This window comes from Kosakonia sp. AG348 (assembly GCF_003337365.1).
GTDB lineage: Bacteria > Pseudomonadota > Gammaproteobacteria > Enterobacterales > Enterobacteriaceae > Kosakonia.
The window spans coordinates 458,463-516,133 of sequence record NZ_QPJR01000002.1 but is presented as its reverse complement, the minus strand read 5'-3'; the positions used below and the strand labels follow the sequence as shown (position 1 = coordinate 516,133).

The following is a 57,671-nucleotide window of genomic DNA, read 5'->3' as shown; positions in this document are numbered from 1 at the left end:
TTTGTGCCGCGACGCTCTGTTCAGGGGGCTGATAATTATCGATATGGCTGGCAAAAACCAAAAGAATGGTCGATACGCCGAGCACCACCCAGCCCATTAATTCAATAATCCGATTGAAAATTCCGGCCATACTTTTACTACTCCCTGATGTTTACTTTTGTCTGCGGCTGTCGATAAAAACCGACGCCCGGTTGCAGATTTAAGCAGATTTTTTAGGCAGAAACCAGGGCTGAGCGCGGTAAATTCATTCGTTTCGCTAATGGGTTGCTGAAGCGGTTGTCGCCACCTGGCAGATGGTGTGAAATAGACGTTCTAATAAGGAGAGACCACTCTATGAGCGATAATATCCGTGTCGGATTAATAGGTTATGGCTACGCCAGCAAAACATTTCATGCGCCGTTGATTGCCGGAACGGCGGGAATGGAACTGGCCGCGATTTCCAGCAGCGACGAAGCAAAAGTAAAAGCGGATTGGCCAGCCGTGCCGGTTGTCTCTGAGCCGAAGCATCTGTTTAACGATCCCTCGATTGACCTGATTGTCATCCCCACACCGAACGATACCCATTTCCCGCTGGCCAAAGCGGCGCTGGAAGCGGGCAAACATGTGGTGGTGGATAAACCCTTTACGGTGACACTGTCACAAGCGCGTGAGCTCGACGCGCTGGCGCGCAGCCTCGGGCGTGTGTTGTCGGTGTTCCATAACCGCCGCTGGGACAGTGACTTTCTGACGCTGAAAGCCTTGCTGGCCGACGGTGCGCTGGGCGAAGTCGCCTATTTCGAGTCGCATTTTGACCGTTTCCGCCCGCAGGTACGTAACCGCTGGCGCGAGCAAGGCGGGCCAGGCAGCGGCATCTGGTATGATTTGGCGCCGCATTTGCTCGATCAGGCGGTTAACCTTTTCGGCTTACCGGTATCGATGACGGTGGATCTGGCGCAGTTACGCCCTGGCGCGCAATCCACAGACTATTTTCACGCGGTGCTTGCCTACCCGCAGCGGCGCGTTGTGCTGCATGGCACTATGCTGGCGGCCGCAGAATCGGCCCGCTATATCGTGCATGGTTCGCGCGGCAGTTACGTGAAATATGGTCTGGATCCGCAGGAGGAGTGCCTGAAAAGTGGTGCGCGGTTGCCGCAGGCCGACTGGGGTTATGACATGCGCGACGGCGTATTAACCCGCGTTGACGGCGAAGAGCGTAAGGAAGAGAACTGGCTGACGCTACCGGGCAACTACCCGGCTTATTACGCGGCCATTCGCGACGCGCTTAACGGCGTGGGGGAAAACCCGGTTCCGGCCAGCCAGGCGATCCAGATAATGGAGCTGATTGAGCTGGGCATTGAATCTGCAAAACATCGTTCCACGCTGAGTCTGACCTGAAAATCACCGCTCACGCATTGTCGTGAGCGGTTTTCTTCTTTCTTCTTACGCCTTCGCAACACTATCGCGCAGCGCTTGTTTTTCCGCCGCGCTGAGAAAAGCCATCTCCAGCCCGTTAATCTGCGCCTGGCGAATCTGTTCGCGACTCAGCCCGGCGGCCGGGGCCGCAACCTGGTATTCATGACCAATTTCGACACCTTGCACGGCCGGGTCGTCGGTATTGATGCTCGCCAGAATGCCATGCTCAAGGAAGGTTTTCAGCGGATGGCGGGCGAGGGAGGGCACGGTACTGGTCTGAATATTCGACGTCAGACAGGATTCAATACCGATGCGTTGTTCGGCGAGAAAATCCATCAGCGCGGCATCTTCGATCGCCTTCACGCCGTGGCCAATTCGTACGGCACCGAGTTCACGAATCGCCTGCCAGATGCTTTCCGGACCGGCGGCTTCACCCGCATGAACAGTAATCTGCCAGCCCGCATCGCGCGCACGGTTAAAATGCGAAAGGAAAAGACTGCCAGGGAAACCCAGCTCATCACCGGCCAGATCCAGCGCGGTAATGCCGTCGCGGTGCGCCAGCAGCGCGTCGAGTTCCTGCAAACACGCGGCCTCGCCGAAGGTACGGCTCATAATGCCGATTAAGCGCACCTGCACATTGAAATCACGGCTCCCTTCGCGCACGCCGGCAATCACCGCTTCGACAACGCCCGCGACCGGCAGGTTATGGGTCATCGCCATATAACCTGGCGAAAAGCGCAGTTCAACGTAGTGCAACCCGTTCAGCGCCGCGTCCTGCATGTTTTCGTAAGCGACGCGGCGACAGGCATCCAGTGACGCCAGCACTTTGACACCCCAGTCGAGTTTCGCAAGGAAGCTAACCAAATCCGGTTCATTAGAGGTGACCTGAACGTGCGGACGCAGCGCTTCAAGAGTTTGTGCAGGCAGGGGCAGATTGTACTGGCGGCCAAGATCCAGAATGGTTTGTGCACGGATGTTTCCGTCGAGATGGCGATGAATATCAGTTAACGGCAGGTTGGGATCAATCATGGTCGCACTCTTATTTTAAGAAAGTGCTCGCCATTATAGAGACAAAAGGCGGTAAAAAGCTATCTTGCGCAACCCGGAGGGCGGGTTGCGCAAATCTGGTTTAATGAAGCGACGCTAATGCCGCGATTAATCCCTTCACACCTTGCTCAAGTTTCACCCGTGGGCAACCGACATTCAGGCGCACAAACCCGCGTCCTTCCGCACCGTAAGTATCGCCGCGCATGATGGCCACCTTTTGCTCCTCGATCAGCGCTTTTTGCAGTGCGGAATCATCAATCCCTAACGGGCGCAAATCTATCCATGCCAGATAGGTGGATTCCGGCACTTGCCAGTTCAGCACAGGAAAGGCGTTATTCAGACGCTCTGCCAGATAAACCAGATTGGCGCGCAGGTAAGCACGAAGCGCATCCAGCCACGGCGCGCCGTTACGGTAAGCGGCGATATGGGCGACGACCGACAGCACCGCCGGTGAGGAGAGGCCGTTGCTGTTTTTCAGCGCCTCCAGCCAGCCATTGCGCGACGACGCATCATCAATAAGCCCCCACGCGCCGGTCAGTGCGGGAATATTGAAGCTTTTCGATGCCGAACTAAACAGCGCCCACGGCCCGCGAGCGACAGCGCACCAGGGGATGTGCGGTTGGCTGCTCCAGACCATATCCATATGAATTTCATCGCTTATCACTTTCACGTTATGGCGTTCACACAGCGCCGCTATGGTTTCCAGTTCATGGCGAGTCCACACTTTGCCGGTCGGGTTTTGCGGGCTGCACAGCAGCAGGATTTTACTCTCCGGCCTTGCCAGCGCGGCGTCGAGCTGCACCATATCGCAAAACCAGCCTGCATTGTTGTGTTGTAGCGGCACGGCCAGCAACTGCCGTTGATTCCCCTGAATGGCTTTATAAAACGCGTCATACGCCGGGGTATGAACCACGATGCCATCGCCCGGCTGTGACCACTGGCGGATCATTTCGGCAATCATCCAGATAACCGACGGACCATAAACAATGCTGTCAGCATCGATCTGCGTATTAAAGCGGCTGGTCATCCAGTGCGAAATAGCCCCCAGAAACGCCTCGTTTTTCCAGCGGCTGTAACCCAGTACGCCATGCGTAAGCCGCTGTTGTAGCGCGTTAATTACGCACGGCGCGGTGGCAAAATCCATATCGGAAATGGTGAAAGGAAGCAAATCCGCGCGCCCAAAGCGATCGGCGACATAATCCCACTGCGTACACCAGGTGCCGCGGCGGTCAACCGGAGTGGAGAAATCGAAGATATCCGTGGTCATTTTATTATTCCGCCTCCACCGGGGTGCCAAACCGTTGCGCATTGATAAGCTGCGCCATTTCATCTTTTACTGACTGCACCTGCGGCCCAATCACCACCTGCAAATCATGTTCATTCACTTTGATAACGCCAATCGCGCGGTTGGCCTTGAGGGCGTCAACATTGACGTTATCCATCTCCTTGACCGAAAGGCGCAAGCGGGTAATGCAGTTATCCAGCGTTGCGACGTTATCCGCCCCGCCAAGCGCAGTAAGCAGGGCAGGAACATCATAACCGGATTTGCCCGTCACGCCCTGCGTTGCAGAGGTTGCGCTTTCCGCTACAGCGTTGTCGCGCCCCGGTGTTTTCAGGTCAAAATGGGTGATCGCGAAACGGAATAAGGCGTAGTAAACGACGAACCAGATGGCGGCCACCAGCGGCACCAGATACCACTTCGTCGCCATGCCGTGCAGCACGCCGAAGACAATGAAATCAATCACATTGCCATCCGTGTTGCCGATCGTCACGCCGAGCACTGCCATCACGGTAAAGCCCAGGCCGGTGAGCACGGCATGAATTAAATAGAGCACCGGGGCGACAAACAGGAACAGAAATTCGATCGGTTCGGTAGTGCCGCCCACCACGCAGGCAATCACGCCGGAAATCATCAACCCTTTTATTTTATGGCGGTTTTCGGGCCGTGCGCAGTGGTACATCGCCAGCGCCGCGCCGGGTAAGCCGCCCAGGAACGCGGGCATCTTGCCTTGCGAGAGAAAACGGGTCGCGCTTTCGGCGAAACCGTGCGTTTGCGGGCAGTTAAGCTGCGCCTGGAAAATGGTCAATGCACCGCTGACGCTGTGTCCACAGACCTCCATTGTTCCACCGGCTTCCGTAAAACGGATCAACGCCACCAGAATATGTTGCAGACCAAAGGGCAGCAGCAGGCGTTCGCCAGTGCCGAAAATCATCGGCCCGAAATCTCCGGCGCGATCGATAATGTGCCCCAGGCCGCTAATCGCCATGGCAAACCACGGCCAGACCAGCGGGATCGCAAGCCCTACAACGCCCATCACGACGCTGGTGACAATCGGCACCGAGCGCGTCCCGCCGAAAAAGGCCAGCGCGTCCGGCAGGCGCAGGGTGTGAAAGCGTTCATGTAAACGCCAGATAATAATCCCGGCAATCACCGCGCCGAGGATCCCGGTATCAATGGACTGGATGCCGAGCACATTCTGCACGTTATGTGCTTTGAGCAGTGATGCATCGGTAGTGGGCAATATGCCCTGCGCGGTAAGCCAGAAATTCACCGCCAGGTTCATCACCGCATAGCCGACAAAACCGGAAAAAGCCGCCACGCCTTTATCTTCACGCGCCAGTCCAAGTGGAATAGCGATGCAGAACATCACGGGCAGGAAACTGAACGCGAATGAGCCAATTTTGTTCATCCAGATAAAAATGGCCTGCAGCAGCGGATGGCCCAACACCGGCAGCAGTGTTATCACATCGCGGCTGCTCAGCGAGCTGCCAATGCCGAGCATGATGCCGCAAAAAGACAGCAGCGCGACGGGCAGCATAAAGGTTTTACCGAGCTGCTGGAAAAATGCCCACAGGTTCGCTTTTTGCGCGGTTTTCCCCGCCATAACCTCTCCTCACGAAAAAAGAATGCTCTGGCGGATGCGCAGAGCGCAGACGGTTTTATCAGTTTTTGTCGCGCAAAAAGCGCGAGCCGGTAACGGGGTTGTCGTTTTCGGATTCCGGCAAGGTGGCCCAAAAGAAAATAAAAAGCCCCTCGAAAGGGGCTGGAAAATTACTGCTGCGGTACCGCCGGAACGGGCGGTGTCGCGTCGTCCGGCTGGGCAGGCTGCAGCCCTGGCATACCAAACATCCCGACAAACTGCTCGAGCGGCATTTTTTCGCCATTCAGCGTCACCTGGCCGTTAGCATATTGCAGGCTGGTGAGGATGCTGTTGTTTTCCACGGTGGTGATGCGGAACATCTGGCCCATCGCCGCCAGGCCTTTCACCTGCTGGCTTGCCAGTTTCGCCGCGTCCTCTTGCTGATAACCTTCAAGTTTCGCCACCTGAGTCATCATTTCGGTGGCCATATCCAGCGGGATCGTCAGCTTGCTGTCGAGGGATTTCACCGTGCGGTCAACCTGATCGGCCAGCGTTTGCGGCGTGCCGGTTGCGGTTGACGGATCTTTCAGGAACAGGGACATATTAAACGACGCTTCGCCTTTGGCGTTCTTCCAGCTTAGCGGCGCAATGGTCAATACCGGCTCGCCTTTCAGCAACAGCGGAACAATACTAAGGAACGCTTCAGTGGCTTTCTGCTGGTAGAGCTCCGGGTTCTGCGCGATATCCGGTTGCGCCATTAAGGCCCGGATTTGCGCGTCGTACTGCTCGCTGGCCTGATGCCAGGCTTTGCCGTCAATCTGACCCACTTTCAGCGTCAGTTTTCCGCTGCCGAGATCCTGACCCTGCACCTTCAGGCTGTTCAGGGAGTAATCCAGTTGGCTGTTAAGGCTCTTTTTGTCGTCCGCAACGTCCGATTTGGCGGTTAAGTTCATGCCTTCGAGCAGTGCCATCTCTTTATTTTCAATAGAGATCGCGAGCTTATCGAGGCTCATCTTCTGGTTGCCGGTACGCTCATCAAAGCTGGACATTTCGCTGGAGCCGTCGGTTTTCAGGTTATTGAACGACAGCTGCACTTTCTGCCCATATTCATTTACCGTATCCACCAGGCCGCTTTCGGCTTCGCCGCTCAGCGACAACGCGTTACCTTTACTGTCCGCGCTGAAGCGGAAATGACCGCCGCTGAAGGCAACTTTGTCGCCATCTTTTTCTGAATTCAGCGGGCTCAGCACGACATCCGTGCGGGTATCGCCGCTGTAGCCAATGCGGGTGTCGGCGGAGAAGGGCGCCTGGCCTTTGGCGATATCAAACAGCCCTTTTGTCACTTCGTTATTGACCAGTTGCGTATGCACGGAAGCCATCGCAGGCGTCAGGCTAAAGGTTTTAAGCTGCGCCAGCGGGAAGGGTCCATGATCGACCGTCTCGTGCAGAACAATGGCTTGCCCCGGCTTCAGCCAGGTATTGGTGCTGCCGGCGAGCGGTTTAATGTTTAACGTTAACTGGCTGGAAAAGAGGCCGCGCTGGTAATCCTGCGCAGAGAGCTCAATATTGGCCTCCGGCGCGTTGCGCTTAATTTGTGCGTTCGCCTGGCTGACCATCTCGGCCAGACGACCTTCAAGTTGTTTGCCGGTGTACCAGGCTCCGCCCGTCCAGACGATACCGAGCGCGACGATAATCCCCGCGGCAACCCACGTTTTTTTCATAGTATTTATCCCTAAAAAAGAAACCAGGCGGTTAACTCCGCCTGGATGTCGAGTGATGTGCCTTCAAGCTTAGCAATCCTTGCTAAAAAGTTCAGTAACTTACTCTCACTTATTAAACACTCGCGCTACGCGACCGGTGCCGCTTACGCCAACAGGTGATTCGTCGGCGGCGATAAACGCCGATTCACCTGCCTTGAGCACTAATTGCTGGCTCGCTTTGCTGAGCACCGCCTCACCTTCGACGCAGAAGACAATGGCCGCGCTCTGCTGCGCCAGCTGGGTTTCGCTGGTGCTGAGATCGTGCAGCGAGAAGGCAAAGTCGTCTACCGGGATCGGGAAATCCAGCTCCGCGCCGTGCTGCGTCGGTTGCGTCAGCAGCTCATTCGCCGGTTTTGGCGTGAATTTTACGTTCGCCACCAGTTCCGGAATGTCGATGTATTTCGGCGTCAGCCCGGCGCGCAATACGTTGTCAGAGTTCGCCATCACTTCCAGCGCCACGCCTTGCAGATAGGCATGCGGCGTTTCGGCAAACAGAAACATTGCTTCGCCTGGGTTCAGTTTCACCACATTCAGCAGCAGCGGAGAGAAGAGGCCGCTGTCATCCGGGTAGAACTCGCTAATCAGGCGAATGGTCTGCCACGGTTCGCCGGAGTGATTGCCGAGCGCTGATTTCAGCACCGCCAGCGCGCGGGATTTCTCCTCGCCTTGCATATTGAGCAGTGCGGCAAACAGCTCGCTCAGGCGCTCTGCGCCCGGCGCTTGTAGGAAATGGGCGATCGCCGGGTGCGCGCCCGCCACCGGTTGCAGCAGGGAAACAATGTCGGAAAACTCGCGGAAGGCGTTCATCGCAAGGAACGGTGTCAGGGCAAACACCAGTTCCGGCTTGTGATTTGGATCTTTGTAGTTACGTTCTGCGGCGTCCAGCGGAATGCCTGCGGCGTTCTCTTTGGCAAAGCCTGTCTCGGAGTTTTTCTTGTTGGGATGCACCTGAATCGACAGCGGCTGGTCGGCGCACAGCACTTTAAACAGGAACGGTAATTCGCCAAAACGGTTAGCGACGGCGCTGCCCAGCAAACGGGTTTTGTCCTGTTCAATCACCTCACGCAGCGCACGGGTCTGGCCGCTGGCATCCTGCACCTTTGAGCTGCTCTTCGGGTGCGCGCCCATCCACAGTTCCGCCATCGGCAGATTGTCAGGATTGGCGATGCCGTAGAGATCCGTTAATGCCGTTTTACTTCCCCAGGCATAGTTCTGCACGGAGTTGATGAGTTTTTGCATTATCAAGCCCTTTCTCATTAATGAAATTATGGCGTTATTAAAGCAACAAAGCCGACGGAAGTAACCTGCGAGGGTAAAAAGTCGTACTAGTCTCAGTTTTTGTTAAAAAATTGTGTAGGATATGGCGACTCGCTTTAACACAGGCAGATGGATTGACTGCCTGAACAATAACCAGATCAGCCGTAAGTGAGAGAACAATGTCGAACAAACCCTTTTATTATCAGGATCCTTTCCCGCTCGGAAAGGATGACACCGAATACTACCTGCTAAGCCGCGACTATGTTTCTGTGGCTGAGTTTGAAGGGCAGCAGATCCTGAAAGTGGATCCGCAAGCGCTGACCCTGCTGGCGCAACACGCTTTCCACGACGCCTCATTTTTACTGCGCCCGGCGCACCAGCAGCAGGTCGCCGATATCCTTGCCGATCCCGAAGCCAGCGAAAACGACAAATATGTCGCCCTGCAATTCCTGCGCAACTCGGACATTGCCGCGAAAGGCATTCTGCCGACCTGCCAGGATACTGGCACGGCGATCATCATGGGCAAGAAAGGACAGCGCGTCTGGACCGGTGGTGGAGATGAAGCGGCGCTGGCACGCGGTGTTTACAACACCTACACCGAAGAGAACCTGCGCTATTCGCAAAACGCCCCGCTGGATATGTACAAAGAGGTGAATACCGGTACCAACCTGCCGGCGCAGATTGATCTCTACAGCGTTGATGGCGACGAGTATAAATTCCTCTGCATCGCAAAAGGCGGCGGTTCGGCGAACAAGACTTACCTGTTTCAGGAAACCAAAGCACTGATCACGCCTGCGAAGCTGAAAAACTACCTCGTCGAGAAGATGCGCACCCTCGGCACAGCGGCCTGCCCGCCGTATCATGTCGCGTTTGTGATTGGCGGTACGTCGGCGGAAGCGACGCTGAAAACGGTCAAACTTGCTTCCACCAAATATTATGACGCGCTGCCAACTGAAGGTAACGAGCACGGACAGGCGTTCCGCGACGTGCAGCTTGAGCAAGAACTGCTGGTGGAAGCGCAGAACCTCGGTCTTGGCGCACAGTTCGGCGGCAAATATTTTGCGCATGATATTCGCGTGATCCGCCTGCCGCGCCACGGTGCGTCTTGCCCGGTTGGCATGGGCGTATCCTGTTCAGCCGATCGCAATATCAAAGGTAAAATCAACCGCGATGGCATCTGGCTGGAGCGTTTAGAGCAGAATCCGGGCAAATACATTCCGGAAGCGCTGCGCGAGGCCGGTGAAGGCGAAGCCGTGAAAGTGGATCTTAACCGCCCGATGAAAGCGATCCTCGAACAGCTTTCGCAGTACCCGGTCTCTACGCGCTTGTCGCTTACCGGCACGATTATCGTTGCGCGCGATATCGCCCACGCGAAGCTCAAAGAGCTGATGGACAGCGGCGAACATCTGCCGCAGTACATTAAAGATCACCCAATTTACTACGCAGGCCCGGCAAAAACGCCGGAAGGTTATGCCTCCGGTTCGCTGGGGCCGACCACCGCCGGGCGTATGGATTCTTATGTCGATCAACTGCAGTCGCAGGGCGGTAGCATGATCATGCTGGCGAAAGGTAACCGCAGCCAGCAGGTGACCGATGCCTGTCACAAGCATGGCGGTTTCTACCTCGGCAGCATTGGCGGCCCGGCGGCGATCCTTGCGCAGAACAGTATCAAAAGCCTTGAGTGTGTCGCTTATCCGGAACTCGGCATGGAAGCTATCTGGAAAATTGAAGTGGAGGATTTCCCGGCGTTTATCCTTGTGGATGACAAAGGCAACGACTTCTTCCAGCAAATTCAATCCGGGCAGTGTGCCCGCTGCGTTAAATAGTATTGACCGCCCTTCGGGGCGGTTTTTTAAGCACAAAGCAGTAAACAACATTATAAAAAGCATCAATACTTTTACTTGTTTGCAGGTGAGCAATGTCGCAACCCAATATCACTTTGTAACCAAGGAGAGAGTCATGGCAACGCATCGCAGTGAGAAAGATTCAATGGGCGCAATCGACGTCCCGGCAGACAAACTGTGGGGAGCGCAAACCCAGCGATCGCTTGAGCATTTTCGTATTTCAACGGAAAAAATGCCGGTCTCACTGATCCACGCACTGGCGCTGACCAAACGCGCGGCGGCGAAAGTTAATCAGGATTTGGGGTTACTGCCCGAAGAGAAAGCGCGCGCGATCATCGCGGCGGCGGATGAAGTGCTGGCCGGGCAACATCCCGATGAGTTTCCGCTCGCTATCTGGCAGACCGGGTCCGGTACGCAGAGCAACATGAACATGAACGAGGTGCTGGCCAATCGCGGCAGCGAAATCCTCGGCGGCGTACGCGGCATGGAACGCAAGATCCATCCCAATGACGACGTGAATAAAAGCCAGAGTTCCAATGATGTTTTCCCGACAGCGATGCATGTCGCGGCGGTGATTGGCGTGCGTGAGCAACTGATCCCGCAGCTACAGGTGCTGAAAAAGACGCTTAATGAGAAAGCCACCGCGTTTGCCGGTATTGTCAAAATCGGCCGTACGCATTTGCAGGACGCGACGCCGCTGACGCTGGGCCAGGAGATCTCCGGCTGGGTGGCGATGCTTGAGCATAACCTTAAACATATCGAACAAAGCTTGCCGCATCTGAGCGAACTGGCGCTTGGCGGCACCGCCGTGGGCACCGGGCTGAATACGCACCCGGAATACGCCGTGCGCGTGGCGCAAGAGCTGGCCAGCTTTACCGGACAACCCTTTATTACCGCGCCCAACAAATTTGAAGCGCTGGCGACCTGCGATGCACTGGTGCATGCCCATGGCGCGCTGAAAGGGCTGGCCTCTTCATTAATGAAAATCGCTAACGATGTGCGCTGGCTCGCCTCTGGCCCGCGGTGTGGTATCGGCGAAATCGCTATCCCGGAAAACGAACCGGGTAGCTCGATCATGCCGGGTAAAGTTAACCCCACACAGTGCGAAGCGATGACCATGCTATGCTGCCAGGTGCTGGGCAATGATGTGGCGGTGAATATTGGTGGCGCATCCGGCAACTTTGAGCTGAACGTTTTCCGCCCGATGGTTATCCATAATTTCCTGCAATCGGTGCGTCTGCTGGCGGACGGCATGGAGAGCTTTAACGAGCATTGCGCCGTGGGGATTGAACCCAACCGCGAGCGTATTGATCAACTGCTCAATGAGTCTTTGATGCTGGTGACCGCACTGAATACCCATATCGGCTACGACAAGGCGGCGGAAATTGCCAAAAAAGCGCATAAAGAGGGGCTGACGCTGAAAGCTTCTGCGCTGGCGCTCGGCTACCTGACGGAAGCCGAGTTTGACAGCTGGGTGCGTCCGGAATCGATGGTTGGCAGTTTGAAACAGGCTTAACCCGCCAGATACAGGTGCAGCCGCGGGATGATCAGCGTCAGCGGCTGCGCCTGCGGTTTATAGCGGTGTTGAATAGTTTCCGCGTTGTAATCCAGCAGCTCGCCAATATCCGGAACGGTTCCACCATTCTCTTCTGAAATCAGCGTGATAAGCGGTGTCGGACAGGCATATTGCACCTGCTTTTGTGAACCGGCATACCAGACGCGGGCAATGGGTTGCACTTTCACCGGACGTTTGATTTTCAGCCGCGCCTGTTTTGGCAGGGCGGCGATATCGTTGTACTCCTGCTCAATACGCCCCAGCCACTCTTCTCGCGTCCATGCAGAGACGGCGCGCGGGGATTTCAGGCTTTTTTCCAGTTGCGCCAGTACCTCATCGCGGGTGAGGTTTTTAATAATGTGCTTATTCGCCCAGCCAAAACGGATGGTTGCCGGTGCGCGAATGGTCGTCAGTGTCCGGTAAGCATTTAAAGTGATAAGCCCCGGCAGATGGCGGTGAACCCATTCAAACCGGGCCGCAGGGGCCAGCCCCGATTCCTGAGTGACTATCCGTTCAAAGGTTGATTTCAGCGCGTTCACGGTGCTGATGCGTTCAGCCAGCGCGCTAAGCGTGGCCTCATTTGCCTGGTAGCAGATAACGCCCGGCAGCCGCACAGCGGCTTTGCTGCTGCGGTTTTCCGACTGCTGCTGAATAAATAAATGGGTGAAATGATTGAGGGCAAGCGCTGCCGCCTGCTGACCAAGATGTTGTTCGACATGGATCGCGGTAAGCGGGTTGTGTTCCGCGCCTTTGGGGATATCCGGCAGGCTAAATACGCGCGCGGCCATTAACCGGCACTCTGCTAACTCGGTTTTTAGCGCAGCCAGTTCCTGTTCCAGCTGCCGGAAGGTGGTGTTGAGGCGTTCGATCAAATCTAAGGCAGCCATTTCACGCTCCATTAGTTACAACATACTTTTATTTATAGCACAGTCGCCGGGAGCCGGCCACTGTGCGGTTAATGGTCAGGAGGGCAAAACAATGTGGTGGTAAATCGGCCAGTGGAAAGAAAATTTCGCGCCGCCCAGCTCGCTCTGCGCGCAACTGACTTCGCCGCCGAAAGCCTGCGCGATGGAATGCACAATTGCCAGCCCTAACCCGCAGCCGCCGGTCGCGCGGTCGCGGCTGGGATCGAGGCGAACAAAGGGCTCAAACACGCGTTCGCGCTCTTCGGGCGCAATACCGGGGCCATCATCTTCAACGATCATGCAGGCTTGTGAACCTTCGCGTTGTAAGGTGACTTTTATCGTTTGCTGGCTGTAACGCAGGGCGTTATTCACCAGATTATCCAGAACGCGCTCCATCAGACGCATATCCAGCGCGCCATAATCTTCACCCGGCGTTGTTGCCAGCAAAAAGGTGTGCTGCGGGTTCATGCTGCGCGCATCGTCAAGGTAACTGCTGAACCACGCCGGTAGATCCGGGGAGGTGAGTTTCAGTTCGGTCTGAGGACGATCGAGACGAGCGTAAGTCAGCAACTCTTCAATCAGCGCTTCCAGTTGCCCGATATCGCGATTTAACGCCGCATGCTCGGTTTCGCTGAGGTTTTCGCTCATTTCCAGCCGGTAACGCAGCCTGACCAGCGGCGTGCGCAGTTCGTGGGCTATGCCGTCTATAAGGTGCTTTTTACTGGCAATCAGCGCATTGATATTGTCCGCCATCTGGTTAAAGGCGATGCCGAGCCGCTCAAAACTCGAGGCACTGTCAAAATGAATGCGCTCCTCTAAATGCCCCTCGCCGAAGCGTTGTGCTGCCGATTCAAGCCGCAACATCTCCTGCCAGTGCGGGCGCATCCAGATAAATACCGGGAAGGCGAGAGAGATAGCAATTAGCGCCATCAATCCCATATCCAGCAGCCGCGTTTCATGCAGGAAAAAGAGATACGGCACCGGGCCGACCGCCAAAACATAATGGCTGCGGGGAATACGCTGGATAAAGGTGTATTCCGAATCAAGCGCCACGATATCGCCTTCGCGCAGCCGTTGCGCCGGACGTGGTTCCAGCGTGTATTTGCTCATTGGCTCAATGCGCAGATTAAACGACAGATTGAGATCCAGCTCCTTCAGGGTTCTGGCCCATTGATTGGGCGGGATCTCGCGCAGCTCGCTACGCATCAGGTACAGCGAGCTTTTCATCAGGTCGTCAAGGGACTGGCGGCCAGCGCGCTCGGCGGTGAATTTATAAACCAGACCCACCAGCATCGTCATCACCAGAAAGCAGACGAACAGCAAAAGGTAAAACTGGACGAACAGCTTTTTCATAGCGACACCTGGTTTTGCGTTTTAGTTGTCCCACGCATGCGGGGCAAACAGATAGCCTTTGTTGCGCACGGTTTTAATACGGTAGGGTTCTGTTGCGCTATCGAGTAATTTTTTACGCAGACGGGAAATCGCCACATCAACGCTGCGATCCATGCCATCGTAGCTTACACCACGTAAGTTTTTCAGCAGCGCATCGCGGTCCATAATCTGCCCGGCATGGGTCGCTAATTCCCACAGCAATTCGAAATCGGCGGTGGAGAGGGCGACTTGTTGCCCGGCCAGCAACACCTGACGGTTAACCGGATCGATAGACAAGGTGCCGAAGCTGATTGTCTTATGCTGTTTCAGTGAGGGCGTGGCGGGTTCGGCGACGGTATTCGCACTACTGCGCTGGCGCAAATGCAAACGCAGACGCGCCAGCAATACGGCGGGCGGCGTGGTTTTCAGAATGTAATCGTTGGCGCCCATCTCCAGTGAAAGAATGTGGTTCATATCACTGTCCAGCGAGGTGAGCAGTACAATCGGGCCGCTCCACTGGTTACGCAGGTCGCGGCACAAGGTCATGCCATCTTTCCCGGGCAGCATGATATCCAGCAGCACCAGTTCGGGTTTTTCGCGGGCGATCACCTCTTCGGCGCGATCGCCACGGGGTTCGACAATGACGTCCATATCGTGTTTGCCCAGATAAGCGGCAATCAGTGCGCCCACTTCCGGGTCATCTTCCACAAAAACGATCTTATTCATAAGCCATCGCGATTGTTCAAAAACGTCAACATACACCGCCTTGTTATAAGCTGCCATTAATCTTTTCTAAACGAAGAGGCTTCCGTTATGCTGTAGGTCGTTGTTGTTGCAGTGATAAAGGGAAAATCATGGGGTTGGTGATTAAAGCGGCTATCGGGGCGCTGGTGGTGGTGTTGATTGGTCTGCTGGCCAAAACAAAAAATTACTATATCGCCGGGTTAATCCCGTTATTTCCGACTTTCGCGCTGATTGCGCACTATATTGTCGCCACCGAGCGTGGCGTTGAAGCGCTGCGCACCACGATCGTGTTCGGCATGTGGGCGATTATTCCCTATTTTATCTATTTACTGTCGCTCTGGTATTTCACCGGTTTGATGCGGGTCTGGCCGGCGCTGGGCTGTGCGGTTATTTGCTGGAGCCTCAGCGCCTGGTTGTTAATTTATTGCTGGAGCCGTCTGCATTAGCGCATCAGCATCCAGGTGGCGGGAACGGCGGCGATTAACAAGGCACCAATCAGCGCTTTTTCATGCTGTTTGAGCATTTCCGTCATCTCATGTGTGCGACGGGCGTACATAAACACCAGCAGCCCCGGTGCGTAGAGCACCACCGACAGCAATAAATGCATCGGACCGGATGCGTACAGCAGCCACAAGCCATACAGGCAAGCGCCAATCGCCACCGCCTGGTGCAAAGGACGCTGCGCGATCTTCCACAGGAATGCGCCGACAAGGAAATAGGGCACCAGAATCATCTCTGACGCGATGGTCAGCAGCGTGTTGTAATCTGAACCGGTGAGCCAAATCAGCACCAGGCAAACCTGCACGCTAATATTGGTCAGCCACAACGAGGCAGCAGGCGCGTTGTTTTTATTCTGTCGTGCGAAGATCTTCGGAAACGCTTTATGCGTTGCGGCCAGTAACGGCACTTCCGCCGCCATAATCGTCCAGCTCAGGTACGCGCCGCAGACGGAGACAATCAAACCTGCCGCGATAATGACTTCTCCCCAGCTTCCCAGCAGTTTCACCATCAGACCGGCCATTGACGGATTACGCATTTCCGCCAGTTCCGGGCGCGGGACGACGCCGAGCGAAAGCAGGGTAACCAGCAGGTAGACGGTCAGCGCAGCCAGCACGGCGAGCAGTGTGGCGCGGCCAACATCGTGCTTATTGCGCGCCCGGGCAGAAACCACAACCGCGCCTTCGACCCCAATAAATACCCACAGGGTGATCAGCATGGTGTTTTTCACCTGTTCCCATACCGGAACGCCCAGCGCGATGCCGCTGAAATCAAGGCGGAATTTGTCGAGGTTAAAGGCCAGCGCCGCCAGCACAATAAACAGCCCGAGCGGCACCAGTTTCGCCAGCGTCGCTGCCAGATTGATACTCGCCGCGGTTTGTACGCCGCGCAGAACCAGCGCATGCACAATCCACAATAGTACGGATGCGCCAACAATCGACTGCCAGGTGTTGCCATCGCCAAACAGGCGCAACGATGGCGTGTCGGTAAAGAAACTCAGGGCGGAAAAGACGATAACCAGATAAGAGACGTTGGCGATAACCGCGCACAGCCAGTAGCCCCAGGCCGAACAAAAGCCAATCAGCTCACCAAAACCTTCGCGGGCGTATGCGAATATGCCGCCATCCAGATCCGGGCGAATACGGGTCAGGATCAGCATGGCAAAAGCGAGCAATAAAATCCCCGCCCCGGTGATCATCCAGCCAATGATCAGCGCCGCCGGGCTGGCAACTTCCGCCATATTTTGTGGCAGGCTGAAAACACCAGCGCCCAGCATTGAGCTTAAAACCAGCGCAGTTAATGCGCTAAGGCCAAGTTTCTTTTCCATGGTTATCCTGTCAAAAAAGCAACTAATCCAGAATAATTATTTTGCCGTGGCGCATAAATATGGTGGATATCACTAAGGCGCGGGATTTTACGGAGAGTCGACGGACCATGCAATGAGGTGGGACGACAATTTTACGAAAAAGGGTAAAAAAATAAAAAAGGCGGCCGTAGCCGCCTGATTCATAAATGCAGATTATTTATACAGATCGGCGCTGATGGTCATGTTGTTGCCACTTTCTGACCACTGGCGGGTGATGTGATAGTACTTAGCACCTTTCTGCGCGGCACGTTTGGCGACCTGGTAAGAGATCTCCGTCATGTTGCCATAGTTGCCGGTGAACTTGATGCTGTCGAAAGGCACCATCTGCGCGGCGGTGATTTTATTCACCTCTTCAATCTTTGTTCCGTCAGGCAGCGTGACACTGTAACGACCGCCGGAAGACGACTGAGTTTCGAAGAAACGACCTACACCGACGCCCGCTGTCGCATCGCTGGCGACGCCTGGGATCTCAACTTTTTTGGCTTCTTCTCCGCCTTTAGCCAGCGCGGCGCGGCCAGCATCCGAGTCACGCGGGATAGCATCCGCGCTCTGGATAACGCGTTTTTTCGCGTCGGCTTTATAGATGAAGGCCGTGACGATCTGGTTGCCGCCCTGGTTAGCATCTACCTGGCGAACAATAAAGAAAGAGGCTGCGCCTTTCTCTTTGGCGGCTTTAGTAATTGCGTCGTTCACTTCCGGCTGGGTGCGGAAGAAACCCTGAACGGTCACCGTATCGTACGGCTGAAGCGCAATTGCTTGATCTTTAGGTAACTCGGTCACGCCGTTAATAACACGGAAAGCAGGACGCTCCGCTTTTGCTGCGTCAGCCTTGTATAAATCGACCGTGGCGCGCTGATTACCGCTGTTGCCCGCGTCGGAGGTATCAACAACGTAAAATGATGCGGCACCTTCTTTATCCGCGCGTTTGGATGCTGCGTTAACGACGTCGCCAATGGCATTAAAACGGCCGGTGATCACGATGCGATCGTAAGGTTTTACCGCTGCCGCTTGCTCCGGTGTTAACTCTGTCGCTGCGTTGGCGGTAAATGCCATTGCCGAGAGAAGTGCTGACGCCAGGAGGGTGTACTTAAGCTTCATAAAAATAATCCTTCGCCTTGCGCAAACCATAAACTGGTGTTGTTGTTGGGAAAACGTCGGTGATTATTGCATTTAAACAGCGCAACTGTCTGCGTCATTTTTCACTGACTGTGCTACCGGAAGGGAAATAACGATAACCTTTAGTGATATGTTGAAAAAACAGGCGCTTGACCAGCAAAACCGATAAAGGTTATGACTTTATTAAGTTAATACATTGTTAAAAAGCGCATCTTCGCTGGAGATTAATCGTGTTTTGCCGCTTCGTCTGAGCGGAATATCGGCCTGTATGCGGGAATTTAAGGCAAATAACCTTGCCTGCGGCCTCCGACAGGTAATTTTCACGGATAAATGCATAATTTCTCTTTTCCGGCTGTGGATCACAGGCGTTATTTTCAGTAGGTTATAGAAAGTTTGTTACTGTTTTATTTTCCGCAGCGTTGCGTAAATAACCGCGCCGGAACCACTGACAAACCATCATCTAAAACCGATGGAAGGGAAAACTATGCGTATTGGTGTACCTAAAGAACGGTTGGCCAATGAAACCCGCGTTGCTGCGACGCCGAAAACGGTCGAGCAACTGCTTAAACTGGGTTTTACCGTCGCGATTGAAAGCGGCGCGGGCAAACTGGCAAGTTTCGATGACGATGCGTTCGCCCAGGCCGGCGCGACGATTGTCGATGGGAGCAACGTCTGGCACTCGGACGTTATCCTTAAAGTTAACGCGCCGGATGACGAAGAGATCGCGCTGCTTAATCCGGGCACGACGCTGGTGAGTTTTATCTGGCCTGCGCAAAATCCGGCATTAATGGAGAAGCTGGCTGCGCGTAACATTACCGTGATGGCAATGGATTCCGTGCCGCGTATCTCCCGCGCCCAGTCGCTGGATGCGCTGAGCTCAATGGCCAACATTGCGGGATATCGTGCGATTGTTGAAGCGGCGCATGAATTCGGCCGTTTCTTTACCGGGCAGATCACGGCGGCGGGCAAAGTGCCGCCGGCGAAAGTCATGGTGATTGGCGCAGGCGTTGCCGGTCTGGCGGCGATTGGCGCGGCTAACAGCCTTGGGGCCATTGTGCGAGCGTTCGATACGCGCCCTGAAGTCAAAGAGCAGGTGCAGAGTATGGGCGCCGAGTTCCTGGAGCTGGATTTCCAGGAAGAAGCGGGCAGCGGCGACGGTTATGCGAAAGTGATGTCCGAAGCCTTTATCAAAGCAGAAATGGAACTCTTCGCAGCCCAGGCGAAAGATGTCGACATCATTGTCACCACGGCGCTTATCCCGGGGAAACCGGCACCGAAGCTGATCACCCGTGAAATGGTTGACTCCATGAAGCCAGGCAGCGTTATTGTGGATCTTGCTGCGCAAAACGGCGGTAACTGCGAATACACGGTACCGAACGAGGTCAGCACCACCGCCAATGGCGTGAAAGTGATCGGTTATACCGATTTACCAGGCCGTCTGCCTACGCAGTCTTCCCAGCTTTACGGCACCAACCTTGTGAACCTGCTGAAACTGCTGTGCGTTGAAAAAGATGGCAACGTAGTTGTCGATTTCGATGACGTTGTGGTTCGCGGGGTTACCGTGGTTCGCGACGGTGAAGTTACCTGGCCTGCGCCGCCGATTCAGGTTTCTGCGCAGCCGCAGACTGCGCCAAAAGCGACTGCGGCACCAAAAGAAGAGGCCAAACCGGTTTCGCCGTGGCGGAAATATGCCTTTATGGCACTGGCGATCATTTTGTTTGGCTGGCTTGCCAATGTTGCACCGAAAGAGTTCCTCGGCCACTTTACCGTTTTCGCGCTGGCTTGCGTGGTCGGTTACTACGTGGTGTGGAACGTCTCGCATGCGCTGCACACGCCGCTGATGTCGGTCACTAACGCCATTTCCGGCATTATCGTGGTCGGCGCGCTGTTGCAGATTGGTCACGGCGGCTGGGTCAGCTTCCTGAGTTTTATTGCGGTACTGATTGCCAGCATTAATATTTTTGGTGGTTTCACCGTCACTCAGCGCATGCTGAAAATGTTCCGGAAGAACTAAGGGGTAACAGATGTCTGGAGGATTAGTTACAGCTGCATACATTGTTGCCGCGATCCTGTTTATTTTCAGCCTGGCGGGACTTTCAAAACACGAAACGTCCCAGCAGGGAAATAACTTTGGTATCGCCGGGATGGCGATTGCGCTGATTGCAACCATCTTTGGCCCGGACACCGGCAATGTCGCCTGGATTTTAGTGGCGATGATTATCGGCGGCGCGATTGGTATTCGCCTGGCGAAGAAAGTGGAAATGACCGAAATGCCAGAGCTGGTGGCGGTGCTGCACAGCTTTGTCGGCCTGGCTGCGGTACTGGTAGGCTTTAACAGCTATCTCGATCACGAAGTGGGACTGGATCCGGTGCTGGTGAATATTCACCTGACGGAAGTGTTCCTCGGCATCTTTATTGGTGCGGTGACCTTCACCGGTTCTATTGTCGCTTTCGGTAAACTGCGCGGGAAAATCTCTTCTAAGCCGCTGATGTTGCCGCATCGCCACAAATTGAACCTGGCGGCGCTGGTGGTTTCCTTCGTTCTGCTGCTGGTGTTTGTGCGCACCGAAAGTGTCGGCTTGCAAGTGCTGGCGCTGCTGGTGATGACGATAATTGCGCTGGTGTTTGGCTGGCATCTGGTCGCTTCTATCGGCGGCGCGGATATGCCGGTCGTGGTTTCCATGCTGAACTCCTACTCCGGTTGGGCGGCGGCGGCGGCGGGCTTTATGCTCAGCAATGACCTGCTGATCGTGACCGGTGCGCTGGTCGGTTCTTCCGGGGCGATCCTCTCTTACATTATGTGTAAGGCGATGAACCGCTCCTTTATCAGCGTGATTGCCGGTGGTTTTGGTACGGACGGTTCTTCAACTGGTAGCGATGAAGAGGCGGGCGAGCACCGCGAAATTAATGCCGAAGAGACCGCCGAGCTGCTGAAAAACTCGCATTCGGTCATCATCACCCCGGGCTATGGCATGGCGGTGGCGCAGGCGCAGTATCCGGTGGCGGAAATCACTGAGAAACTTCGCGCACGCGGCGTGAAGGTGCGTTTCGGTATTCACCCGGTTGCCGGACGTTTGCCGGGTCATATGAACGTGCTGCTGGCGGAAGCGAAAGTGCCGTATGACATCGTGCTGGAAATGGACGAAATCAACGATGATTTTGCCGACACCGACACCGTGCTGGTTATCGGTGCGAACGACACGGTTAACCCGGCGGCGCAGGATGATCCGAAGAGCCCGATCGCGGGTATGCCGGTGCTGGAAGTGTGGAAAGCGCAAAACGTGATTGTGTTTAAGCGCTCCATGAACACTGGCTACGCGGGCGTGCAAAACCCCCTGTTCTTCAAAGAGAACACGCAGATGCTGTTTGGCGATGCCAAAGCCAGCGTCGACGCTATCCTCAAAGCGCTGTAATGCGTACCGCCTGAAAAACCGCTCTTCGGAGCGGTTTTTTTTTGGTCCGCGTGGACGAAAGCAGAGTGTCTATACTTTTATCTTCATGTTTTTTATGAGGAGGAAGGATGACGTTTTTGTCACGTTTTGACTTCATATCCATAGTGATGCTGCCATCATTCTGGATTGGTCTTGCCACGGTGGTTATTGTTACGCTGGTTGTCTACTGGCTGTTCACCTACTTACTGAATATGGTGCTGAAAGGCGCGCGCAACTGGAGTGAAAAGCAGAGCGGCGTCGGCAGGCTGCAGCATGTTGTGGTGGATATGCTCAGACGCACCAGCAAATTCCTGCTCTTTGTGGCGGCGTTACTCTTCAGCCTGCGGTTTGTCGATCTCCCCGATCACCTGTTTAACACGCTCGGGCACGCCTGGTTTTTAGTGCTGGCGATCCAAATCGCCCTCTGGCTTGATCAGGGCGTGGTGTCGTGGATGCGTCACTTGATGTATTCGCCCAATACCAGTAAAAACCCGGTCACCATGGTGATTGCGGGTTTGCTGCTGCGCATGATGCTGTGGACGATGATGCTGTTGTCGATTCTGGCGAATGTCGGGGTCAACATTACCGCGCTGGTCGCCAGCCTTGGCGTGGGCGGTATCGCCATTGCGCTGGCGGTACAAACCATCCTCAGCGATGTTTTCGCCTCGCTTTCTATCGGTTTTGATAAACCTTTTGAGATTGGTGACTTTGTCGTTTTCGGCGACGTTGCCGGCACTATTGAGCATATTGGCCTGAAAACGACGCGTATTCGTAGCCTGAGCGGGGAACAAATCGTCTGCGGTAACGCCATCCTGCTTCAGCAAACGCTTCATAACTACAAACGTATGCAGACCCGGCGCATCGTCTTCACTTTTGGTCTGGCGCTCACTACGCCGCCGGAAAAGCTGCGTAAAGTCGGCGAGATGGTGCGTAGCATCATCACTGATGTTGGCAACACGCGCTTTGACCGCGCCCATTTCCTCGGATTTGGTACCGATCGGCTGAATTTTGAAGTGGTGCATATCGTCAACTCGGCGGACTACAACACCTACATGGATATCCAGCAAGAAATCAATATCCGCATCATGGAACATCTCGCCGCAGAGGAGATTGAGCTGGCGCTGCCGTGCGTAGTGGTGAAAGGGGGAGTGGCTGTCGAAACGCAGCCCGCTGAGCCACAGGGGGAACAAACGGCCGTATAAAAAAACCCGCCTTGCGGCGGGTTGCTTGTTTAATCGTCTTCGTCGTCGTCCAGTTCGACAGGCGTCTGGTACTCATCCGGTTTAATGACCAGTAGGTCGCAGCGCAGATGATCAATCACCTGCTCGGCGGTGTTGCCAAGGAAGGCGGCGGAGATACCGGTGCGCCCGATGGTGCCAAGCACGACAATCCCTGCCTGCAGATGTTCAGCCAGATCCGGGATCACCTCTTCGGGTAACCCTTTTTCCACATGCGTGAGTTTTTCATCAATGCCAAATTTCTGCCGTAACGCTTTCATTGCCAGCAAGTGCTGACCGCGAATGGCGTCGTTGTATACGCTGGGGTCGAATTCCGGCAGTTCAATCGCGATGTTGATAGGCGTCACCGGGTAAGCGCCAACGAGATGAACTTCGGTGTGGTTTACCTGTTCGGCCAGTTGCAGCGTCTCTTTGACCAGCTTTTCATTCAGCGAGTTGTGGTAAATCTCTTCGCTGGCAAGGTTGACTGCGACCACTGCACGTCCGGCTTCCGGCCAGGGTTGGTCTTTCACCATCCACACCGGGCACGGGCATTTACGCAGCAGATGCCAGTCGGTCGGCGTAAAAATAACGGATTCCAGTTTGTCATGCTGGTGGGTCATTTTCAGCAGTAAATCGTGTCCACCTGCCAGAACTTCCTGAATAATGGCTTCGAAGGGACGATTGTGCCAGACCACTTTGATTTCGATTGGCACACCCGCGTCGATATAGTATTTCGCCTGTTCGCGGATCCACGCGGTACGCTGGCTGATGACGCCCTGGCGCATTGCGGTACGCTCGTCTGGGGACAGAAGGGTGGTCATTTCGTAAGAGAAGTCATAGATAGGCAAAAACGCTTTAATGCGGCCGCCAATCCGTTGATGCAAATACACAGCACGTCGTAACGCTGGCTGATCGTCCTGATTGGGATCGATGGCGACCAACATATTCTGATACTTAGCCATACAGGGTCTCCTTACATCTGTCACCACAGTCTGTCAGTAAAAGATAACCCATAAGTGCTGAATGAAACAGGGGAAAGCCTTCGCCAGATCAATAAATCAGATAAATTAATGACCCGGCAAAGGGGATATCAGGCGGGGAAAAAATCAGGCAACGTTACGCGCATGACCGGCCAGTTGCGCCAGCATGTCGCTATTTTCAATGGTGATATATTTTCCTTTCACCGCCAGCATGCCGCTCTTCTGGAAACGGCCTAACAGACGGCTGATGGTTTCCACCGTCAGACCCAGATAGTTGCCGATGTCGCCACGCGTCATCGTCAGGCGGAATTCACGCGGGGAGAAACCGCGCTGTGCAAAACGGCGTGAGAGGTTATAAATAAATGCCGCCAGGCGTTCTTCTGCGTTTTTCTTCGAAAGCAGCAGGATCATATCCTGATCGCCTTTGATTTCACCGCTCATCAGACGCATCATCTGCTGACGCAGATTGGGCATTTTACCCGAGAGGTCATCCAGCGTTTCGAACGGGATTTCACAGACCATCGATGTTTCAAGAGCCTGCGCGAAGCTCGGATGATGGCCGGTACCAATGGCATCAAAGCCCACCAAATCACCCGCCAGATGGAAACCTGTGATCTGCTCGTCACCCTGTTCGGTAATGGTGTAGCTTTTGATCGTACCGGAGCGGATAGCGTACAGCGATTTCAATTCATCCCCGGCTTTGAACAACGTCTGACCTTTCTGGATGGGCTTTTTACGCTCAATGATGTTATCGAGCTGATCCAGCTCGTGTTCATTAAGAGTAAAGGGGATGCAAAGCTGGCTAATGCTGCAATCCTGGCAATGGATTGCACAACCGCCAGACTGAATGCGTCGTATAATTCGCTTTTCCGGGATCATAGGTCTGCTCAACGCCGTAATTGATATTGGTCAATTTTAACAGCTTTTTACTGGCCGCGTAAGCCCGGTAAAACGTCAATTCACGATTTATAAAACGGGAGGCAGAAATGAAAAGAGATGACATTGCACCATCTCTTTGAAATTCCATCATTTCGCTAAGGCTTTTACCACAAAAGAGGGTGAAAAGAACGCTAAATGTGCGTTTTTTCTCACAATAGAAGATACCCTTCATGGCGTAGCAACCACTCTTTTCGCTGCACGCCGCCCGCATATCCCGTCATTGTGCCGTTACTGCCGATAACGCGATGGCAGGGCACGACAATACTCACCGGATTTGAACCATTCGCTGCGCCGACCGCACGCGCGGCACCTGCACGTCCCAGTTTTACCGCCAGTTGACCATAATGCATTACCTGACCACAGGGGATGGTACGTAGCGCTTGCCACACGTCGCGCTGAAAAGGCGTGCCGCCAGTTGCCGTCGGCAGAGTTTCAATCACTGCCAGATCGCCGTCAAAATAGTCCTGCAATTTTTGGCTTAGCCCGCCCGGATTATGCGCTGCCACGCGCTGGTAACCCTCCCGGCGATAGTGGATATTTAATAACTCAACCATCCGATCGCTGTGTTCTTCCCATTCAACCGCGCGAAGCTGGAATTGTTCATCGCACAGAACCCAAAGCGGGCCAAGCGGCGTGGAAATATTATCTTCAAGTAAAGTCAGCATCTGGCATCCTTTTCAGTGGGCAACGGCGCCAATTTACCAAACGTCCAGCGATGCTGCTATACCCCGAAAGAGACTATATTCTGGGTAAAGAAATAAGCTGGTGAAATAATAGCCAGCGAAGTATGCATTATTTAATAGATGATATATTGCGCTTATTTCGCGAATAAAAAAATAGAGCCTGCCGACATCCGTCAGGCTCTACAGTACACACAGCAGCGCATCCGTTCGTTATTTTTTGCATTTTCATCCTTGCGCGGTAAATATAGTTATAGCGTTCCTTCATCATATTTCCAGTAAGAATTGGTGATTGATTTCACGTTAATTTAACTGAAATTCAGAATATTAATTTTTCTTAAGTTGAGTTTTTCATAACATTACTAAGAGTAATGTTATAGGAATATCGTCCAGAAGAACCATTCGCTATTATTTTTTCGGGTGCAAAATCCATTTTGCCACCAGGCATTGTGAGCGCAGGCCCTGCCAGCTATAGTACGGGGGCTGAAGTAGCCGGAGGACTGCCCTATGAACCCTGACGACAAATTGCTTTTCCTTGACGCCATGGAAGATGTCCAACCCCTGAAGCGCAGTGCCGATGTGCACTGGCAACCGAACCACAATTCGCGCACGCTACAACGCGTCGACACGCTGCAACTCGACAACTTTCTGACCACCGGGTTTCTTGATATCGTGCCGCTTGATTCACCGCTGGAGTTCAAACGAGAAGGCCTGCAGCAAGGGGTGCTTGATAAATTGCGCCAGGGAAAATATGGCCAACAGGCAAGCCTGAACTTACTGCGCCAGCCGGTTGAACAGTGCCGACAAATGGTGTTTCGTTTTATGTATCATGCGCGCCAGGATGGGCTACGCAATGTGCTTATCATTCATGGTAAAGCGCGTGAAGACGGTTCGCATGCGAATATCATTCGGAGTTATCTGGCGCGCTGGCTACCTGAATTCGATGAGGTTCAGGCGTTTTGCACCGCGCTGCCGCACCACGGCGGAAGTGGCGCTTGCTATGTTGCGATCCGCAAATCTGAGCAGGCGAAGCAGGATAACTGGGAACGGCATGCGAAACGCAGCCGTTGAAAATCGCGGTGGTGTCGTGTAATTAGTTTGCGAATGATAAATAAAAGGCGGGAACCAGACTGGTTCCCGTTGTGTTTTTAATCGGCATATTCGGCCGCAATAAGAATTTCATTTTGCCGGGTACCCAGCGCGCTTGAAAGATGTTCTGCCTCCGTACTATTCAGCTCAATTGAGATATCCTCCTGTCCATCGTTGAAATCGATGTGCAGGCATACACTGCCATTAGATTTCGTCACGGAGATTTGATTTGGAAACAATGCAATATTCTTTTTACCCATCATTAATACCTCTTCAGTATTCGACTAACTCCCTTTGACCTTCCATCGCTGCCAGTACACCATCGGCCAGCGCGAACATTTCATCCTCACCAGGATAAACGACGATTTCAGATGTAATAAAACTGACGCGCTGACGAATAAGTTCGACAATTCTTCTGTTATAGGCAATGCCGCCGGTAATGATGATGGCATCGACCCAACCCTCCAGTACGGCGGCGCACGAGGCGATCTCTTTGGCTATCTGATAGGCCATGGCTTCCAGAATGTCCTGCGCATTTTTATTCCCATCCATAATCTGTTGCTCAACGTCACGGATATCCTTGGTGCCGAGATAACCATATACGCCGCCTTCGCCAATCAACTTCTTCTTCAATTGCGCATACGTGTACTGCCCTGAAAAGCACAGTTTTAATAATTCATAGCTGGGAAGGCGGCCTGCGCGTTCTGGCGAGAATGGCCCATCGCCGCCCAGGGCTGAATTCACATCCACAATACGACCTTCGCGGTGAGCGCCCACGCTGATGCCGCCACCTAAGTGGGCCACGATCAATTTAAGCGTGGAATAGGGGCGGTTTGTTTCCGTGGCATAACGGTGCGCGACAGCTTTTTGATTCAGCGCGTGAAAAGCTCCAACGCGTGAAATCTCCGGCATTCCGGATATTTTTGCTATCGGGTCATATTCGTCGACGACGACAGGATCAACGGTATACGCCATCTCTTGTTTATTTACCGCCCGCGCAAGTTCCCAAGCCAATATGGCACCCAGATTAGAAGCATGTTCACCGTTCAGGCCGACACTGGCATCGTGAATATAGTCATCATTAATACGATAAACGCCGCTTTGCAAATGACGAACCAGACCACCGCGCCCGATAAATATATCAATGTCATTTAAGCGAAAACCATGTTCCTGCAATATGTCGAGAATAATCTGCTTGCGAAAGGCTTTTTGATCCAGAATCGTGGAAAAAGCCGCCATCTCTTTTTCATCATGGTTAAATGTGCGGTAAATAAGCTGCGTGCGGTTGTTATATACCGCAATTTTTGTAGACGTTGAACCTGGATTTATCACCAAAATATACATAGTCAGTCCTTGCATTGAGATATCGCACAAGCAATAGCAAAATATTTTGTTTTAGCGCTGTCTGATCGCGAGGTAAATACCACCGGTTTTGTTGTTCCCGTCAGTGTGCTTGCGCTCAATGCTCCGCCAAGCTGCATCACCGTTTTATAAAAGACATTGGCGCTGTTGATATCCGGAAGGATGGCCAGGTCAATATCGCCGCCGACCTGCGAATGCAACCCTTTATGTCGGCAGGATTCTTTATTAAAAGCCAGATCGATGGACAACGGCCCTTCAACAATACAGTTATCATAAGCGATGCTGCTCAGCGCCGCGGCATCCACGGTAGCGGCGATTGCAGGCGTAATATGCTCAACGGCGGCAATCAGCGCGACTTTGGGCACCGCAATACCAACCTGATGCAGGACATTAACCGACTGGGCAATCATCGTGGCTTTATCTCGCTGATCAGGTGTAATAGTGATACCGGCATCAGTGATTGCAAACAACTTGTGATAATGCGGGCTTTCGATAAACGCTAATTGCGTGACAAGCCGCGATGCCGCAATGCCAGTCTCTTTATTTAAAATCGCGCGCAAATAAATGGCACTATCGACAAGTCCTTTCATTAAAATATGCGCTCGCCCGGATTTAACGACGCTCACCGCCGCTTTGCAGGCTTCTGTTTTATCTGGAATATCAATTATTTCGATATGGCTGATATCAAATTTAAGATGTTCGGCGAGCGAGGTTATTTTATCCCGGCAACCAATCAGAATGGCCTCTGCCAGCCCGTCATTTCTGATCCACTTAATGGCTTCGAGTGCATGAGAATCTTCTGCTGCGGCAACGGCAATTATTTTCGGCCTTTTCCTGCGCGCAAGCTCAACAAACGAACTTAATTTTTCAAGCATGATAAAAAATCCTGAGTCCCCAATATTGCCTCACCAGATGTATCGCCGGTGAGGCCCGGAAATGGCATATCTTTAATACATATGCTGGCCGCCATTGATGGCGATATTGGAGCCGGTAATAAACCCGGCCTTATCACTGGCGAGATACAGGGCCAGTTCGGCGATTTCATCGGCTTCGCCGAGGCGACCAACGGGAATTTGCGCCACAATAGCTTCCAGTACATCGGTGGGGATGGCCTGCATCATCTCGGTGTTGATGTAGCCTGGGGAGATGGTATTAACGGTAATATTTTTACGTGCTACCTCCTGCGCCAGTGCTTTCGTGAAACCATGCACACCCGCTTTGGCGGCCGAATAATTAGTCTGGCCAAACTGTCCTTTCTGACCATTTATCGACGATATATTAATGATGCGCCCGCGCTGGTTAGCCAGCATGTTATCCAGAACGGGTTTGGTCATATTGAACATACTGTTCAGATTGACCTGAATAACTGCATCCCATTGCGATTTATCCATTTTTTTAAAGGTCGCATCGCGGGTAATACCCGCGTTGTTTACCAGAACATCAATATGACCATATTGCTTCAGCAGTGTACCGACCGTGTCCTGACACTGCGCGTAATCGCTGACGTCACAGCGAATAGCGTCGGCTTTGGCAAACCCTGCTTCTCGCTGGATCTCAACCCACTCTTTCAGGCGATCCGCATCCGTATCAATGGCGATAACCTGGTAATGCTCCAGCAGAAAGCGAAGGCTGATTTTTCCACCAATACCGCGGATCCCACCGGTCACAAGCGCAACTTTACCCATCATCATTTCCTCACGTTAAATAACATTCTTCATCGCGGCGTTATTCCATTTCGACGGTGACGGCGATGCCCATACCACCGCCGATGCACAGCGTTGCCAGACCTTTTTTGCTTTTTCTGCGCTGCATTTCATGGAGCAAAGAGACAAAAATTCGCGTGCCGGATGCACCGATAGGGTGGCCGAGCGCAATCGCGCCGCCATTGACATTCACTCTGGAGAGATCCCAGCCCATTTCCCGGTTGACGGCGATGGCCTGAGCGGCGAAGGCTTCATTGGCTTCGATAAGATCCAACTCATCAACCTGCCAGTTCGACCGGGTTAGCGCATGACGAGACGCCGTGATGGGGCCGGTTCCCATTATTTCTGGCAAGACGCCTGAAGTACCGAACGCCACGATCTGGCCTGCGGTTTGATCCCCAGCTCACGTGCTTTTTTCGCCGTTGCCAGGATAACCATTGCTGCACCATCGTTAACGCCAGAGGCATTACCGGCGGTAACGGTGCCATCGGTTTTAAAGGCTGGTCGGAGTTTGGCTAAGCCTTCACGCGATGTTTGCGGACGGGGAAATTCATCGGTATCAAACAGGACGGGTTCTTTACGAGGGCGGGTGATGTCAACCGGAACAATTTCACTGGCAAAATGATGCGTTTCTAACGCGATTGCTGCTTTGTGTTGTGACGCAAGGGCGAAAGCATCCTGTTCTTCACGTGTGATCGCATATTTTTCGGCCACATTCTCGGCGGTGATCCCCATGTGATAATCATGAAAAGCATCCCAGAGGCCATCCTTCACCATACTGTCCAGCATTGGCCAGTTACCCATTTTCATGCCGCTGCGTGAATGGGGCAAAACATGCGGTGCCTGGCTCATACTTTCTTGCCCTCCGGCAATAATTAATTCGGCATCACCACATTTCAGCGCCTGCCATGCCAGTTGCAGCGCTTTTAACCCCGAACCACACACTTTATTAATTGTCAGCGCCGGAACATCGACAGGAATACCTCCCTGAATTAACGTCTGGCGCGCCGGATTTTGCCCGCTGCCTGCGGTAAGTACCTGGCCGATAATAACTTCATTGAGCTCTTTTGCTGCAATACCTGTTTTTTTCAGAAGCGCTTTAATCACCGTGGCGCCTAATTGCGGCGCACTAATTTCAGCAAGCGATCCATTTAGTACGCCGATAGCAGTTCTTGCACAATCAAGAACGACAATATCCGTGTCCTTCATTTGTATTACCTTTTGATTTAAATGATTCAACTATTAATGCGCAGAGATTTTTCTACAGTATTGATATGCGTCAATACTTAAAAGTTGTTAACGGTGGCGTTAAAATTACAATGCTTCTTATTTTTCTGTAATTAACCTTATTTACTGCATTTGTCTGGTGGTTTTTTCATTCATCATTAATTCATCGGCCATGATCTTTTTCTTAAACTTTAATAAGGATTGCGTGTAGATCTTTCTTGTTGGCACCGGAGGTATCTTATTGATAAAACGCTTTCTTCTCCTCGGGTAGCTACGGGGTTGGCGCTGCATGGCAATTTTCGACTTAAGTAAAAAATCTAATTTAAGGAGCAGTTTACACATACTCTGTATCTGAAAAGATAAATATAAATCCATTCTTATAGCTAATGACAATCCGATGGGGGTTGACGAGGTTGGGGGAAAAAGGTGTATATGGATACAATTAGTTGTTTCTCTAAATGCTTCCGTTAAACGCTTTCAAAATATATCTGAAAAGGACGTGTGCTTTATGGTTAATTCAATCCACAATTTGCATATTGGTCAATGTGCAGAGTTTAAAAAAACATTGACGGATAATGACGTCGCAGATTTTGCATTGGCATCTGGCGATACCAATCCCGTTCATCTGGATGAGAGTGCAGGGCGGGAAAGTATATTCGGGCAACGTGTTGTTCATGGTATTTTGGTAAGTGGGCTCATCTCAGCGGTAATTGCTAATAAACTGCCCGGCAACGGTTCTATTTATCTTGGCCAGGATCTCAAATTTATTAAGCCAACATTTATTGGCGATACGATTACGGCGACGGCGGAAGTTATCGCGATTAATTGCGAAAAAAACCGGGTGCGGCTTAAAACCACGTGCACCAATCAGCATGGGGATAAGGTTATTGTCGGTGAAGCCGTTGTTCTGCCGCCGCTGGAAAAAGCGCTGGCTGAGGAGGTGAACTGATGGAGCTTATTATTCAAGGCAATGTGGCTAAAAACTGCCATCCTGAAGGTTTACGCCAGGGCATTGATAAACAAATTAACTATGTTGAGTCGCATGGGGAAATCTATGGTCCGCGCAAGGTGTTGGTGATTGGTGCCTCTTCCGGATATGGGCTGGCCTCACGCATCGCGGTGGCCTTTGGTGGCGGTGCCGATACGATTGGCGTTTCATTTGAAAAAAGTCCGGGTGAAAAAGGTATAGGCAGCGCCGGATGGTATAACAATATTTTTTTTCGTCGCCGGGCGCATGAAAAAGGGCTTATCGCGAAAAATTTTATCGCGGATGCTTTTTCCGATACGACCCGCAACGACGTGATTGCATACATCAAGCAGGAGTTTGGCGGCAGCATTGATCTGCTTGTCTATTCGGTTGCCTCTGGCGTGCGAATTTGCCCGGATGGTACGCGCTACACCTCGACGCTTGGCGTGCGCGGGCAAGCCTTTTCCGGCCCGGGTTTTGACCTGGAAACCCGCAAGATGGTGAATCAGACGCTGGAACCGGTGACCGAACAACAACTTGCCGATACGGTAAAAGTTATGGGTGGGGAAGACTGGCAACGCTGGATTGATATGTTATCGGCGGCTGGTGTGCTGGCTGAGGGGTTCAAAACGGTGGCGTACTCTTATACTGGCCCGAAATCAACGTGGCCGCTCTATAAAGAGGGCGCGTTAGGCGCGGCGAAAGCCCATCTGCACGCAACAGCCGACCAGCTTGACGCACAGCTCCAGCGCATTAATGGTCATGCCTATGCGGTGGTGTGCAAAGCGCTGGTGACCAAAGCCAGCGCCTTTATCCCTATGTTTCCGTTATATATTACCTTGCTGTACAAGGTAATGAAGCAGAAGCGGTTGCATGAAACCTGCATCGAGCAGATGCACAGGCTGATGTTGAACCACCTTTACCCACCAATGGGCAACGTCGTAACGGATGAGGAGCGGCGGATCCGCCTTGATGATTTCGAGCTGCGCCCGGATGTTCAGCAAGCTGTGGAGTTGCTAAGAAAACGGGTCACCACCGAGAACTTTAAAACCGTTGGTGACTTCGCCGGGTATCTCGCTGAGTTTTACGCGCTGAATGGCTTCTCAATGCCGGACGTGGACTACTCCTCTGAGCTGGATCTGCGCCAGCTGGTAAAAGAGTACAGTCACGCATAAGCAGGCCTGATATGACAAATGCGCCAGTCTGTCGGCGCATTTGTTGATGAAAATCGCGGTCGGTTATGGTTTCCGTACGGTCTTTATTTCACGACAGGCAGATCGGAATAGCGTGTGGTGTAGGCGGGGGAAAGCATGTCGCGTTTCATCGCCCAGTTTTTTTCAATTCCCTGTCCTGCAAACCAGACGCTTCCTCTCCCCGATGTATTTAAACGATCAATGGTTTCCATCAGCGCTGCGCTGTTCGCGTAGGGGCGATTCTCATCAAACAGATTGAGTTGGGCAACGCCGCTGCTGAAAAAATCTGAAAGCATCACGCCAGCCTTCATATAACGATGCCCCTCCCGCCATATCTGATCCAGCGAGCTTGTCGCAGCACGGATAATGTCGCGCGTATCATTAGTCGGCGTCATCAACGTCACGGATGCCTGATTTCCGTAGTAAATACGATTATCCGCATGCGGGCTGGTACGAATAAAGACGCTGATGAAGCGGCAGAACTGATGTTCCGCGCGTAACTTCTCTGCCGCGCGTTCAGCATAGGCGCAAATGGCCTGATGCATATCTGAATACTGCGTGATCCGCTTGCCAAAAGAGCGGCTACAGATAATTTGCTGCTTGGTGGGGGGAAATTCATCAAATGCCAGACATGATTCGCCGCGCAGTTCCCGCACGGTTCGTTCCAGCACAACATTGAAGTGTTTACGGATAACCCAGGTTGAACTGTCGGCAAGTTGCAGCGCATTTTCAATGCCCATTAACGCCAGCTTTTTACTGATGCGACGTCCCACGCCCCAGACCTCATGTATCGGCACGTGAAACAGTAACTTACGTTGCCGCTCCCGGGAGGAAATATCCACAACTCCCCCGGCGCTGGCCCATCTTTTGGCGGCGTAATTGGCCACCTTGGCGAGGGTTTTCGTTGGGGCAATGCCAACGCCCGTTGTCAGCCCGGTATTTTTCAAAATCTGATTACGGATCTGATGGCCGAATGCCTCAAGTGAAATACAGTTTGATACGCCAGACAGATCGATAAAAGCCTCATCAATAGAATAAAGCTCGACGGAGGGGGTGATTTCAGCCAGCGTCGACATGACACGATTGCTGAGGTCGGCATACAGCGCATAATTTGAGCTAAACACCGTCACGCGCTGACGATGAAGCTCATCTTTGATTTTGAAATAAGGCGCGGCCATGTCTATGCCCAGTTTCTTTGCCTCACGCGATCGCGAAATAATGCACCCATCGTTGTTGGATACGACAACGACAGGTTTCCCCTGCAGATCCGGGCGAAACAGCGTCTCGCAGGAGGCGTAGAAGTTATTCACATCAACAAGCGCGAACATGTCGATTTGACTTCAACGTAAATGTCACGACGCCGAAGATCTGCAACTCTTCCTCAGCCTGGAAAACAATCGGCGCATAATGAACATTATGCGGGATGAGCTGGAGAACAGGGCGGGTCCGCAACTCCTTCACCGTGAATTCCCCGGCAACCGCCGCAACAACAATATCGCCGTGCACTGGGGTCAATGAGCGATCAACCACCAGCAAATCACCATCGCTAATCCCCGCACCGATCATCGAATCCCCGCTTACCCTGACAAAGTAAGTCGCGCTGGGGTGTTTAACCACCAGTTTGTTTAAATCAAGCCGCTCTTCGACATAATCCTGCGCCGGGCTTGGGAACCCACAAGGAACGCGCTCAGCAAAGAGCGGAAGGGGAATGAGGCGATCACTCTCGGTCGATGGGATGAACTGCATGATGATGAACCCGGTTAACTGTGTTTATATACAGTATTGCTAAATTCTGTCACTGATCAAGAGGCGAAGCGGGCCGCATTCAGGAAATGTTTGAAGTAGCAAAGAATTTAGCTGAAAACGTTGCCATTCTATATTGATGGCCCTTATCAATATCATTTTAAAACCACTGGCTTAATAACCCGGCGTACAACACCTGATTACTTGCTGCCAAAAAATGCGGGGAAATAGCGCAGTATCAGAAATTCAGTAATGTGAGGGTTACTATTTTTCGCGTATTAGGGAGAGGCGTAGATGTTAAATATTGCCAGAAGCACCGGTAATTCCACCACCGGTGTGCATATGCTGCAACGCTTTAAAAATGGCTACCGCATTCGTTGTAATCGCGAGACCTTAAAGCGGTTCACTTCCATCGATGTTAAGCCGGAGTATCAACATCTGTTCGGCGCAGATGGCGAAGGTATCTACCATTCGGCAACCTTTCCAACTATTGCTGAAGGCGCGCAAGCGCTGTGCAACTTCATCCGGACGGTTTGCGGTCTGGAGTGTCAATGGAAACCGTAACGGTGTGGCGGTTTCACGCGTTGAACCTGTAAAAATAAGGGTATTTACGAACATTTTCGTGCCTGTTGTCGGCGTCTCATCCGCGCCGGGAAAGAGTGGCGATGCCGTGGCTGACGTTGAAACGGGAATTAGCGTCGGCTGGCAGGAGACCAGCCGACGCTATGATTGTTGCACACGTCGCCGATTTACGGCGACGTATTCATCACCACCGTTTTACTGCGAATCGTGTTCGTTCAAAGTCAAACGCTCGCCGGAACCCTGAAAACGCTCACCAACTCTTTCATCACTCTGGCTTGTTCGTTGAGCATTTCAGACGCGGCAACCGACTCTTCGACCAGCGCCGCATTTTGCTGGGTAGTGGTATCAATTTGGCCGATTGCAATGTTAATTTGCTGTACGCCGTCACTCTGTTCGAGGCTCGCTTGTTCGATCTCTTTCAGAATACTGGAGACGTTATCCACGTTCTCGACCATTTCGTCCATTTTACCGTTCACCTGACGCACCATCTCCAGGCCGCGCACGCTCTGCTGTGTCGAGTTTTCAATCAGTGCACGGATATCTTTCGACGAATTCGCCGTTTTCTGCGCCAGATTGCGAACTTCCTGCGCCACCACGGCAAACCCTTTGCCATGTTCACCTGCGCGTGCTGCTTCAACCGCGGCGTTAAGCGCCAGGATATTGGTCTGGAAGGCGATAGAATCAATCAAGTTAATGATGTCAGACATTTTGTCCGCCGAGCTGCTGATATTGTGAATTTCCTGCGTCAGCGAGGTCATCAATTTGCCGTTATCTTTCGCCGCGTCACTGGCTCTTGCAGAAAGCTGCGACGCATTTGCCGTATTATCACCCGTATTCTTAACCGTTGAAGAGATTTGCTCCATGGAGGCGGCAGTTTGCTCAATGGAACTCGCTTGTTCTTCCGTACGGGCAGATAAATCGCGTGTGCCGGCCATGATCTGCGATGCGCCAGTGGCAATATTTTCCGCGCCGCTGCGGATCTCCAGAACAATTTTTTTCAGCTCCTCCTGCATGTGGCCGATTGCGCCTGTCAGCAGCCCCGTTTCGTCTTTTGAGGTGACTTTTATCTCGGTGCCCAGATCGCCTTTCGCGATCCTGATCGCCGCATCAACGGCATGTTTGATAGGGCCAACAATGGCACGTGAAATAATGATTGCCATGATAATGCCGAATATAAAACAGATGAGGGTAATGAAGATCATCACCATCCGGCTCAGATTGTAATCATGCAAGAAATCACTATATGACGTTTGCATTTCATCCCGTTGCAGGCTGATAAAGTTATTAATCTTCTCAATATACTGGCTTTCATAATTACGCGTGTTGGTTGTATATTCCGTCATGGCGGCGTCGGGATTGGTTTGTATATTGCCAATCACTTTGCTACGGGACTGAATATAAAGACTGCGCGCGGCGGTGATTTTCTCTAACAGAGCCTGCGACGCATCATCATCAGCCTGTTTATTCAGCTGTTTATACAGTTCGCTTATTTGTTCAGACCTGGCGGCAAGGTCTGTAATCAACTGTGCTTTTTTAGCTGCATCTTTTTCAATGATCGCATTAAGAAACAGCGTCGTTGAACCATTAACATCGCGGATTAAATTATTACCCAGCGCGGTGGTCGGGTAATCTTCAGTCACGATTTTGGATATTTTATTTTTCGCCTCATCAAGCCGGTAAATCGCATTTCCGGCAATAAAAAGTAATAACAATAATAATATCCCGAAAGATAGCATTATCTTATTTCTGATACTTATACCCTTTGGCTTACCGATCGTTGTTGTATTTTCCATGGTCTTCCCTTAGTGAAATTTATCTGCATGCCTGGCCGCTATAGCGGTCGGCATCTACGTTTTATCGGCCATGAGAAGGTATTGATTAGTGATCGATCGTTAAAATCTTAATAAAAATGAAAAGCAATAGTTTATATCTATCAATTGTAAGGTGATCGATCGTTGATATATTGTATAATTTTGATGCAGCAATTTTTTTGAATGAAATTGATATTGTTAACGTAAATTAAAGAAATATCACTGAGGAGAAAAACCACGTAAATAAAATGTATGGCGGCAATAAACCGTAACGCACCGATCTACAGAGCAATATTTATTGCCAGAGAATAAATAATCACCTAAGTAAGTACTTCAGAATTATTGCATAAGAAATACATCAAACCAGACAGATATGGTCGCTTTGGTATGCCGCACGGCGTTCTCTATCCAGCGCGGCATTCACTATGGCTACTGCAACAGTATTTTTACGGTTAACTGCTGATATAGGTCAGATAAGCCGCCAGATAAACGACACCACAGGCAAACCATATTTTTGCCAGAAACTGATAATCGTTTTTGTCCATTTTTTCCCGCACCTTTCAAAAAGTATACGTAATGGCAATGACCGCTGAGCTTTGGTTACGGCGTAGCACAATTGGGCTGTCAGCCGCGTGATCGTTCAGCCATGTGTAATTGGCGCTCAGCAATGTTCCCCAGTGGGCATCAAATTGATGGCTCCACGTCAGGCTATTATCGATCCCATAAAATCCCTGTTCTGCGTGGTAGCGCGCATAGCCGGAACGCAGACTTTGCTTTTGGCTGACACCGTAAAACGTGTTCATATATCGGCTATCGCCAAACAGCGCGGCAGACTGGAAAGCCAGCGTATCGCGGGTGGTCTGCACCGGCAGCAAAGTGAGGGACGCCTGATACTGCACCCCCTGGCTGTCGGTAAGTGGCAGGGTGGCTTTGCTTTCCAGCACCAGCCAGTCTGTGGCTTGCCAGCCAACCGCCAGCGCGGTATTCAGCGTGGCGTCAATATTGCCCATGCCTTTTAAGTTTTCTGCGCCGTCCCGCCAGCCAGAGTCACGATCGGCGCGGCCTGACGCATAACCCAGCGTATGTTCCAGATAAAAACCATTGTCGGTTTGCAGGTCATAACCCAGCCCTTTTTGCGAATCAAAAAAGAGCGCATTATCGCGGATCTGAATTACCGGAACCACCTGCATACGTTGCTTGTCTGAACCGCTGTAGCGCGGGGCATATTCCCCGCCAATGCCCACCGTCGCTCCGTTTTGCACGGCGGGGGCGTCGTCGGCTCTGGCCGTGGAGGCCAACAGAGCCAGCAGGGGACAGGCGCTATACAACACGGTTTTTCTCATTATCATCATCACATCTCGCTGGGTGGGGTAGTATGCTGCGGCGAAGGTTCGCCATGTCCTGACAAGGAATATAGACAGGTCATATCAATAAACGGTCAGGGAATTATTAAGAAATGGTCAAGGTAAGCAAATGATATCCCGTAGAGTGCTTGTGATTGAAGATGATGCCGATGCGGCCAGCGTACTGGAAGCCTATCTGCGACGTGAAAACTATGACGTTTCGCTGGCCGGAGATGGGCTGACAGGGCTGGACATGGCGCAGCGCTGGAAACCCGATCTGATCTTACTGGATATCATGTTGCCGGGCATGAATGGCACCGAGGTGCTGGCGGCGCTACGGCGCATTAACGATGTCCCGGTGATCATGGTCACCGCCATGGGGGATACTTCTGAGCGCATAGGGGCGCTGCGATACGGGGCCGATGATTATGTGGTGAAACCGTATCACCCTGGCGAAGTGGTGGCACGCGTGCAGGCGGTGCTGCGGCGCAGTAAACGAACGAACACGCAGGAAGAGGTGCTCCGCTGGCAGACGCTGGAGGTGGATACTGTCGCCATCACCGCAACGGTCACCCAGGCTGAAAACAGTGTGCGCAGCCTGGAACTGACGCCAACGGAGTTTTCTATTCTGATAACGCTGATGCGCCACCCGACATTGCCGTTTTCCCGCCAGCACTTGCTGGAACACTGTTTGCCGGAGAGCGAAGCGCTGGAGCGCGTGGTCGATACGCATGTCTACAACTTGCGCAAAAAGCTGGAAAACGCGGGTGTTACCGGCGTTTTAGCGAATGTGCGCGGTATTGGATACAGGTTCCGCCAGCCATGAAAAATCGTGCTCATCAATCGCTGTGGCGCTGGATTTGCGCGCGCATCATCGCGCTGGCTATCGGCACTGTTATTGTCATTGCCCTGTGTATGTGGCTGCGTTGCGCCGTGCAAAACTTCTGGGTTTTGCATGATATGCCGTCTGCGGTGAAAGCGGAGTACCTCGCCCTGCTGGACAACCCGCAGGCGAACCCGGTGCGTTTCCATGAGATCGTCGATAAATGGTGGGGGATAAGCTATTCGAAGCCCTCCATCGCCTCGGCCGACTGGATCATGGTGGGCGTGCTGGTACTGGTGATGATCCCCTTTATTGTGATTATGGGGCTACGTTACGCCCGGCCACTCTCTTTACAGTTCAGCCACCTGCGCGAAGCGGCCGATGAAGTCACGCAAGGCGAATTTGGCCGCCAGGCGGACCTGGTAAAAGATGCGCCCGCCGAAGTGGTACGTTTTGTCAGCGATTTTAATGACATGACCCGTCAGCTGGCGCGCTACGACCGGGAGTTGCGCGCGTCGCACGTTGCGATGGCGCACGAGCTGCGTTCTCCGCTCACCGCCGCCATTGGTCGTCTGCAAGGGATGCTTGATGGCGTCTTTGAACCCAGCCAGCAACAACTGGGAATGGTGATGAAACAGCTACAGCACCTGAGCCGCCTCACGGATGAGTTGCATCTGCTTTCGCTGGCCGATGCTGGTCAACTGACGCTTAATCTTCAGCCGCTGTCGCTGGAAGATCTGTTAGCCGAGCAGCTCGCCTGGCTGAAACCGCAGGCTGATGCCGCGGGAATAACTATGGCGCTGACGTCCCGTTCCTCTTCGCTGTTTACTGGCGATGCGTTCCGGCTGGGGCAGGTCTTTATCGTGCTGATGGAAAATGCGCTGCGCTATGGCCGGCGGGGCGGCCAGCTTGCGATCCACCTCAGTCAGCAGGGGAGCGCGTGGCGGATCGATTTTGAGGATGACGGACCGGGCGTGGAAAGCGATTTTCTGCCAATCATGTTCGATCGCTTTACCCGCGCGGAAACCTCCCGCGCCAGGCATTCCGGCGGCAGCGGGCTGGGGCTTTCTATCGCGCGGGCGATATGTGTTGCCCACGGCGGCAGTATCAGCGCGGCGCTGCCCGAAAAAGGCGGGTTGCGGATCAGCATCACTCTCCCTGTGGATGGTCGCGGCGAAAAAAAATTGCACTCTTGATGAATTCTTGACGAAACGTGGAGTGATTCTCGACGTACGCCACGTTAAATGGCGCCATTACCGATCCGGAGTGGCGTCATGTCAGAACAATTCACCGATTATTTTCGTCAAAGCCTGCACCACCTTTTTAATGCGGCACGCGCTTTATCCTTCCTCGCTCTGCTTCCGTTACTGGTTACGGCGGCGGTCATTCCGCTGTTGACGGGGTGCGGAGAGAAAAAAACAGACCACGCCGCACCGCCCAGGCCTGTGCGTTATCTGGTAGTCGCGCAGGCGTCGCCGAATCCGGGCACGGTACGAACCGGCGAGATCCACGCCCATGATGAAACGGTGCTGGCTTTCCGGCTGGATGGCCGCATGGTCAGCCGGCAGGTGGATATCGGCGCGCGCGTACATGCCGGGCAGGTGCTCGCCACGCTGGAAAGTGAAACCGGTAAGAACCAACTGGCCAGCGCCACCGCCGATATGGAAAGCGCCCGCGCCGCCGAACAGCTTGCCGCGCTGAACCTGAACCGGATGCAGAAACTGATGCCCTCCGGCGCGATCGCCCGCACGCAGCTTGATATCGCCCGTGCCGACTGGCAGTCTGCCGCATCCCGCCTTAAAAGCAGCGCAGCAGCGGTGCGCAATGCCCGGGATAATCTGGCCTGGACCCAACTGACCGCGCCTGCCGATGGCGTTATCACCCGCGTTAGCGCCTCTGCAGGACAAGTGGTCAGCGCCGGAGAAAGCATCTTCACGCTGGCGACCAGCGACGCGCGCGATGTGGTTTTTGCTATCGCCGATCCGCAATTACTGCCCGCGCAGGCAGCAAAAACGCCCCTGTTTTCGGTCGCGCTGCTGGCCGATCCCACGCAGAAAACCACCGGCGTATTGCGTGATATCAGCCCGCAGGCCGATCCGCAAACGCGCACATGGCAGGTCAGGCTGACGCTTCAGTCCCCACCAGCGGCGATGGCACTGGGTGCCAGCGCCACCGTTGATATTCCGGTGGCGACATCGCCCGGCTTTGTGGTGCCCGCCTCGGCGTTGAGCCGCGTCGGCGACCAGCCGGCGGTCTTTGTTATCGACAAACAGTCGCAGGCGCAGCTTCGGACGGTCACGCTTGCGAGCTACACCGCCTCGTCTGCGGTGATTGCAACCGGCATCAGTGCGGGTGACCGGGTTATCACCGCAGGCGTAAGCAAACTGCGCGCCGGTGAAAAAGTGACGCCGGGAGAGCTGCAGCCATGAGCTCTGTTGAAACCAAACCGCGCTTTAATCTTTCTGCCTGGGCGCTTGAACACCAGCAACTGGTGAGCTTTTTTATGATGCTGGTTATTGCCACCGGCATCCTCTGTTATGAAAACCTGCCGCGCACTGAAGATCCGGCGTTTACCATCAAGACGGCGGTGGTCTCGGCGCAGTGGCCTGGCGCGACGGTTACCGACACTACCCGGCTGGTCACGGATGTACTGGAAAAAAAATTACAGGAGATCCCGTGGCTGGATTACATCGAAAGCGAAAGCCGGGCAGGCAGCGCCGTTATCTATGTAAATCTGCGCGATGACACCCCGCCGGCGCAAGTGCCGGATATCTGGTATCAGGTGCGCAAAAAGATGCAGGACATTGCGCCTTCGCTACCGCAGGGTGTGCAGGGACCGGCGGTAAATGACGAATTTGATGATACGTTCGGCACGATTTATGGCTTCACGGCGGAGGGCTACACGGCGCGTGAACTGCGCGATCGGGTGGAAGATATTCGCCGCGACCTGATGTCAGTGCATGATATTGGCAGAATCACTCTGCTGGGCGAACAGCAGGAGCAGATCGTCATTGCGTTTTCTCCCCGGCAACTGGCTGGCATGGGGCTGGATATCCAGCAGGTGAGCGATGCACTCAATGCGCAAAATGCCGTCGAGCCAGCCGGGATTATTCGTACCGGGCAGGATAACGTTGCGCTGCGGGTTAGCGGCGCGCTGACTACGGAAGAGAGCCTGCGGGCGGTTACCCTGCATATCAACGATCGCTATATTCCCCTGACCGATATCGCCACCGTGAGCCGCCAGCTCGCCGAACCGCCAGCGCCGGTGTTTCGTGTCAACGGTCAGCCCGCGATGGGGCTGGCCATTTCCATGGCCTCCACCGGCAACATGCTGCGTTTCGGCCAGGCGCTCAACGCCAGGATGGCAGAGATTAAAACCCAGTTGCCCCACGGCATAGAGATGACAAAAGTCGCCGATCAATCCGCAGTGGTGAGTGATGCGGTTAGCGGCTTTGTGCGGGTGCTTGTCGAAGCGGTGCTGATTGTGCTGGCTGTTTCATTTGTCTCGCTGGGGATGCGGGCAGGGCTGGTGGTGGCCGCCGCCATACCGCTGGTGCTGGCGATGACGTTTGCCGGAATGATGCTGGCCGGTATTGGCTTGCAGCGGATTTCACTGGGCGCGCTGATCATTGCGCTTGGCCTGCTGGTGGATGATGCCATGATCACCGTCGAAACCATGGTCGCCAGGCTGGAAGCCGGCGAATCGCGCAAAAGCGCCGCTACCTACGCCTTTAAAACCACCGCGTTTCCTATGCTTACCGGGACGCTGGTGATGATCGCCGGTTTCATTCCCGTCGGGTTTGCCGCCTCCAGCGCCGGAGAGTACTGCTTTTCGTTATTTGCCGTGGTGCTGATAGCGCTACTTTGCTCGTGGGTGGTGGCGATCCTGTTCTCGCCGTTGACCGGGGCCTGGCTGCTGCCCGCCAGAATAGAAAGCCACAGCAAAGGTAGCGGACGTCTGGCGCGTGCCTACCAGGCCTTACTGGCACGCGCGCTGCGCCACCGCTTAATGACCATTGGCATCGCAGTGGTAGCGCTGGCGCTGGCGTGCGTGGGGGCCACCCGAATGCACGGGGAGTTTTTCCCGGCATCGGATCGCCCCGAACTGCTGGTCAGCCTGTCGCTGCCCGCTAATACCGCGCAACTGGAAACAGAAAGGCAAGTCGAACGGCTGGAAAAGGTGTTGAACGGTAATAAAGATATTGATCACTACACGACCTATGTCGGCTCCGGCGCGATACGTTTTTATCTGCCGATGGATGTCCTGCGCGATAACGAAAACACGGCGCAACTGGTGGTGGTGGCAAAAGATTTAGCGGCGCGCGATCGCCTGCGCCAGCAACTGGACAGCGTGCTGGAAAGCCAGTTCGCCGGGTTTACCACGCGCGTTTCGCCGCTGGAGTTAGGGCCGCCGGTAGGGTGGCCAGTGAAATACCGGGTGAGCGGGCCGGATTATGCCAGGGTACAACAGTTCGCGCGTCGGCTGGCGAGTGACATTGGCACCTCATCGCTTGCCCGCGAAGTGAATTTGACCGCTGGTGAACCGGAAAGAACCATCACGTTGCAGGTGAACCAGACTGCGGCGCGGGCGGCAGGGGTTTCGTCGCAGAGCATTGCACAAATGCTGAATACGGTCTGGTCCGGGCGTACGGTAACCACGGTGCGGGATAATGATCGGCTGGTGGATGTGGTTCTCCGTGGCAACGATCGTGAACGGCTGGATATCGGCACGTTATCGACACTGATGTTGCCTGGCGCTAACGGCACGAAAATTCCGCTGAACGAAGTGGCAACCGTGGGCTGGGGCGTGGACGATCCGGTTATCTGGCGTCGCCAGCGGCTGCCGTTTATTACGGTGCAAACCGATCTGGCACCCGGTGTGAGTGCCGAAAACCTGTCGGCTGGCCTGCGCCCGGCGGTGGATAAACTGCGTGCGCAACTGCCTGCAGGATACCGGATCGAAGAGGGCGGCACGGTAGCGGAATCGGCAAAGGGGAACGGCTCGGTTTACGCGGTTCTACCGGTGACACTTATCGTGATGCTGGTGTTGTTAATGCTCCAGTTGCAGCGTTTTTCCCGCATGTTGCTGGCGCTGTTGATGGCACCTTTTGGTTTGCCTGGCATTGTGCTGGCGATGCTGCCGACCGGCACGCCGATGGGGTTTGTCGCCTTGCTTGGCGTGATTGCGCTGGCGGGGATGATTATTCGCAACGCCGTCATTTTGATAAGCGAAGTGGACAGCAATCTGGCGCAGGGGATGGCCGCGAACGAGGCGATTGTGGCTGCCGCCGAACACCGCGCCCGCCCGATTATGCTGACGGCATGTGCCGCCATTCTGGGCATGATCCCGATTTCACATCAGGTGTTCTGGGGGCCAATGGCCTATGCAATTATCGGCGGGCTGGTTGTCGCCACGCTGGTGACGCTTACCGTTTTACCGGCGGCGTTCAGCCTGCTGCTGGATAAAGAAAGACGCCATTAATGGAGGTGCCAGGAGGGGACATCACGCGCCAGGGCGAGATGTCTTTAAAGTAAATGCCAAAAGCGCCGATAAGGAGAGTGGGGCGCATGCAGGATTTTTCAGCGCCGGAAGCGATAAAGTAACCAGGATGTTGCCAATAATTTTCTGCAAAAGGGATTGATGACAGGCAGACCGCCAGCGCGGGGTGGTCTGCATAAAGGTATTCAAAATGATAAAGGTGCTGAAAAAAGGCGTTTCCATATATATAGCAGCGTTATTATTATCTTTTGCTTTTTTCTATATTGTTGCGCAAGTCGCCTACTATGCTTTTATCCAGGAAAAAGTAGAAGATTATGCCGAATCGATACTTGCCCGCAGCGATAATATTATTCTTCAGGTCCGCGAAATCAACGCATTACGCGAAGAGTTTTCCGTCTACACCCCGTGTAGCGATCCCTATTTGCACGCGTTAAGAAAACGCTTATGGCCTTATCCGCTGATCAAAGATATTGGCTATGTTGAAGACGGCAGAATAATCTGTTCCGCGCTGTGGGGGAAATATGCTGCGCCGTTGTCTCTCAATGTGTTCAAAAACAAAGTGAGCAGAGGCAGTTATACATGGGTGTTTGATGCACTGATTGAGAGCAATATCACTGCGGATGTCGTTTATAATAATAATTTTTCTGTTACAGTGTCACCTTTCGCTTTCACCCGTTTTCGCGAAGATTCTATCCGCTGGGGTTTTAATGCGGTGGTCGGAGACTACAACCACAAACAACATTTTTTCCGCGTAGGCAATAATACATCGCTGCTCGAAAATATAGAGCATGGTAAAGTGCATGAACTCTTTTTTATTACTGAAAAGTCATGTGATGCGCGGCATGATATCTGCGTTGTGGCTGGCGTCAGACACTCTTTCGTGTTTAATAACAACGGTTATATTCTTCTTTTCCTCTTTTGCGTCGCCTCGTTGGTGGGGTTGATTATTGGCGCGTTAATCAATAAAAATCAGCATGAGAACCAGTCATTATTAACCCGATTAGAAAATGCCATTATTAATAAAGAGTTGCATTTTGTTTATCAGCCGCTGTACCGGGTAAAAGATAAAAGTATCATCGGTGTCGAAGTGCTGTTGCGCTGGAATGATAAACAGATGGGAAATATCGGCCCGGATATTTTCATTCCGCTGGCAGAAGAAAATGGTTTAATTAATAAGATAAGTCTCTACGTGGTTGAACATGCGATCAAAGAGTGCGGTGCTGCGTTGAGAGAAAAAGATATCACGCTAAGCATAAACGTCAGTTGTTCAGATATCTGTTCAAAAACGTTTTATCAGCGGCTTATCGATACCCTGCAACAAGAAGGCGTGGCAGGGAAACATATCATGCTGGAAATCACCGAAAGGCAGAGTGGCCGCATAGAAGATATTATGCAGTCAATATGTTTATATAAAGAGCATGGCGTGTTATTTGCGTTGGATGATTTCGGTACCGGTTATTCCAATTTAAAATGGCTGTCCATGCTGGATGTAGATGAAATAAAAATTGATAAATCAATAACGGATTCTATCGGTACACAGTCCATTAACCGCCATATTCTGCCCGGTCTTATCGCCATGTTTAAAGATATGCCACGCATTATCGTTTTCGAAGGCGTCGAAAATGAAGCGCAGCATCTTTTTTTGCAAGGCAATTTGCCGGAATCCTGTGCACAGGGCTGGTATTTTTCCAAAGCATTAGCTTTTTCTGAGATAGAAAATCTTCTGGCACAGGTAAAACAAATGGGTGAATGCGCCGTTGAGGGCGCTGACAACAACGTCGCCGTGATGGCACCCTGACAGCGAAACGGCTCTGCCACCTGAGGCGGCTCTGTTTTTACAATCAATGGGTAACGCTCTACACTGGTGGGCAGTTTCCCCATTGGATGTCCCGGATGACGACACTTAAAAGTAATAATTTCTTTTTTATCATTCTGTTATTACTGGTCAGTCTGGCGTTTTTCAGCCTGATCCAGCCTTACTACTCCGCCATTATCTGGGCGGTGATCCTGGCGCTGATTTTTTACCCGCTGCGCATGCGTTTATCGGCGTTGCTCGGCGGACGTAACGGCGTGGCATCGCTTATCACCGTGTTGCTGATCTGCGTGATTGTCTTTATTCCGTTGATGATGGTGCTCTCCTCGATCGCCGTGGAGGTCAATAGTCTGTACCAGCGGTTGCAGAATAACGGCACCGATTTGCCGCAGTTGTTAAGCGACGGGATCGCGCATCTGCCGGAGTGGGCAAAAAATTCGCTGCGTGAAAATGATTTCGATTCGGTCGCCGCGATCCGCGAAAAACTCTCCGGCGTGGCGCTGAGCGTTGGGCGCTATCTGGCGGGCAGCGCGGTACTGATCGGCAAAGGCACGCTGGGAATTACGGTCGGCTTCTGTTTGATGGTCTATTTACTGTTCTTTTTACTGAAAGATGGCGCAGAACTGGTGCGCAAAATCTACGACGTGGTGCCGCTGTCGGCGACCATCAAACGCCGCCTGTTTCTGAAATTCGCCGGTGTGGCGCGCGCAACGGTAAAAGGCACGCTGGTCGTGGCCATTGTGCAGGGGGCGCTGGGCGGTATCGGTTTCTGGTTTGCCGGGTTCAACGGCAGCCTGCTGTGGGCGACGTTAATGGCGTTTTTGTCGCTGATCCCGGCAGTGGGGACGGCGATTGTCTGGGTCCCGGCGGTGATCTTTCTCTATTCAACCGGCGAGCTGGTCACGGCGACCGTTCTGACACTCTACTTCGTGATTGTGGTGGGGCTGGCTGACAATCTGTTGCGCCCGCTGCTGGTGGGCAAAGATACCCGCATGCCGGACTACCTGATCCTGCTTACTACGCTCGGCGGGCTGCAGTTCTTTGGCATTAACGGTTTTGTGCTGGGGCCAATGATTGCCGCGCTGTTTATTACCTCATGGAATTTGCTGGCGCAGTCGCGGGCGAATACAAAAAAACAAGCGTAATAATATTTAAAAACGCCGTCTGGAAATTTATGGCGGCGTTTTTGTTTGTCGTAAAGAAGTGCAAAGACTTTGAGTATAATCTTAGCCTGTGATAAAAAAGGGCGGTGTTTAACTACTGAGGACAATTTATTTCCGCTACGATGAGAAGCAATTCGCGGATAATTGTAATTATATGGACATTCTGTTCAGCGTCTTAAAACCTGATTCTTCCCTCCCGTTTTCTTCCTGCTGCCTGTTGGCAGATGACCAGTACTGGCGCTCTGCGCTGTAGTTTTCTCTCTGCCTGAGCTGGCACGTTGTGCCCGGCTGACATCGTTGTTTTTCCGGTTTCCCGTCGTTCGGTAAGCCGCAGGAAAGTATGTTCTCAAGCAGGAGAAAAAATGATTTACTGGATTTTATTAGTCCTGGCGATTGTTGCTGAAATAACCGGCACGTTGTCGATGAAATGGGCAAGTAATAGTGATAGTCACACTGGTTTTATTTTAATGCTGGTGATGATTGCGCTGTCGTATATTTTTCTGTCATTCGCGGTTAAAAAAATAGCCCTCGGCGTGGCGTACGCATTATGGGAAGGCGTTGGCATATTCATAATTACTATTTGTAGCGTCTTTCTTTTCGATGAACCATTATCGACGCTGAAAGCCGCCGGTCTGGCCACGCTGGTACTGGGCATTGTGTTAATCAAATCCGGGACGCGCAAAGCCGTGCGTCAGGAGCGTAACCATGCTGCAGTTTGAGTGGGTTCACGGCCTGTGGCTGGCAATGGCGATTGTGCTGGAGATCGCAGCGAACATCTTTTTAAAGTTCTCAGACGGTTTTCGCCGCAAGTGGTATGGTTTCGCTTCCCTTTTCGCTGTGTTAGCGGCATTTAGCGCCTTATCACAGGCGGTGAAAGGTATCGATCTTGCGGTGGCGTATGCACTGTGGGGCGGGTTTGGCATTGTCGCCACGCTCGCCGCCGGCTGGGTGCTCTTTGGGCAGCGCCTGAATTATAAAGGCTGGCTTGGTCTGGCTCTGCTGATTGTCGGTATGACACTGATAAAACTCGCCTAATGTTAAGTTGCCCACGTTTGTGGGCAATGAAATTCGCGGGCGGTATCAGGCTTAGGATACTATCTCCCCACACCTCTGTTTCCCTCGACACCAGTAAGGGACGGCCAATGTTTAATCCGTTAAGCTGGCGCAATCTCCCCACGGCAAGGACGCTGTTTGTCATGCTCTTTATGGCCGGCATCGGACTGATTGTTTCCGTCGTCGCGCTGCTTTATCTTTCGCTGCACCTCATTAGCACCAAGGCCAATGAAATTGATGAACATCGCACCGCGCTGTCTGTGCAGGGGGCGATTCAGACGGCGGTAAACCGGACCCGGTCGCTGGTCATTGATAACGCTGTCTGGGATGAAGCGGCTAAAGAAGCGTATCGTCCTCAGCTGGATAGTGCGTGGTTATACAGCACCTGGGGTTCGGGTTTTAAAATCAATAACCTGTACGACGGTACCTTTGTGCTGGATGAGAAGTTCGCCGTGCTGTGGGGGGCGTTTCGCAGCCAGCCTTTTACCGGGCCTAATCTCGCGTTTTTTGGTGACGGACTGGCCGCGCTGATTCGTGACCACAGCGAGCCGCTGCGCGCGGGAAAAGAGGTTTTCGCGGGGATCACCCGCACCCGCGAAGGGGTGGCATTTGTCAGTATCGGGCTTATTCGCCCGGCGAGCGGGCGGCTTAATGTTTATGACGAGACGCGCCGCTACCTGGTGATCACCCGCCATCTCAATGCGAAGCTCCTCAGCGATCTGGGAACGACCTTTCAGATTGATGACTTGCGCTTGCAGGCGCGACATGCCGGCGTAGCCAGCATACCGCTGCGCGGTTCGGCAGGTGAAACGCTGGGATATCTGAGCTGGACGCCGCATTTACCCGGCGCGGAGGCCGCGCAGGCGGCTGCGGCCAATATCCGCCAGATAGCCGCGTTAGCGGCGGGGTTGATCCTGCTGTTTATCGCCCTCAGCAGCGCCGGGCTTTACAAACTGGCGCGTGGGGAAAAGCTGGCGCGCAAAATCGCCCTGACGGACTGGCTGAGCCGTTTGCCTAACCGCCGCGCGCTGATTGAACACCTCGATAACCTGAGCGCAATGGGCGATCCCGAAATGATCAGCGTGGTGTTTATCGATCTCGACGGCTTCAAAGACGTGAATGACATATATGGCCACGATGTTGGTGACCGGTTGATTGTGACAATCGCCGATACGCTACGGCAGAAAGTGCCGACCGGCGGCATGCTGGCGCGAATGGGCGGTGATGAATTCGCCATGACGCTCAGCGGCCCGTGGTCACTGGAAAAAGCCGACGATTTTGCGCATAACGTGTTGCGCTACCTTGAGATGCCCGTGCGCATTGGCAAACGTACTATCCATATTGGTGCCAGCATCGGTATTGCCAGCGGTACGCTGCTGGAGTGCTCCAGTTCAGAGTTGTTTCGCCGCGCGGATATCGCCATGTATCACTCAAAAATTACCGGCAAAGCGCGAATGACCCACTATGACGCAGAGCTGAACAGCGCGCGTGAACGGCAATTAATGATTGAGAATGACATCCGTGACGGACTGGAGCGCGATGAGTTTGATGTCTGGTATCAACCGATTGTCGACGCGCAAAGCCAGACGATGATTGGCGTTGAAGCGCTGGCGCGCTGGCCGCGCCGCCCGGATGGCGAACTCAAGCCGGATGACTTTATCCCGGTTGCCGAAACCAGCGGGCTTATCTACGCACTCGGACAGTTTGTGCTGCGCCGCGCCTGCAGCGATTTGCAGCAGCTTAATCATCTGAAATTGTCGGTTAATATCTCGCCTGCGCAATTTCGCGACCCGGAATTTGAAGACAAAGTGGCGCGGGTGCTGGAAACCTGCTTGTTTCCGGCGCACCGCTTACAACTGGAGGTGACGGAAACCTACGTGCTGGAAAACCCGGAGCGCGCCCGTTCGGCCATCGCCAATCTGAAAGCGTTGGGCACGGCGGTTGCGCTGGATGATTTCGGGACGGGTTATTCGAGTATTGGTTACCTGCGGCGCTTTAATTTCGACACCATCAAAATTGATAAATCGCTGGCCGGGCTGGTGGATGACGATGAACAAGCCTCGGCGCTGGTGAGCGGTACGATCCGTATTGCCAGCGCGCTGGGCATGCAGGTGGTGGCGGAAGGCGTGGAAAACGAGAAGCAGATGAAGCTGCTGCGGCTGGCCGGCTGCGACCAGCTGCAGGGGTACTATTTCAGCGAACCGATGCCGATTAAGGATATTTTGCAGTTACCTTTGCTGCGAAAGGGCTGAATTACTCGTCTGCCTCTTTTGCCAGCGCTTCCAGTTTGTCACGAAAACCGGTAATCGAAATGGCGCGGTTGTCGGCGCGCCAGCGATCTTTCGCCGCCGGCGCCGAGCTTTGTACGGCAATCAACTGCCAGCCCGCATCGGTTTTTAACATCAGTGGCGAACCGCTGTCGCCGGGCAGCGTATCGCACTGGTGTGACAATACGCTATTTTGCGCCCAGCCGGTGACGACGCAGTCCTGGTGGCTGAACAGGCTATCAAGATGATCTTCCGGGTAGCCCGCCTGCGTGACTTTACGGTCGGTCGCTTTTAATGCGGCGGTGAGTTCATCTTTATCGCCGACAAAGATCGGCAGCGGCGTAATGCCGGAAGGGGGATACCGTAACACGATCAGCCCGAAATCCCAGGGCGCGGCAGAAGAGGGAACAATCCAGCCATCGCCGTCGGCTTTCAGGCGGTGGCCGAGCGACGGATCGACACGGCCTTCGATACCGTGAATTTCATACCGCCAGCTGCCTCGTTGCGAAACAAAGCGCAGCGCTACGGCTTTGTCCGCTTTGCCGCGCGGCGGTGTTAACAGGCAGTGCCCGGCGGTTAATGCCAGGTGCGGCGAGATAAGCGTAGCTGTGCACAGATTGCCGCTGGCGGTTTCCAGCTGACCAATCGCATCCCACGGCGCTTTGGTAGGGGTAGTAACAGGAACCCTGTCATCATGACCAAAAAAGAGCGTTTTCACATCACGGGCGCTTATCGCGTCATCGCCGCCATCGTCAGCATGTCCAACAGCGGAAAACAAAAACAGCGGTCCCAGCAACAGCACAACGGTTTTTCGCATATCACACTCTGGTGGGGTAATTATGATTATTAACGTAAGCCCAGGTAAACAAATATAGACGGGACGAGCAGAAAGTGGGAGTAAAATCAGCGTGCTACATTAATAAAGATAAAAGCGGACGGCAATCAGTGCGCAGATGATTAACATCGCCAGAATGACTTCAAAACGATAACGTCGCAGCATCATAGGCCCTCCAGAGAAAAACGGCGCTTCACCCTAAGGGTTCAGCGCCGACTTGTCACAGCGTTCTGATACGAACGCCGGTATCAGACACGTTTACTTATGCAGCCGGTTGTGCAGCCGGTTTGGTCGCAGTGTGTTTAACGTGTTTTTTGTGGTGTTTTTTCGCAGCCTGAGCTTTCTGCTCTACAGCTGGTTTAGCTGCTTTTTTGTGATGTTTTTTCACTTTTGCGGCCTGAGCTTTCTGCTCAACGGCTTTTTTGTGTTTTTTGTGCACTTTTTTAGCCGGTGCAGCTTTAGTGGTGGCAGCCGGTGCAGCGGTCGTTGCTGCCGGAGCAGCAGCCGGAGCCTGGGTAGAAGTAGCGGTGTCAGCAGCGAAAGCAGCAGAAGACAGACCCAGAGCAGCGGCAACAACCAGAGCTAATACTTTTTTCATTCCGATATCCTCGAATTGGTTTCTTCATTCAACCCCACTGCGGGGCCGTTGAAAGAACTATATCCCTGTAATTAAACGCCTTCCGTGAGTGATTGGTTTCGGCGTGTAACGTAATGTACAGAGCGAGGAACCACGCCGGAACTGCCGCTCCGGCGCGGGTGTATCAGAGGTAACGGCGGAGAAGATGCTGGTGGAAATAGTCGGCGTTTAGCGCTTCGCCGGTGGCATTCTGAATAAGCTGCGCGGTACTGAAGCGGCTGCCGTGCTGCCAGATATTTTGTCGCAGCCAGTCAAAGAGCGCCGTAAGATCGCCTGCGGCAATCGCCTCGTCCAGTCCTGGAAGCGCGGTTCGCGCGGCGTGGAACAGTTGCGCGGCATACATGGCACCGAGCGTATATGACGGGAAATAACCAAAGCCGCCATCGGTCCAGTGAATGTCCTGCATACAGCCGTTGCGGTAGTTGCCTTCGGTGGAAAGCCCCAGCCAGGCCTGCATTTTTTCATTCCACAACCCCGGAATATCGTCAACCTCAATCTCACCGTCGATCAGCGCGCGTTCAATCTCATAACGCAGGATCACATGCGCCGGGTAACTCACTTCGTCCGCATCGACACGGATATAACCCGGTTTTACACGCTGGTTCCAGGCGACAAAGTTGCGCGCTTCAAACGCTGGTTGCATCCCGAAACGTTCAATGATGGCCGGTTGCAGGCGGCGCAGGAAAGCCTCGCTGCGGCCTAACTGCATTTCAAAAAACAGGCTTTGTGATTCATGAATCGCCGTGGAACGCGCCAGCGCAATCGGCTGCCCCGGCCAGCTGCGCGGCAGATTTTGTTCATAACGCGCGTGGCCGGTTTCATGTACCACGCCGAACAGCGCGCTCAACAACTCATTTTCATCGTAACGCGTGGTAATACGCACATCTTCCGGAACGCCGCCGCAGAAAGGATGGGCGCTGACGTCGAGCCGCCCGCCGTTAAAGTCGAAACCGAGTTCCTTCATCGCCTGCAAACCCAGTTCGCGCTGGTCGGCAATCGGGAACGGCCCCTGCGGTGCTATCAATGCTTGCTGCTCCTGTTTTGCCACCGCTTTTTTCAGCAGATCCGGCAGCCAGGATTTTACTTCGCCAAACAGTTCATCAAGGCGGGCGCTGGTCATATCCGGTTCGAATTTGTCCAGCAGCGCATCGTACGGTGAACACCCTTTCGCGGCGGCCCGCAGTCTGGCCTCTTCACGCGCCAGTTTAACTACTTCTTTCAGGTTGGCTGAAAAGCCTGTCCAGTCATTGGCCGGACGCTGCGTGCGCCAGGTGTGCTCACATTTGCTGCCCGCCAGTGACTGCGCTTCAACCAGCGATTCCGGCAGCAGTGCCGCTTCCTGGTAGTGCCGTTCAATTTCGCGCAGGTTGGCCTGCTCAATATCGTCCAGATCTTCTTGCCGCGCGTTGGCGATCCACTCGCCCACCTGTTTATCGGTCAGGATCTGGTGGCGCAGGACACTTAACTCTGCCAGCGCTTCGCCGCGTGCTGCGCTACCACCTGGCGGCATCATGGCAAACATATCCCAGCTGGCAATCGAAGCGAGGTGTGAAAAGCGCGACAGGCGCAGGAAAGTGCGGGTGAGCTGGTGATAGTTATGCTTGTCCATAATGCCTCTGATTTTTAGCGTGTGATCGTGTAACCACCTAAAAGTAGTAGTTATTCAATACTTTTCCTGAACTGTATCATAATAGGAATAATCTATTTAAATAACCAATACCAACGCGTAACGCAGTAATATTATGAATCCTTTTGTCTGGGTAATATTTGCTCTGCTGGCGCTTGATGCGGTGCGGGAATTAATGGGCGCGGCGTCGATTTTGAGTCTGTTTTAACACACACAAGCACAGAGTAAAAAAAAGCCCTGCATGCGCAGGGCCGTTAACTATCGCGGCATCAGTGCAGGCGAGAGTGGAGCCTGCTTCCTACCAGGATAGCAATCACCAGCATGGCGGCGATAAAACCGCCGACGCCGTTCCAGCCATAGCTGTGCCAGAACACGCCGCCTAATGTCCCTGCCACGCTGGAGCCGAGATAGTAGCTAAATAAGTAGAGCGACGAGGCCTGGCCTTTGGCGCGTCGCGCGCGCGGGCCAATCCAGCTACTGGCAACGGAATGGGCGGCAAAGAAGCCTGCGGTAAACAGCAGCATACCGATGAAAATCAGCCCCAGCGTTGAGAACAGCGTGAGCAACAACCCCAGCAGCATGATGGCGGTAGCGCCAACCATCACCGGCCCGCGCCCGTATTTATTGGTCATCACACCGGCTTTCGGCGAACTCCATGTGCCCGTCAAATAGGCAACGGAAAGCAGCCCCACCACCGCCTGGCTCAGCATCCACGGCGATTGCATCAGGCGGTAACCGATGTAGTTAAACAGGGTGACGAACGAGCCCATCAGCAAAAAGCCTTCCAGAAACAACAGCGGCAATCCCTGGTCGCGCCAGTGCAGGCGGAAATTGATAAACAGCGTTTTTGGCCGCAGCGAGGTCGGGCGGAAATGGCGTGATTCGGGCAGGATCCGCCAGAACATCAGCGCGGAAGCCAGCGCAAAGCAGCCAATCACCGCCAGCGCGATACGCCAGTTAAAAAAGTCGGTAAACACGCCGCTCAGCAGGCGTCCGCTCATGCCGCCGATGGAGTTGCCGCTGATATACAGCCCCATGGAGAAGGCAACAAAACTGGGGTGGATCTCTTCACTTAAATAAGTCATGCCAACGGCCGCAACGCCGCTCAGCGATAAGCCAATCAACGCGCGCATCACCAGGATGCCGTGCCAGCTGGTCATCATGGTTGACAATAACGTGCAGCACGATGCCAGCAGCAGCGCGGTGACCATCACTTTTTTTCGCCCGATGGCGTCCGAAAGCGGGCCGGTAAACAGCAGACCAATCGCCAGCATGGCGGTGGAGATCGAGAGGGAAATACTGCTGCTGGCCGGAGAGACGCCAAACTCCTGTGACAGCACCGGTAAAATGGGCTGAACACAGTACAGCAGGGCGAATGTCGCTAACCCGGCGGAAAAGAGCGCCAGCGTGACGCGCATAAATTGGGGAGTACCACGTTTAATAAATTGTCCCGGCAAAGAGACTGGTTTTTCGTCGACGACGCTTGCCGGCCCGGTGTCAACGGTTGTTGTACGACTCACTGGAGATCCTTAACGTTTTATACCCGTGATTTTGGTGACGGGCTTACCACGTCGCTAAGGGTATGAAAGTGGCAATATTCTGTCTAATATATTAATAATCTCAAATAATATGTATTACATATGAATATTGAACTGCGTCATTTACGTTACTTTATTGCCGTTGCCGAGGAACTGCATTTTGGTCATGCGGCGGCGCGGCTGAATATCTCGCAGCCGCCGTTAAGCCAGCAAATCCAGATCCTTGAACAACAAGTCGGTGCGCGCTTGCTTGCCCGCACCAACCGCAGTGTGTCGCTCACGCCTGCCGGGCGGCAGTTTCTGGCAGATAGCCGGCAAATTTTAAGCCAGGTCGATGAAGCCGCCGCACGCGCCATGCGGCTACACCAGGGGGAAACCGGGGAGCTGCGCATTGGTTTTACCTCCTCCGCACCGTTCATAAAAGCGGTCTCCGACACGCTCTCTTCGTTCCGCCAGCGTTACCCGGATGTACATATCCAGACACGCGAAATCAATACCCGTGAACAGATCTCGCCGCTCAATGAAGGGTTGCTGGATTTGGGGCTGATGCGTAACACGCCGTTGCCGGAGACGCTGGCCTGGGATGTGATCCTGCGTGAGCCGTTGCTGGCGATGATCCACAAAGATCATCCTTTAGCGGCGCGTCCGGCGGTGTCGCTGGTGGAACTGGCACAGGAGCCGTTTGTCTTTTTCGATCCGCATGTCGGTACCGGTCTGTATGACGAGATCCTCGGCCTGATGCGCCGTTATCAGCTGGCGCCAACCATTACGCAGGAAGTGGGCGAAGCGATGACCATTATCGGCCTGGTAGCGGCCGGGTTAGGGGTGTCGATTTTACCGGCATCATTCCGGCGTGTGCAGCTAACGGAAATGCGCTGGGTGCCGATTATTGAAGCGGATGCGGTATCAGAAATGTGGTTAGTCTGGTCAAAACATCATGAGCAGGGCAGTGCTGCCGCCCGCTTTAAGCAGCAGTTGATCACCGCTGCTGACGGATAAATTTTGCACATAAGTCATTGCAAAATGTGCTGTAAATCACACGCCGGGGTAAATATTTGACGGCGACCAGTGAAGTGTTTCACCATAGCCGAACGTTTATTTCGAAGCGTGAAAATAAGGGAGTCAGAGGTGGTTGCTGATAGTCAGCCTGGGCATATTGATCAAATAAAGCAGACCAATGCGGGGGCGGTATACCGCCTGATTGATCAGCTTGGCCCGGTATCGCGCATCGATCTCTCACGCCTGGCGCAACTTGCTCCGGCCAGTATTACGAAAATTGTACGTGAGATGCTCGAAGCCCACCTGGTGCAGGAGACGGAAATCCAGGAGCCTGGCAGCCGCGGGCGTCCGGCGGTCGGGCTGCTGGTTGAGACCGAAGCCTGGCACTACCTTTCTTTGCGCATCAGCCGGGAAGAGATCTTTCTTTCCCTGCGCGATCTGAGCAGCAAACTGGTCGTCGAAGACCGCCTTGAGTTAGCGCTGGTGGATGAACTACCGCTGCTGGATCGCATTATTCTGCATATTGACCGCTTCTTTACCCGCCATCAGAACAAACTGGAACGTTTGACCGCCATCGCGATTACGCTGCCCGGCATTATTGATACCGAAAACGGTATCGTTCATCGCATGCCCTTTTATGACGATGTTAAAGATATGCCGCTGGGTGAAGCGCTGGAAAAGCACACTGGCGTGCCGGTGTATGTCCAGCATGACATCAGCGCATGGACGATGGCCGAAGCCCTGTTTGGCGCGTCGCGCGGAGCAAGGGATGTGATTCAGGTGGTTATCGATCACAACGTTGGGGCGGGGGTGATTACTGACGGGCGTTTGTTGCATGCGGGAAGCAGCAGCCTGGTGGAGATTGGCCACACGCAGGTTGATCCCTACGGCAAACGCTGTTATTGCGGCAACCACGGTTGCCTTGAAACCATCGCCAGCGTCGAGAGCGTGCTGGAACTGGCGCAGTTGCGCATGAGCCAGTCAATGAGTTCGATGCTGCACCAAAAACCGCTGACCGTGGAGTGGCTCTGCCAGGCTGCGCAGCAGGGCGATTTATTGGCGAAAGATATCATTAGCGGCGTGGGTGCGAACATTGGACGCATTCTGGCCATCATGGTGAATTTGTTCAACCCGCAAAAAATACTGATTGGATCGCCGCTCAGCAAAGCGGCAGACGTGCTTTTTCCCGCCATTGCCGCGTGCATTCGCCAGCAGGCGTTGCCCGCATACAGCCAGCACATTAGCGTGGAAAGCACGCAATTTACCAACCAGGGCACCATGGCCGGTGCGGCGCTGGTAAAAGACGCGATGTATAACGGATCTTTACTTATCCGTTTGTTGCAGGGGTAACATTTTTACACTGTTGCCATAAAAATTGCTCTACCTCAATCTTGCCCCCAGGCAGTTCCCTTAGACTTTCCCCACTGAAT

49 protein-coding genes and 1 pseudogene (1 of these 50 only partly in view) are annotated in these 57,671 nt (G+C 53.5%); 23 read left to right on the top strand and 27 right to left on the bottom strand.

Annotation, left to right across the window (positions count from 1 at the left end; genetic code table 11):
* Positions 1-130, bottom strand: the 5' portion of a protein-coding gene (gene blr, locus DFO56_RS06195; RefSeq protein ID WP_016496263.1) for a division septum protein Blr. It extends 8 nt beyond the left edge of the window; only the first 130 of its 138 coding nucleotides appear in the window; it begins with the start codon at positions 128-130; its stop codon lies off the left edge, out of view.
* A 203-nt stretch (positions 131-333) separates the two neighbouring features.
* Here blr and DFO56_RS06190 point away from each other — a divergent pair, with 203 nt between their 5' ends.
* Positions 334-1,374, top strand: coding sequence for an oxidoreductase (locus DFO56_RS06190; RefSeq protein ID WP_016496262.1), 1,041 nt, complete (start codon positions 334-336; stop codon positions 1,372-1,374).
* 45 nt (positions 1,375-1,419) lie between these two features.
* Here the strand turns inward: DFO56_RS06190 and add are convergent, their stop codons facing one another.
* The 5 genes from add to manA all read right to left on the bottom strand — a co-directional run bounded on the left by add (position 1,420) and on the right by manA (position 8,299).
* Entirely contained in the window at positions 1,420-2,421 is a 1,002-nt protein-coding gene (gene add / locus DFO56_RS06185) for an adenosine deaminase (RefSeq protein WP_045513449.1), read from the bottom strand.
* 100 nt (positions 2,422-2,521) lie between these two features.
* The gene (locus DFO56_RS06180; RefSeq protein WP_045513469.1) at positions 2,522-3,694 is read right to left on the bottom strand and encodes a MalY/PatB family protein; all 1,173 of its coding nucleotides are present in this window, start codon (positions 3,692-3,694) and stop codon (positions 2,522-2,524) included.
* Between the two features lie 16 nt (positions 3,695-3,710).
* On the bottom strand, positions 3,711-5,324 hold the full coding sequence (gene malX, locus DFO56_RS06175; protein WP_045513448.1) for a maltose/glucose-specific PTS transporter subunit IIBC: 1,614 nt from the start codon (positions 5,322-5,324) through the stop codon (positions 3,711-3,713).
* A gap of 167 nt (positions 5,325-5,491) precedes the next feature.
* Entirely contained in the window at positions 5,492-7,021 is a 1,530-nt protein-coding gene (locus tag DFO56_RS06170) for a YdgA family protein (RefSeq protein ID WP_045513447.1), read from the bottom strand.
* Between the two features lie 105 nt (positions 7,022-7,126).
* The gene (gene manA, locus DFO56_RS06165; protein WP_045513446.1) at positions 7,127-8,299 is read right to left on the bottom strand and encodes a mannose-6-phosphate isomerase; all 1,173 of its coding nucleotides are present in this window, start codon (positions 8,297-8,299) and stop codon (positions 7,127-7,129) included.
* A gap of 197 nt (positions 8,300-8,496) precedes the next feature.
* Between manA and fumA the strand changes: the two genes are divergently transcribed.
* Together fumA and fumC are read left to right on the top strand one after the other, a co-directional pair.
* Entirely contained in the window at positions 8,497-10,143 is a 1,647-nt protein-coding gene (gene fumA / locus DFO56_RS06160; RefSeq protein WP_017456630.1) for a class I fumarate hydratase FumA, read from the top strand.
* A 133-nt stretch (positions 10,144-10,276) separates the two neighbouring features.
* Complete coding sequence (gene fumC / locus DFO56_RS06155) at positions 10,277-11,677, top strand: class II fumarate hydratase (RefSeq protein ID WP_016496255.1); 1,401 nt, start codon at positions 10,277-10,279, stop codon at positions 11,675-11,677.
* Here fumC and tus read toward each other — a convergent pair.
* The 3 genes from tus to rstA form a co-directional block, all read right to left on the bottom strand.
* On the bottom strand, positions 11,674-12,603 hold the full coding sequence (gene tus, locus DFO56_RS06150; RefSeq protein ID WP_045513443.1) for a DNA replication terminus site-binding protein: 930 nt from the start codon (positions 12,601-12,603) through the stop codon (positions 11,674-11,676). The two genes, fumC and tus, sit on opposite strands and share 4 nt — an antisense overlap.
* 75 nt (positions 12,604-12,678) lie before the next feature.
* A complete protein-coding gene (rstB, locus tag DFO56_RS06145; RefSeq protein ID WP_016496253.1) occupies positions 12,679-13,974 on the bottom strand; it encodes a two-component system sensor histidine kinase RstB in 1,296 nt (431 codons plus the stop codon).
* Positions 13,975-13,995: 21 nt separating this feature from the next.
* Entirely contained in the window at positions 13,996-14,718 is a 723-nt protein-coding gene (gene rstA, locus DFO56_RS06140; protein ID WP_045513465.1) for a two-component system response regulator RstA, read from the bottom strand.
* Between the two features lie 128 nt (positions 14,719-14,846).
* Here rstA and DFO56_RS06135 point away from each other — a divergent pair, with 128 nt between their 5' ends.
* Positions 14,847-15,182 carry a GlpM family protein gene (locus DFO56_RS06135; RefSeq protein ID WP_016496251.1) on the top strand — a complete coding sequence of 112 codons (336 nt, stop codon included), beginning with the start codon at positions 14,847-14,849 and terminating at the stop codon, positions 15,180-15,182.
* Here DFO56_RS06135 and DFO56_RS06130 read toward each other — a convergent pair.
* Together DFO56_RS06130 and ydgH are read right to left on the bottom strand one after the other, a co-directional pair.
* Positions 15,179-16,561 (bottom strand): amino acid permease, encoded by a 1,383-nt coding sequence (locus DFO56_RS06130; protein WP_045513441.1) that lies wholly within the window; start codon positions 16,559-16,561, stop codon positions 15,179-15,181. The two genes, DFO56_RS06135 and DFO56_RS06130, sit on opposite strands and share 4 nt — an antisense overlap.
* A 192-nt stretch (positions 16,562-16,753) precedes the next feature.
* Positions 16,754-17,698 carry a DUF1471 family protein YdgH gene (gene ydgH, locus DFO56_RS06120; protein WP_016496249.1) on the bottom strand — a complete coding sequence of 315 codons (945 nt, stop codon included), beginning with the start codon at positions 17,696-17,698 and terminating at the stop codon, positions 16,754-16,756.
* 502 nt (positions 17,699-18,200) lie between these two features.
* On the opposite strand from ydgH, the gene pntA reads away from it, so the two are divergent.
* From pntA to DFO56_RS06100, 3 genes are all read left to right on the top strand, one after another.
* Entirely contained in the window at positions 18,201-19,730 is a 1,530-nt protein-coding gene (pntA, locus tag DFO56_RS06110) for a Re/Si-specific NAD(P)(+) transhydrogenase subunit alpha (protein ID WP_045513440.1), read from the top strand.
* A gap of 10 nt (positions 19,731-19,740) precedes the next feature.
* On the top strand, positions 19,741-21,129 hold the full coding sequence (gene pntB / locus DFO56_RS06105) for a Re/Si-specific NAD(P)(+) transhydrogenase subunit beta (protein WP_016496247.1): 1,389 nt from the start codon (positions 19,741-19,743) through the stop codon (positions 21,127-21,129).
* A gap of 107 nt (positions 21,130-21,236) precedes the next feature.
* The gene (locus tag DFO56_RS06100; RefSeq protein ID WP_045513430.1) at positions 21,237-22,349 is read left to right on the top strand and encodes a mechanosensitive ion channel family protein; all 1,113 of its coding nucleotides are present in this window, start codon (positions 21,237-21,239) and stop codon (positions 22,347-22,349) included.
* A 29-nt stretch (positions 22,350-22,378) separates the two neighbouring features.
* Here DFO56_RS06100 and uspE read toward each other — a convergent pair whose 3' ends face one another.
* The 3 genes from uspE to ogt all read right to left on the bottom strand — a co-directional run bounded on the left by uspE (position 22,379) and on the right by ogt (position 24,951).
* Complete coding sequence (uspE, locus tag DFO56_RS06095) at positions 22,379-23,329, bottom strand: universal stress protein UspE (RefSeq protein ID WP_016496245.1); 951 nt, start codon at positions 23,327-23,329, stop codon at positions 22,379-22,381.
* Between the two features lie 144 nt (positions 23,330-23,473).
* Positions 23,474-24,226: a fumarate/nitrate reduction transcriptional regulator Fnr gene (gene fnr / locus DFO56_RS06090; RefSeq protein ID WP_016496244.1), complete on the bottom strand. Its 753-nt coding sequence runs from the start codon at positions 24,224-24,226 to the stop codon at positions 23,474-23,476.
* 209 nt (positions 24,227-24,435) lie between these two features.
* A complete protein-coding gene (gene ogt, locus DFO56_RS06085; RefSeq protein ID WP_016496243.1) occupies positions 24,436-24,951 on the bottom strand; it encodes a methylated-DNA--[protein]-cysteine S-methyltransferase in 516 nt (171 codons plus the stop codon).
* A 522-nt stretch (positions 24,952-25,473) separates the two neighbouring features.
* Here ogt and smrA point away from each other — a divergent pair.
* Positions 25,474-26,037 carry a DNA endonuclease SmrA gene (gene smrA / locus DFO56_RS06080; protein WP_045513427.1) on the top strand — a complete coding sequence of 188 codons (564 nt, stop codon included), beginning with the start codon at positions 25,474-25,476 and terminating at the stop codon, positions 26,035-26,037.
* Between the two features lie 77 nt (positions 26,038-26,114).
* Here smrA and DFO56_RS06075 read toward each other — a convergent pair whose 3' ends face one another.
* The 5 genes and pseudogenes from DFO56_RS06075 to DFO56_RS06055 all read right to left on the bottom strand — a co-directional run bounded on the left by DFO56_RS06075 (position 26,115) and on the right by DFO56_RS06055 (position 30,329).
* Complete coding sequence (locus DFO56_RS06075) at positions 26,115-26,318, bottom strand: hypothetical protein (protein WP_233500379.1); 204 nt, start codon at positions 26,316-26,318, stop codon at positions 26,115-26,117.
* Between the two features lie 10 nt (positions 26,319-26,328).
* The gene (gene buk, locus DFO56_RS06070) at positions 26,329-27,399 is read right to left on the bottom strand and encodes a butyrate kinase (protein ID WP_045513421.1); all 1,071 of its coding nucleotides are present in this window, start codon (positions 27,397-27,399) and stop codon (positions 26,329-26,331) included.
* Between the two features lie 2 nt (positions 27,400-27,401).
* On the bottom strand, positions 27,402-28,292 hold the full coding sequence (locus tag DFO56_RS06065; RefSeq protein WP_045513419.1) for a phosphate acyltransferase: 891 nt from the start codon (positions 28,290-28,292) through the stop codon (positions 27,402-27,404).
* A gap of 72 nt (positions 28,293-28,364) precedes the next feature.
* A complete protein-coding gene (gene phbB, locus DFO56_RS06060; protein ID WP_016496238.1) occupies positions 28,365-29,102 on the bottom strand; it encodes an acetoacetyl-CoA reductase in 738 nt (245 codons plus the stop codon).
* Positions 29,103-29,142: 40 nt separating this feature from the next.
* Positions 29,143-30,329, bottom strand: a pseudogene (locus DFO56_RS06055) (acetyl-CoA C-acetyltransferase).
* Between the two features lie 526 nt (positions 30,330-30,855).
* Between DFO56_RS06055 and DFO56_RS06045 the strand changes: the two are divergent.
* Both DFO56_RS06045 and fabV read left to right on the top strand, forming a co-directional pair.
* The gene (locus DFO56_RS06045) at positions 30,856-31,296 is read left to right on the top strand and encodes a MaoC family dehydratase (RefSeq protein ID WP_016496235.1); all 441 of its coding nucleotides are present in this window, start codon (positions 30,856-30,858) and stop codon (positions 31,294-31,296) included.
* On the top strand, positions 31,296-32,489 hold the full coding sequence (gene fabV, locus DFO56_RS06040) for an enoyl-ACP reductase FabV (protein WP_016496234.1): 1,194 nt from the start codon (positions 31,296-31,298) through the stop codon (positions 32,487-32,489). Before DFO56_RS06045 ends, fabV begins: the two co-directional genes overlap by 1 nt.
* A gap of 83 nt (positions 32,490-32,572) precedes the next feature.
* Here the strand turns inward: fabV and umuC are convergent, their stop codons facing one another.
* Positions 32,573-33,835, bottom strand: coding sequence for a translesion error-prone DNA polymerase V subunit UmuC (umuC, locus tag DFO56_RS06035; protein ID WP_045513413.1), 1,263 nt, complete (start codon positions 33,833-33,835; stop codon positions 32,573-32,575).
* Complete coding sequence (gene umuD / locus DFO56_RS06030) at positions 33,819-34,253, bottom strand: translesion error-prone DNA polymerase V autoproteolytic subunit (protein ID WP_016496232.1); 435 nt, start codon at positions 34,251-34,253, stop codon at positions 33,819-33,821. The genes umuC and umuD overlap by 17 nt, the downstream gene beginning before the upstream one ends.
* Positions 34,254-34,544: 291 nt before the next feature.
* On the opposite strand from umuD, the gene DFO56_RS06025 reads away from it, so the two are divergent.
* On the top strand, positions 34,545-34,814 hold the full coding sequence (locus tag DFO56_RS06025; protein WP_016496231.1) for a hypothetical protein: 270 nt from the start codon (positions 34,545-34,547) through the stop codon (positions 34,812-34,814).
* A 239-nt stretch (positions 34,815-35,053) separates the two neighbouring features.
* Here the strand turns inward: DFO56_RS06025 and DFO56_RS06020 are convergent, their stop codons facing one another.
* Both DFO56_RS06020 and DFO56_RS06015 read right to left on the bottom strand, forming a co-directional pair.
* A complete protein-coding gene (locus DFO56_RS06020; protein WP_045513410.1) occupies positions 35,054-36,625 on the bottom strand; it encodes a methyl-accepting chemotaxis protein in 1,572 nt (523 codons plus the stop codon).
* Positions 36,626-37,203: 578 nt separating this feature from the next.
* Positions 37,204-37,992 carry a MipA/OmpV family protein gene (locus tag DFO56_RS06015; protein ID WP_045513462.1) on the bottom strand — a complete coding sequence of 263 codons (789 nt, stop codon included), beginning with the start codon at positions 37,990-37,992 and terminating at the stop codon, positions 37,204-37,206.
* Positions 37,993-38,116: 124 nt separating this feature from the next.
* On the opposite strand from DFO56_RS06015, the gene DFO56_RS06010 reads away from it, so the two are divergent.
* From DFO56_RS06010 to DFO56_RS05970, 9 genes are all read left to right on the top strand, one after another.
* Positions 38,117-38,812, top strand: a complete 696-nt coding sequence (locus tag DFO56_RS06010) for a response regulator (protein ID WP_045513407.1) — start codon at positions 38,117-38,119, stop codon at positions 38,810-38,812.
* A complete protein-coding gene (locus tag DFO56_RS06005; protein ID WP_016496226.1) occupies positions 38,809-40,005 on the top strand; it encodes a cell wall metabolism sensor histidine kinase WalK in 1,197 nt (398 codons plus the stop codon). Before DFO56_RS06010 ends, DFO56_RS06005 begins: the two co-directional genes overlap by 4 nt.
* Positions 40,006-40,083: 78 nt before the next feature.
* Positions 40,084-41,238 carry an efflux RND transporter periplasmic adaptor subunit gene (locus tag DFO56_RS06000; protein WP_045513404.1) on the top strand — a complete coding sequence of 385 codons (1,155 nt, stop codon included), beginning with the start codon at positions 40,084-40,086 and terminating at the stop codon, positions 41,236-41,238.
* Positions 41,235-44,291 (top strand): efflux RND transporter permease subunit, encoded by a 3,057-nt coding sequence (locus DFO56_RS05995; protein WP_045513401.1) that lies wholly within the window; start codon positions 41,235-41,237, stop codon positions 44,289-44,291. Before DFO56_RS06000 ends, DFO56_RS05995 begins: the two co-directional genes overlap by 4 nt.
* A 208-nt stretch (positions 44,292-44,499) precedes the next feature.
* Complete coding sequence (locus DFO56_RS05990; RefSeq protein ID WP_016496223.1) at positions 44,500-46,107, top strand: EAL domain-containing protein; 1,608 nt, start codon at positions 44,500-44,502, stop codon at positions 46,105-46,107.
* 95 nt (positions 46,108-46,202) lie between these two features.
* A complete protein-coding gene (locus DFO56_RS05985; protein ID WP_045513398.1) occupies positions 46,203-47,267 on the top strand; it encodes an AI-2E family transporter in 1,065 nt (354 codons plus the stop codon).
* Positions 47,268-47,647: 380 nt separating this feature from the next.
* Positions 47,648-48,004 carry a multidrug/spermidine efflux SMR transporter subunit MdtJ gene (gene mdtJ / locus DFO56_RS05980; protein WP_045513395.1) on the top strand — a complete coding sequence of 119 codons (357 nt, stop codon included), beginning with the start codon at positions 47,648-47,650 and terminating at the stop codon, positions 48,002-48,004.
* Positions 47,991-48,320, top strand: coding sequence for a multidrug/spermidine efflux SMR transporter subunit MdtI (gene mdtI / locus DFO56_RS05975; protein ID WP_016496219.1), 330 nt, complete (start codon positions 47,991-47,993; stop codon positions 48,318-48,320). Before mdtJ ends, mdtI begins: the two co-directional genes overlap by 14 nt.
* A 107-nt stretch (positions 48,321-48,427) precedes the next feature.
* A complete protein-coding gene (locus DFO56_RS05970; protein WP_045513392.1) occupies positions 48,428-50,590 on the top strand; it encodes a bifunctional diguanylate cyclase/phosphodiesterase in 2,163 nt (720 codons plus the stop codon).
* A gap of 1 nt (position 50,591) precedes the next feature.
* Here the strand turns inward: DFO56_RS05970 and DFO56_RS05965 are convergent, their stop codons facing one another.
* The 3 genes from DFO56_RS05965 to DFO56_RS05955 form a co-directional block, all read right to left on the bottom strand.
* A complete protein-coding gene (locus tag DFO56_RS05965; RefSeq protein WP_045513390.1) occupies positions 50,592-51,422 on the bottom strand; it encodes a serine protease in 831 nt (276 codons plus the stop codon).
* A 280-nt stretch (positions 51,423-51,702) separates the two neighbouring features.
* The gene (asr, locus tag DFO56_RS05960; protein WP_016496216.1) at positions 51,703-52,038 is read right to left on the bottom strand and encodes an acid resistance repetitive basic protein Asr; all 336 of its coding nucleotides are present in this window, start codon (positions 52,036-52,038) and stop codon (positions 51,703-51,705) included.
* Positions 52,039-52,201: 163 nt separating this feature from the next.
* Positions 52,202-53,686, bottom strand: a complete 1,485-nt coding sequence (locus tag DFO56_RS05955) for a carboxypeptidase M32 (RefSeq protein WP_045513387.1) — start codon at positions 53,684-53,686, stop codon at positions 52,202-52,204.
* A 133-nt stretch (positions 53,687-53,819) separates the two neighbouring features.
* On the opposite strand from DFO56_RS05955, the gene DFO56_RS24905 reads away from it, so the two are divergent.
* On the top strand, positions 53,820-53,912 hold the full coding sequence (locus DFO56_RS24905) for a hypothetical protein (RefSeq protein WP_016496214.1): 93 nt from the start codon (positions 53,820-53,822) through the stop codon (positions 53,910-53,912).
* A gap of 61 nt (positions 53,913-53,973) precedes the next feature.
* On the opposite strand, the gene DFO56_RS05950 is transcribed toward DFO56_RS24905, so the two are convergent.
* Positions 53,974-55,224 (bottom strand): MFS transporter, encoded by a 1,251-nt coding sequence (locus tag DFO56_RS05950; protein ID WP_016496213.1) that lies wholly within the window; start codon positions 55,222-55,224, stop codon positions 53,974-53,976.
* A gap of 120 nt (positions 55,225-55,344) precedes the next feature.
* Here DFO56_RS05950 and DFO56_RS05945 point away from each other — a divergent pair, with 120 nt between their 5' ends.
* Entirely contained in the window at positions 55,345-56,241 is an 897-nt protein-coding gene (locus tag DFO56_RS05945) for a LysR family transcriptional regulator (protein ID WP_045513385.1), read from the top strand.
* Between the two features lie 129 nt (positions 56,242-56,370).
* Positions 56,371-57,591 carry a sugar metabolism global transcriptional regulator Mlc gene (mlc, locus tag DFO56_RS05940; RefSeq protein WP_045513382.1) on the top strand — a complete coding sequence of 407 codons (1,221 nt, stop codon included), beginning with the start codon at positions 56,371-56,373 and terminating at the stop codon, positions 57,589-57,591.
* Positions 57,592-57,671 lie beyond the last annotated feature (80 nt).

Excerpts from the sequence above, each read along its gene's own strand:
- DFO56_RS06190 (WP_016496262.1), top strand. The coding sequence starts at position 334 with ATGAGCGATAATATCCGTGTCGGATTAATAGGTTATGGCTACGCCAGC.
- add (WP_045513449.1), bottom strand. The coding sequence starts at position 2,421 with ATGATTGATCCCAACCTGCCGTTAACTGATATTCATCGCCATCTCGAC.
- malX (WP_045513448.1), bottom strand. The coding sequence starts at position 5,324 with ATGGCGGGGAAAACCGCGCAAAAAGCGAACCTGTGGGCATTTTTCCAG.
- DFO56_RS06170 (WP_045513447.1), bottom strand. The coding sequence starts at position 7,021 with ATGAAAAAAACGTGGGTTGCCGCGGGGATTATCGTCGCGCTCGGTATC.
- manA (WP_045513446.1), bottom strand. The coding sequence starts at position 8,299 with ATGCAAAAACTCATCAACTCCGTGCAGAACTATGCCTGGGGAAGTAAA.
- fumA (WP_017456630.1), top strand. The coding sequence starts at position 8,497 with ATGTCGAACAAACCCTTTTATTATCAGGATCCTTTCCCGCTCGGAAAG.
- fumC (WP_016496255.1), top strand. The coding sequence starts at position 10,277 with ATGGCAACGCATCGCAGTGAGAAAGATTCAATGGGCGCAATCGACGTC.
- tus (WP_045513443.1), bottom strand. The coding sequence starts at position 12,603 with ATGGCTGCCTTAGATTTGATCGAACGCCTCAACACCACCTTCCGGCAG.
- rstB (WP_016496253.1), bottom strand. The coding sequence starts at position 13,974 with ATGAAAAAGCTGTTCGTCCAGTTTTACCTTTTGCTGTTCGTCTGCTTT.
- rstA (WP_045513465.1), bottom strand. The coding sequence starts at position 14,718 with ATGAATAAGATCGTTTTTGTGGAAGATGACCCGGAAGTGGGCGCACTG.
- DFO56_RS06135 (WP_016496251.1), top strand. The coding sequence starts at position 14,847 with ATGGGGTTGGTGATTAAAGCGGCTATCGGGGCGCTGGTGGTGGTGTTG.
- DFO56_RS06130 (WP_045513441.1), bottom strand. The coding sequence starts at position 16,561 with ATGGAAAAGAAACTTGGCCTTAGCGCATTAACTGCGCTGGTTTTAAGC.
- ydgH (WP_016496249.1), bottom strand. The coding sequence starts at position 17,698 with ATGAAGCTTAAGTACACCCTCCTGGCGTCAGCACTTCTCTCGGCAATG.
- pntA (WP_045513440.1), top strand. The coding sequence starts at position 18,201 with ATGCGTATTGGTGTACCTAAAGAACGGTTGGCCAATGAAACCCGCGTT.
- pntB (WP_016496247.1), top strand. The coding sequence starts at position 19,741 with ATGTCTGGAGGATTAGTTACAGCTGCATACATTGTTGCCGCGATCCTG.
- DFO56_RS06100 (WP_045513430.1), top strand. The coding sequence starts at position 21,237 with ATGACGTTTTTGTCACGTTTTGACTTCATATCCATAGTGATGCTGCCA.
- uspE (WP_016496245.1), bottom strand. The coding sequence starts at position 23,329 with ATGGCTAAGTATCAGAATATGTTGGTCGCCATCGATCCCAATCAGGAC.
- fnr (WP_016496244.1), bottom strand. The coding sequence starts at position 24,226 with ATGATCCCGGAAAAGCGAATTATACGACGCATTCAGTCTGGCGGTTGT.
- ogt (WP_016496243.1), bottom strand. The coding sequence starts at position 24,951 with ATGCTGACTTTACTTGAAGATAATATTTCCACGCCGCTTGGCCCGCTT.
- smrA (WP_045513427.1), top strand. The coding sequence starts at position 25,474 with ATGAACCCTGACGACAAATTGCTTTTCCTTGACGCCATGGAAGATGTC.
- DFO56_RS06075 (WP_233500379.1), bottom strand. The coding sequence starts at position 26,318 with ATGATGGGTAAAAAGAATATTGCATTGTTTCCAAATCAAATCTCCGTG.
- buk (WP_045513421.1), bottom strand. The coding sequence starts at position 27,399 with ATGTATATTTTGGTGATAAATCCAGGTTCAACGTCTACAAAAATTGCG.
- DFO56_RS06065 (WP_045513419.1), bottom strand. The coding sequence starts at position 28,292 with ATGCTTGAAAAATTAAGTTCGTTTGTTGAGCTTGCGCGCAGGAAAAGG.
- phbB (WP_016496238.1), bottom strand. The coding sequence starts at position 29,102 with ATGGGTAAAGTTGCGCTTGTGACCGGTGGGATCCGCGGTATTGGTGGA.
- DFO56_RS06045 (WP_016496235.1), top strand. The coding sequence starts at position 30,856 with ATGGTTAATTCAATCCACAATTTGCATATTGGTCAATGTGCAGAGTTT.
- fabV (WP_016496234.1), top strand. The coding sequence starts at position 31,296 with ATGGAGCTTATTATTCAAGGCAATGTGGCTAAAAACTGCCATCCTGAA.
- umuC (WP_045513413.1), bottom strand. The coding sequence starts at position 33,835 with ATGTTCGCGCTTGTTGATGTGAATAACTTCTACGCCTCCTGCGAGACG.
- umuD (WP_016496232.1), bottom strand. The coding sequence starts at position 34,253 with ATGCAGTTCATCCCATCGACCGAGAGTGATCGCCTCATTCCCCTTCCG.
- DFO56_RS06025 (WP_016496231.1), top strand. The coding sequence starts at position 34,545 with ATGTTAAATATTGCCAGAAGCACCGGTAATTCCACCACCGGTGTGCAT.
- DFO56_RS06020 (WP_045513410.1), bottom strand. The coding sequence starts at position 36,625 with ATGGAAAATACAACAACGATCGGTAAGCCAAAGGGTATAAGTATCAGA.
- DFO56_RS06015 (WP_045513462.1), bottom strand. The coding sequence starts at position 37,992 with ATGATAATGAGAAAAACCGTGTTGTATAGCGCCTGTCCCCTGCTGGCT.
- DFO56_RS06010 (WP_045513407.1), top strand. The coding sequence starts at position 38,117 with ATGATATCCCGTAGAGTGCTTGTGATTGAAGATGATGCCGATGCGGCC.
- DFO56_RS06005 (WP_016496226.1), top strand. The coding sequence starts at position 38,809 with ATGAAAAATCGTGCTCATCAATCGCTGTGGCGCTGGATTTGCGCGCGC.
- DFO56_RS06000 (WP_045513404.1), top strand. The coding sequence starts at position 40,084 with ATGTCAGAACAATTCACCGATTATTTTCGTCAAAGCCTGCACCACCTT.
- DFO56_RS05995 (WP_045513401.1), top strand. The coding sequence starts at position 41,235 with ATGAGCTCTGTTGAAACCAAACCGCGCTTTAATCTTTCTGCCTGGGCG.
- DFO56_RS05990 (WP_016496223.1), top strand. The coding sequence starts at position 44,500 with ATGATAAAGGTGCTGAAAAAAGGCGTTTCCATATATATAGCAGCGTTA.
- DFO56_RS05985 (WP_045513398.1), top strand. The coding sequence starts at position 46,203 with ATGACGACACTTAAAAGTAATAATTTCTTTTTTATCATTCTGTTATTA.
- mdtJ (WP_045513395.1), top strand. The coding sequence starts at position 47,648 with ATGATTTACTGGATTTTATTAGTCCTGGCGATTGTTGCTGAAATAACC.
- mdtI (WP_016496219.1), top strand. The coding sequence starts at position 47,991 with ATGCTGCAGTTTGAGTGGGTTCACGGCCTGTGGCTGGCAATGGCGATT.
- DFO56_RS05970 (WP_045513392.1), top strand. The coding sequence starts at position 48,428 with ATGTTTAATCCGTTAAGCTGGCGCAATCTCCCCACGGCAAGGACGCTG.
- DFO56_RS05965 (WP_045513390.1), bottom strand. The coding sequence starts at position 51,422 with ATGCGAAAAACCGTTGTGCTGTTGCTGGGACCGCTGTTTTTGTTTTCC.
- asr (WP_016496216.1), bottom strand. The coding sequence starts at position 52,038 with ATGAAAAAAGTATTAGCTCTGGTTGTTGCCGCTGCTCTGGGTCTGTCT.
- DFO56_RS05955 (WP_045513387.1), bottom strand. The coding sequence starts at position 53,686 with ATGGACAAGCATAACTATCACCAGCTCACCCGCACTTTCCTGCGCCTG.
- DFO56_RS24905 (WP_016496214.1), top strand. The coding sequence starts at position 53,820 with ATGAATCCTTTTGTCTGGGTAATATTTGCTCTGCTGGCGCTTGATGCG.
- DFO56_RS05945 (WP_045513385.1), top strand. The coding sequence starts at position 55,345 with ATGAATATTGAACTGCGTCATTTACGTTACTTTATTGCCGTTGCCGAG.